At 70.3% G+C, this 55,858-nt stretch carries 51 protein-coding genes and 1 pseudogene (1 of these 52 running past the window's edge); 22 read left to right on the forward strand and 30 right to left on the reverse strand.

Annotated elements, in window-relative coordinates; translation table 11 throughout:
* Together IEY91_RS32170 and IEY91_RS32175 are read right to left on the reverse strand one after the other, a co-directional pair.
* Window positions 1-152, reverse strand: the beginning of a protein-coding gene (locus IEY91_RS32170) for a 4'-phosphopantetheinyl transferase family protein (RefSeq protein WP_164327200.1). Its footprint begins 508 nt before the window's first position; only the first 152 of its 660 coding nucleotides appear in the window; its start codon is at window positions 150-152; the stop codon falls past the left edge of the window.
* Between the two features lie 169 nt (window positions 153-321).
* Window positions 322-2,547: an MMPL family transporter gene (locus IEY91_RS32175; protein WP_189176690.1), complete on the reverse strand. Its 2,226-nt coding sequence runs from the start codon at window positions 2,545-2,547 to the stop codon at window positions 322-324.
* Window positions 2,548-2,733: 186 nt separating this feature from the next.
* Between IEY91_RS32175 and IEY91_RS32180 the strand changes: the two genes are divergently transcribed.
* From IEY91_RS32180 to IEY91_RS32190, 3 genes are all read left to right on the forward strand, one after another.
* Window positions 2,734-4,008 (forward strand): sensor histidine kinase, encoded by a 1,275-nt coding sequence (locus IEY91_RS32180; RefSeq protein WP_189176691.1) that lies wholly within the window; start codon window positions 2,734-2,736, stop codon window positions 4,006-4,008.
* Window positions 4,009-4,013: 5 nt separating this feature from the next.
* Entirely contained in the window at window positions 4,014-4,688 is a 675-nt protein-coding gene (locus IEY91_RS32185; protein WP_189176692.1) for a response regulator transcription factor, read from the forward strand.
* A 69-nt stretch (window positions 4,689-4,757) separates the two neighbouring features.
* Complete coding sequence (locus tag IEY91_RS32190; protein ID WP_189176693.1) at window positions 4,758-5,582, forward strand: DUF4097 family beta strand repeat-containing protein; 825 nt, start codon at window positions 4,758-4,760, stop codon at window positions 5,580-5,582.
* Window positions 5,583-5,660: 78 nt separating this feature from the next.
* Here IEY91_RS32190 and IEY91_RS32195 read toward each other — a convergent pair whose 3' ends face one another.
* The 5 genes from IEY91_RS32195 to IEY91_RS32215 form a co-directional block, all read right to left on the reverse strand.
* A complete protein-coding gene (locus IEY91_RS32195; protein WP_189176694.1) occupies window positions 5,661-7,190 on the reverse strand; it encodes an aldehyde dehydrogenase family protein in 1,530 nt (509 codons plus the stop codon).
* Window positions 7,191-7,398: 208 nt separating this feature from the next.
* On the reverse strand, window positions 7,399-7,674 hold the full coding sequence (locus tag IEY91_RS32200) for an acyl carrier protein (protein WP_164327195.1): 276 nt from the start codon (window positions 7,672-7,674) through the stop codon (window positions 7,399-7,401).
* Window positions 7,675-7,719: 45 nt separating this feature from the next.
* Window positions 7,720-9,405 carry an acyl-CoA dehydrogenase family protein gene (locus tag IEY91_RS32205; RefSeq protein WP_189176695.1) on the reverse strand — a complete coding sequence of 562 codons (1,686 nt, stop codon included), beginning with the start codon at window positions 9,403-9,405 and terminating at the stop codon, window positions 7,720-7,722.
* On the reverse strand, window positions 9,402-11,087 hold the full coding sequence (locus tag IEY91_RS32210) for an acyl-CoA dehydrogenase family protein (protein WP_189176696.1): 1,686 nt from the start codon (window positions 11,085-11,087) through the stop codon (window positions 9,402-9,404). The genes IEY91_RS32205 and IEY91_RS32210 overlap by 4 nt, the downstream gene beginning before the upstream one ends.
* The gene (locus tag IEY91_RS32215) at window positions 11,084-12,847 is read right to left on the reverse strand and encodes a fatty acyl-AMP ligase (RefSeq protein WP_189176697.1); all 1,764 of its coding nucleotides are present in this window, start codon (window positions 12,845-12,847) and stop codon (window positions 11,084-11,086) included. Before IEY91_RS32215 ends, IEY91_RS32210 begins: the two co-directional genes overlap by 4 nt.
* 547 nt (window positions 12,848-13,394) lie before the next feature.
* Here IEY91_RS32215 and IEY91_RS32220 point away from each other — a divergent pair.
* Window positions 13,395-13,937, forward strand: coding sequence for a DUF1707 SHOCT-like domain-containing protein (locus IEY91_RS32220; protein WP_164327191.1), 543 nt, complete (start codon window positions 13,395-13,397; stop codon window positions 13,935-13,937).
* A 42-nt stretch (window positions 13,938-13,979) separates the two neighbouring features.
* On the opposite strand, the gene IEY91_RS32225 is transcribed toward IEY91_RS32220, so the two are convergent.
* The 4 genes from IEY91_RS32225 to IEY91_RS32240 form a co-directional block, all read right to left on the reverse strand.
* Entirely contained in the window at window positions 13,980-14,390 is a 411-nt protein-coding gene (locus IEY91_RS32225) for a TM2 domain-containing protein (RefSeq protein WP_229697366.1), read from the reverse strand.
* A 321-nt stretch (window positions 14,391-14,711) separates the two neighbouring features.
* A complete protein-coding gene (locus tag IEY91_RS32230; protein WP_229697380.1) occupies window positions 14,712-15,269 on the reverse strand; it encodes a TetR family transcriptional regulator C-terminal domain-containing protein in 558 nt (185 codons plus the stop codon).
* A gap of 1,523 nt (window positions 15,270-16,792) precedes the next feature.
* On the reverse strand, window positions 16,793-17,716 hold the full coding sequence (locus IEY91_RS32235) for an endo-beta-N-acetylglucosaminidase H (RefSeq protein ID WP_189176698.1): 924 nt from the start codon (window positions 17,714-17,716) through the stop codon (window positions 16,793-16,795).
* A 296-nt stretch (window positions 17,717-18,012) separates the two neighbouring features.
* Entirely contained in the window at window positions 18,013-18,858 is an 846-nt protein-coding gene (locus IEY91_RS32240) for an SDR family oxidoreductase (RefSeq protein WP_164327189.1), read from the reverse strand.
* Window positions 18,859-18,939: 81 nt separating this feature from the next.
* On the opposite strand from IEY91_RS32240, the gene IEY91_RS32245 reads away from it, so the two are divergent.
* Together IEY91_RS32245 and IEY91_RS32250 are read left to right on the forward strand one after the other, a co-directional pair.
* On the forward strand, window positions 18,940-19,542 hold the full coding sequence (locus IEY91_RS32245) for a TetR/AcrR family transcriptional regulator (RefSeq protein WP_189176699.1): 603 nt from the start codon (window positions 18,940-18,942) through the stop codon (window positions 19,540-19,542).
* A 407-nt stretch (window positions 19,543-19,949) separates the two neighbouring features.
* Window positions 19,950-20,756, forward strand: coding sequence for a S1 family peptidase (locus IEY91_RS32250; RefSeq protein WP_164327187.1), 807 nt, complete (start codon window positions 19,950-19,952; stop codon window positions 20,754-20,756).
* Between the two features lie 177 nt (window positions 20,757-20,933).
* Here IEY91_RS32250 and IEY91_RS32255 read toward each other — a convergent pair whose 3' ends face one another.
* The 3 genes from IEY91_RS32255 to IEY91_RS32265 all read right to left on the reverse strand — a co-directional run bounded on the left by IEY91_RS32255 (window position 20,934) and on the right by IEY91_RS32265 (window position 24,213).
* Window positions 20,934-21,755 carry a maleylpyruvate isomerase family mycothiol-dependent enzyme gene (locus tag IEY91_RS32255; RefSeq protein WP_189176700.1) on the reverse strand — a complete coding sequence of 274 codons (822 nt, stop codon included), beginning with the start codon at window positions 21,753-21,755 and terminating at the stop codon, window positions 20,934-20,936.
* Window positions 21,756-21,805: 50 nt separating this feature from the next.
* Window positions 21,806-23,650, reverse strand: coding sequence for an ABC transporter ATP-binding protein (locus IEY91_RS32260; RefSeq protein WP_164327185.1), 1,845 nt, complete (start codon window positions 23,648-23,650; stop codon window positions 21,806-21,808).
* Between the two features lie 98 nt (window positions 23,651-23,748).
* Window positions 23,749-24,213 (reverse strand): MarR family winged helix-turn-helix transcriptional regulator, encoded by a 465-nt coding sequence (locus IEY91_RS32265; RefSeq protein WP_189176701.1) that lies wholly within the window; start codon window positions 24,211-24,213, stop codon window positions 23,749-23,751.
* A 118-nt stretch (window positions 24,214-24,331) separates the two neighbouring features.
* On the opposite strand from IEY91_RS32265, the gene IEY91_RS32270 reads away from it, so the two are divergent.
* Window positions 24,332-25,174 (forward strand): alpha/beta fold hydrolase, encoded by an 843-nt coding sequence (locus IEY91_RS32270; protein ID WP_189176702.1) that lies wholly within the window; start codon window positions 24,332-24,334, stop codon window positions 25,172-25,174.
* Window positions 25,175-25,249: 75 nt separating this feature from the next.
* Here the strand turns inward: IEY91_RS32270 and IEY91_RS32275 are convergent, their stop codons facing one another.
* Window positions 25,250-26,623 (reverse strand): ROK family transcriptional regulator, encoded by a 1,374-nt coding sequence (locus IEY91_RS32275; protein WP_189176703.1) that lies wholly within the window; start codon window positions 26,621-26,623, stop codon window positions 25,250-25,252.
* 202 nt (window positions 26,624-26,825) lie between these two features.
* Here IEY91_RS32275 and IEY91_RS32280 point away from each other — a divergent pair, with 202 nt between their 5' ends.
* From IEY91_RS32280 to IEY91_RS32300, 5 genes are all read left to right on the forward strand, one after another.
* Window positions 26,826-28,136 (forward strand): ABC transporter substrate-binding protein, encoded by a 1,311-nt coding sequence (locus IEY91_RS32280; RefSeq protein WP_189176704.1) that lies wholly within the window; start codon window positions 26,826-26,828, stop codon window positions 28,134-28,136.
* An 8-nt stretch (window positions 28,137-28,144) separates the two neighbouring features.
* The gene (locus IEY91_RS32285) at window positions 28,145-29,179 is read left to right on the forward strand and encodes a carbohydrate ABC transporter permease (protein ID WP_189176705.1); all 1,035 of its coding nucleotides are present in this window, start codon (window positions 28,145-28,147) and stop codon (window positions 29,177-29,179) included.
* The gene (locus IEY91_RS32290; RefSeq protein WP_189176706.1) at window positions 29,172-30,068 is read left to right on the forward strand and encodes a carbohydrate ABC transporter permease; all 897 of its coding nucleotides are present in this window, start codon (window positions 29,172-29,174) and stop codon (window positions 30,066-30,068) included. The genes IEY91_RS32285 and IEY91_RS32290 overlap by 8 nt, the downstream gene beginning before the upstream one ends.
* A 50-nt stretch (window positions 30,069-30,118) precedes the next feature.
* Entirely contained in the window at window positions 30,119-31,483 is a 1,365-nt protein-coding gene (locus IEY91_RS32295; protein ID WP_189176707.1) for a GH1 family beta-glucosidase, read from the forward strand.
* Window positions 31,484-31,639: 156 nt separating this feature from the next.
* On the forward strand, window positions 31,640-32,143 hold the full coding sequence (locus IEY91_RS32300; protein ID WP_189176708.1) for a hypothetical protein: 504 nt from the start codon (window positions 31,640-31,642) through the stop codon (window positions 32,141-32,143).
* 95 nt (window positions 32,144-32,238) lie between these two features.
* Here IEY91_RS32300 and IEY91_RS32305 read toward each other — a convergent pair whose 3' ends face one another.
* Entirely contained in the window at window positions 32,239-33,657 is a 1,419-nt protein-coding gene (locus tag IEY91_RS32305) for an aminotransferase-like domain-containing protein (protein ID WP_189176709.1), read from the reverse strand.
* Here IEY91_RS32305 and IEY91_RS32310 point away from each other — a divergent pair.
* On the forward strand, window positions 33,656-34,930 hold the full coding sequence (locus IEY91_RS32310) for an aminotransferase class V-fold PLP-dependent enzyme (protein WP_189176710.1): 1,275 nt from the start codon (window positions 33,656-33,658) through the stop codon (window positions 34,928-34,930). The two genes, IEY91_RS32305 and IEY91_RS32310, sit on opposite strands and share 2 nt — an antisense overlap.
* Complete coding sequence (locus tag IEY91_RS32315; RefSeq protein ID WP_189176711.1) at window positions 34,927-36,270, forward strand: MFS transporter; 1,344 nt, start codon at window positions 34,927-34,929, stop codon at window positions 36,268-36,270. The genes IEY91_RS32310 and IEY91_RS32315 overlap by 4 nt, the downstream gene beginning before the upstream one ends.
* 90 nt (window positions 36,271-36,360) lie before the next feature.
* Here the strand turns inward: IEY91_RS32315 and IEY91_RS32320 are convergent, their stop codons facing one another.
* The 6 genes from IEY91_RS32320 to IEY91_RS32345 form a co-directional block, all read right to left on the reverse strand.
* Window positions 36,361-36,726 carry an STAS domain-containing protein gene (locus IEY91_RS32320; protein ID WP_189176712.1) on the reverse strand — a complete coding sequence of 122 codons (366 nt, stop codon included), beginning with the start codon at window positions 36,724-36,726 and terminating at the stop codon, window positions 36,361-36,363.
* A 190-nt stretch (window positions 36,727-36,916) separates the two neighbouring features.
* On the reverse strand, window positions 36,917-37,882 hold the full coding sequence (locus tag IEY91_RS32325) for a GNAT family N-acetyltransferase (RefSeq protein ID WP_189176713.1): 966 nt from the start codon (window positions 37,880-37,882) through the stop codon (window positions 36,917-36,919).
* Between the two features lie 137 nt (window positions 37,883-38,019).
* A complete protein-coding gene (locus tag IEY91_RS32330; RefSeq protein ID WP_189176714.1) occupies window positions 38,020-38,430 on the reverse strand; it encodes a DMT family transporter in 411 nt (136 codons plus the stop codon).
* 70 nt (window positions 38,431-38,500) lie between these two features.
* Entirely contained in the window at window positions 38,501-38,821 is a 321-nt protein-coding gene (locus IEY91_RS32335; protein WP_087884506.1) for a DMT family transporter, read from the reverse strand.
* An 11-nt stretch (window positions 38,822-38,832) separates the two neighbouring features.
* On the reverse strand, window positions 38,833-39,342 hold the full coding sequence (locus tag IEY91_RS32340; RefSeq protein WP_189176715.1) for a nucleoside deaminase: 510 nt from the start codon (window positions 39,340-39,342) through the stop codon (window positions 38,833-38,835).
* A complete protein-coding gene (locus IEY91_RS32345; RefSeq protein ID WP_189176716.1) occupies window positions 39,339-39,935 on the reverse strand; it encodes a DsbA family oxidoreductase in 597 nt (198 codons plus the stop codon). Before IEY91_RS32345 ends, IEY91_RS32340 begins: the two co-directional genes overlap by 4 nt.
* A gap of 113 nt (window positions 39,936-40,048) precedes the next feature.
* On the opposite strand from IEY91_RS32345, the gene IEY91_RS32350 reads away from it, so the two are divergent.
* The 3 genes from IEY91_RS32350 to IEY91_RS32360 all read left to right on the forward strand — a co-directional run bounded on the left by IEY91_RS32350 (window position 40,049) and on the right by IEY91_RS32360 (window position 41,597).
* Window positions 40,049-40,408 carry a MerR family transcriptional regulator gene (locus IEY91_RS32350; protein WP_164327169.1) on the forward strand — a complete coding sequence of 120 codons (360 nt, stop codon included), beginning with the start codon at window positions 40,049-40,051 and terminating at the stop codon, window positions 40,406-40,408.
* 127 nt (window positions 40,409-40,535) lie between these two features.
* Window positions 40,536-40,754 (forward strand): hypothetical protein, encoded by a 219-nt coding sequence (locus IEY91_RS32355; protein ID WP_189176717.1) that lies wholly within the window; start codon window positions 40,536-40,538, stop codon window positions 40,752-40,754.
* Window positions 40,755-40,775: 21 nt separating this feature from the next.
* Complete coding sequence (locus tag IEY91_RS32360; RefSeq protein WP_204328133.1) at window positions 40,776-41,597, forward strand: hypothetical protein; 822 nt, start codon at window positions 40,776-40,778, stop codon at window positions 41,595-41,597.
* 13 nt (window positions 41,598-41,610) lie between these two features.
* Here IEY91_RS32360 and IEY91_RS32365 read toward each other — a convergent pair.
* The 4 genes and pseudogenes from IEY91_RS32365 to IEY91_RS32380 all read right to left on the reverse strand — a co-directional run.
* Window positions 41,611-41,967 (reverse strand): annotated as a pseudogene (locus IEY91_RS32365) (response regulator transcription factor); the annotation flags it as partial.
* 244 nt (window positions 41,968-42,211) lie between these two features.
* Window positions 42,212-43,021 (reverse strand): DUF817 domain-containing protein, encoded by an 810-nt coding sequence (locus IEY91_RS32370; RefSeq protein ID WP_189176718.1) that lies wholly within the window; start codon window positions 43,019-43,021, stop codon window positions 42,212-42,214.
* Between the two features lie 72 nt (window positions 43,022-43,093).
* Window positions 43,094-44,143: a zinc-binding dehydrogenase gene (locus IEY91_RS32375; RefSeq protein WP_189176719.1), complete on the reverse strand. Its 1,050-nt coding sequence runs from the start codon at window positions 44,141-44,143 to the stop codon at window positions 43,094-43,096.
* 120 nt (window positions 44,144-44,263) lie between these two features.
* Window positions 44,264-47,467, reverse strand: coding sequence for a bifunctional cytochrome P450/NADPH--P450 reductase (locus IEY91_RS32380; protein WP_189176720.1), 3,204 nt, complete (start codon window positions 47,465-47,467; stop codon window positions 44,264-44,266).
* Between the two features lie 181 nt (window positions 47,468-47,648).
* Between IEY91_RS32380 and IEY91_RS32385 the strand changes: the two genes are divergently transcribed.
* Window positions 47,649-48,272, forward strand: coding sequence for a helix-turn-helix transcriptional regulator (locus tag IEY91_RS32385; protein WP_189176721.1), 624 nt, complete (start codon window positions 47,649-47,651; stop codon window positions 48,270-48,272).
* Window positions 48,273-48,457: 185 nt separating this feature from the next.
* Window positions 48,458-49,045, forward strand: a complete 588-nt coding sequence (locus IEY91_RS32390; protein WP_189176722.1) for a histidine kinase — start codon at window positions 48,458-48,460, stop codon at window positions 49,043-49,045.
* Window positions 49,046-49,300: 255 nt separating this feature from the next.
* On the opposite strand, the gene IEY91_RS32395 is transcribed toward IEY91_RS32390, so the two are convergent.
* Window positions 49,301-49,843: an ArsR/SmtB family transcription factor gene (locus tag IEY91_RS32395; protein WP_164327161.1), complete on the reverse strand. Its 543-nt coding sequence runs from the start codon at window positions 49,841-49,843 to the stop codon at window positions 49,301-49,303.
* Window positions 49,844-49,900: 57 nt separating this feature from the next.
* Here IEY91_RS32395 and IEY91_RS32400 point away from each other — a divergent pair, with 57 nt between their 5' ends.
* Window positions 49,901-50,806, forward strand: coding sequence for a S41 family peptidase (locus IEY91_RS32400; RefSeq protein WP_189176723.1), 906 nt, complete (start codon window positions 49,901-49,903; stop codon window positions 50,804-50,806).
* Between the two features lie 94 nt (window positions 50,807-50,900).
* Here IEY91_RS32400 and IEY91_RS32405 read toward each other — a convergent pair whose 3' ends face one another.
* Window positions 50,901-51,605, reverse strand: a complete 705-nt coding sequence (locus tag IEY91_RS32405; protein ID WP_164327159.1) for a GntR family transcriptional regulator — start codon at window positions 51,603-51,605, stop codon at window positions 50,901-50,903.
* A gap of 192 nt (window positions 51,606-51,797) precedes the next feature.
* Here IEY91_RS32405 and IEY91_RS32410 point away from each other — a divergent pair, with 192 nt between their 5' ends.
* Both IEY91_RS32410 and IEY91_RS32415 read left to right on the forward strand, forming a co-directional pair.
* A complete protein-coding gene (locus IEY91_RS32410; protein WP_189176724.1) occupies window positions 51,798-52,349 on the forward strand; it encodes a YbhB/YbcL family Raf kinase inhibitor-like protein in 552 nt (183 codons plus the stop codon).
* An 8-nt stretch (window positions 52,350-52,357) separates the two neighbouring features.
* Entirely contained in the window at window positions 52,358-53,053 is a 696-nt protein-coding gene (locus IEY91_RS32415; RefSeq protein ID WP_189176725.1) for an iron-dependent transcriptional repressor DtxR, read from the forward strand.
* 64 nt (window positions 53,054-53,117) lie between these two features.
* Here IEY91_RS32415 and murJ read toward each other — a convergent pair whose 3' ends face one another.
* Window positions 53,118-54,890 carry a murein biosynthesis integral membrane protein MurJ gene (gene murJ / locus IEY91_RS32420; protein ID WP_164327156.1) on the reverse strand — a complete coding sequence of 591 codons (1,773 nt, stop codon included), beginning with the start codon at window positions 54,888-54,890 and terminating at the stop codon, window positions 53,118-53,120.
* A gap of 88 nt (window positions 54,891-54,978) precedes the next feature.
* The gene (locus IEY91_RS32425) at window positions 54,979-55,638 is read right to left on the reverse strand and encodes an NADPH-dependent F420 reductase (RefSeq protein ID WP_189176726.1); all 660 of its coding nucleotides are present in this window, start codon (window positions 55,636-55,638) and stop codon (window positions 54,979-54,981) included.
* Window positions 55,639-55,858 lie beyond the last annotated feature (220 nt).

Genomic DNA, 55,858 nt, shown 5'->3' on the forward strand with positions numbered 1-55,858 from the left:
GCACTGCGCCCGAGCACCCAGCCGAGCACCCTGCGAGTCATCGCCCGGGCGGCGAGGAAGGCCCATCCGTCACCGGAGCGGCCCAACGTCTCGGCCACCGCCCGCTCTTCGTCGGTCACCAGGCCCAGGGCTTCTCCCGTGGCCTGGTTCACGGGGTCAAGTCGGGCCCTGAACACATGGAGTTCGCCCGACCGCACGACCAGTCCGGAAGGAACCGCGGCCCACCCACGCATATCGCACATCTCCTTAGGTCGCCGGCCGCCGGGCACGGGAGGGGAGGAAGGTCCGGGCCGCGGCCCGGCCTTCCCCCTCCAGGGCTGATCAGTCGTGGGTGATGGCCGGGGCTCTGCGCAACAACCGCGGCTCGCGCCAGGCCCTCGAGCCCAGCAGGGTCAGCGCGGCAGGCAGCAGCACGCCGCGTATCAAGGTTGCGTCAAGAAGGATGGCGACGGCCAACCCCACGCCAAGCTGCTTCATCTCAAGGGTCGACAGGGTCGCGAACACCGCGAACACCGCGACCATGATCACGGCTGCTGTGGTGACCACTCCGGCGGAGGTGAGAATGCCGTGCCTAACAGCCGCATGTGTGGAGCCCCCCAGCTTTACGCCCTCGCGGATCCGGCTCAGAACGAAGACGTGGTAGTCCATCGACAGGCCGTAAAGAACTACGAACAGGATAAGCGGCAGCCAGGAAACGACCGCTCCATTTGAGTCAAAGCCCAGGAGGTTTTCAGCCCACTCGTGCTGGAAGACGATCACGAGCACGCCGTAAGCGGCCGCAACGGAAAGGAGGTTGAGCACCCCGGTCAGGAGCGCGAGCGCCACCGAGCGGAACGCGAGCAGCATGATCACCAGGCAGATCAGGATCACGAAGCCGATCACCATCGGCAGCCGGTCTTCCAGCGTCTTGGAGAAGTCCGTGGAGAACGCGGTGGCCCCGCCGACGGCCCACTTGTCGACCGCGTCGCCCTCGAGGACCCCCGGCGCCAGGTCGCTGCGCAGCAGCTTCAGCGTCTCCTTGGCCTGCTTGCCGTCCGCGTCGCCGCTGACGTGCAGTTCGAGGCGGGACACCGTGCCGTCCTGGGACAGTTCGAGGTCGGGCTTCTTTGACGCGGCGAACCGGCCGCTCGCCATCGCCTTCTTGTGCAGCGCGGTCAGCGCCTCGGCCACCTCTCCGGAGCGGGATTTGTCGTGCTCGACGGCCACTTCGTGGGCCGTGCCCTCGCTCGGAAACGCCTCGACCACGCGGTCGTACGTCTTCATGATCGGGATGGAGCGGGGCAAGTCCTCGTCGCCGGGCAGCTTCAGCTTCATGTTCAGCGCGGGCGCGGCGAGCGCCAGCATCGCCACCAACCCGATGACCAGGGACACCGCCGGCACCTTCAGCACGGGCCGCAGCACTGCCGCCCACAGTCTGCTCTCCTTGCCCACGTTCGTACGCCGCCACAGCAGCGGAATGCGTGGCCGGTCGATCTTGTCGCCGAGGCCGGCGAGCGCGGCGGGCAGCACCGTCAGGGAGCCGAGCACGGCCACCAGGACCACCAGGACGGTGCCCAGAGCCAGCGACGAGAACAGCATGCTGCCGGAGAAGAACATGCCTGCCATGGCGATCGCGACGGTCAGACCGGAGACCAGGACGGCCCGTCCCGAGGTGGCCGCGGCGATGCGCAGCGCCGCCTCCGGTGACTTGCCGAGCGCACGCTCCTCACGGCGCCTGCGGATGTAGAAGAGCGAGTAGTCGACGCCGACCGCGAGGCCCATGAGGAGGATCAGGCTGGCTTGGTTCTCGTTCACGGGGACGATCAGCGAGGTGACCCCGGCCAGGCCCATGGCGAAGATCACCGCGGTGAGGCCGAGCAGCACCGGAAGTCCCGCCGCCAGCAGAGCGCCGAAGGCGACAAGCAGGATCACCAGGGTCAGCGGCAGACTGATGAATTCCGCCCGCTGGAAGTCGGAGCCGAGGCGGGCGCTCAGGTCCTTGGTGAGGGAGCCCTTGCCGAGCTGCTCGACGCGCAGGTCGGCGTGGGCCTTCTGCTCTGCTTCAGTGGCCTTCAGCATGGGGCCGACGACGCCCTTGGGCTTCTTCTTGTCGTCACCGCTGCCCAGGTCGAGCGTGACCGGGAGAAGGACGCTGCGCCCGTCCTCGGAGGTGACCGGGCCACCGACCTTCGTCACGGCCTCCACGTCGGCATAGCGCTTACGCAGCGAGCTGACCACGGCCTCGGAGGTGGCGACCGAGAGCTTGCCCTCGCGCGCCTGGATCAGTACGCGCTCGACTCCCTCGTCCGCGAAGTCCGCGTCATCCATCATCCGTTCGGCGACGGCGGCCTGCCCGGTCAGGTTGTCGGCGTCCTCCTGGTCCTTGACGCCGGTGACCATGCTCGCCCCGTACGCCAGGACGACGGCCAGCACCCACAGCAGGATCGTCGTCTTGCGGTGGGCCATGCTCCAGGCGGCCGTGCGCTCCACGAACCCGCGTGGGGGCGGCGCGCCTCCCGATGGCCCGGTGCGCTGGTGCGCGGCGTCCTTGTCTTCGGTCACTGACATCGTCAAAGCTCCTCGTCAGGGGGTACGCCGTGACGCTACGCAGCGCATGCCCGCGCCGTCGGGCGTGCAGCCACCCGTCGGCGGGTAGTGCTACCACCACCGGCAAAGGAAGCGCCTGCACGCTCGGAACGGTTCAACTCCCCTGCCTAAGATCGTCTTAGCCGAGTTGAGAGCTGGAGGGGCGCCATGAGGTTCAGACCGCCGCGGATTCGGGCAGCCCTGTACCGCGTCGGACGAGGTCTGCTGGCCCGGGACACCCGTGACGACCAACTGCAGTTGCTGACCACGCTGGCGCTGACACCGCTCTACGTCATGCCCCTCATCCTGTTCACGTTGGGTGCGGGCCTGACCCCGCTGCTGCTGCTCGGCCTGCCGCTGCTGCCGCTGTCCATGAAGCTGGCCAACTGGATCGCCCGTCTCGACCGCCAGCGCCTCTTCCTGCTGCGGGACTTGGACATCGACATGCCCATCGCCGTGTCCGGCAACGGCTGGAAGGAGCGCCTCGAGCGGCTCTTCGGACGGCGCGCCTGGCGCGAGTTGGGCTTCACCGTGGTCATGAGCTTCTGGGGCCTGGGAGTGGGCGGGCTCATGGTGAGTCTCCTCGCGGCGGGCCTGCTGCTCGCCCTGCTGCCGCTGCTCGGCCCCCTCCTTCCGGACGGCTCCTCACTGCTCGGCATGGACGTCGGGTCCCTGGCCGTCGCGGTGTCAGGCGGTGCCGTCGGCCTGGGGCTGCTCGCCGCCGGACTGTGGCTCGGCGGGCCGCTCGCCCGGACCGAGTCCACCCTGGTCGCCCGGATGCTCGGCGCCAACAGGGTCGACCATCTCGTACGCCGCATGACGGACTTGGAGGACAGTCGCTCACGCATGGTCGACGCCGCCGAGTTGGAACGACAGCGCATCGAGCGCGACCTGCACGACGGCGCACAGCAGCGGCTGCTGTCGGTCGCCATGAGTCTGGGCCGGGCCAAGACCCGCTTCGACCGGGACCCGGACAAGGCGCGGGAACTGATGCTCGCCGCGCACGAGGAGGCCAAGGCCGCCATGCAGGAACTGCGCGACGTCACGCGCGGCCTGCACCCGGCCATCCTCACCGAGCAGGGCATCGAACCCGCCCTGGCCACCATCGCGGCCCGCTGCCCGGTCTCCATCGACCTGTCCGCGCGGATGCAGGAGCGCCCCTCCCCCCGGGCCGAAGCGGTCGCCTACTACGTGGTCTCCGAACTGCTCACCAACATCACCAAGCACGCCGCGGCGGACCGGGCCACGGTCAGGGTGTTCCGCGAGGAGCAACTGCTGCGGCTCACCGTCACCGACGACGGGATCGGCGGCGTCGATCCCGCCCGGGGATCGGGCATCCGCGGGCTGCGGGACCGGATCCGGGCGGTCGACGGACACCTCACTTTCTCCAGCCCCGCCGGCGGACCCACCGTCGTCGATGTCACGCTGCCCTGGAAGGCGTAGAAGACATGTTGCGCGTCGTGATCGCCGAAGACTCCGTCCTGCTGCGCAGCGGCCTGGCCAAGCTGCTCATGGACGAGGACATCGACGTCGTGGGACAGGCGGGGGACGCGGACGAGCTGCTCGCACTGGTCGCCGACCTCGCCCCGGACCTGTGCGTGGTGGATGTGCGCATGCCGCCGACGCACACCGACGAAGGGCTGCGCGCGGCCCTGACGATCCGCGCCGGCTCCCCCGGCCGCCCCGTCCTTGTCCTGTCGCAGTACGTGGAGGCCCGTTACGCCACCAAACTCCTCGCGCACGGCAGCGTCGGGCTCGGCTACCTCCTCAAGGACCGCGTCGCCGACGTGGACGAGTTCGTGGCCACGCTGCACCGCGTCGCCGACGGCGGCACCGCGCTCGACCCCGAGGTGGTCAGCCAGATCTTCGCGGGAAATCAGAAGCAGGACGGCTTGGCGCCGCTCAGCCCGCGCGAGGTGGAAGTGCTCGCCCTGATGGCCGAAGGGCTCAACAACAGCGGCCTCGCGGAGCGCCTGTTCATCACCGACCGCGCCGTCGAGAAGCACATCCGCTCCATCTTCACCAAGCTCGATCTGCTCCCCGACGACCAGGGACACCGCCGCGTGCGCGCGGTCCTGCACTACCTCGACTCCCTCGCCGACTCACCCCGGCCGCCGGAGTAGGGCATGCGCCCGCCCGTCACCTCTCCCCCCACCACCGACCGCGTTGACCACCGGAGACCGGAGTCAGACATGCACGAGACCCTCACCTCGACCGGCTCCCGCCCGCGCCCGTCGGGCCGCCCCCAGCGCTCCGTCCTGCGCCGCGTCATCCGCATCGTGGCGATCCTCACCGGCCTGACGCTGATCGGCGGAGGCGCCTGGTACCTGCTGCTGTTCCTTGTCACCCGCACCGAGACCGGCACGGCCGCGATCGACAAGTCGGTGCGGACCGTGGAGGTCGCGATCGACAGCGGCGACGTACAGATCGACGTGGCCGGAGAGGGCGAGAAGACGGAGCTGCACAAGAAGCTGACCAAGTCGCTGCGCTCGCCCGACGAGAAGATCGAGCAGGACGGTGACACCCTGCGCATCACCACCGACTGTGGCGAAGGCATGGGCAGGTGCGGGTCGGACTACCGGCTGACCGTGCCGCAAGGCACCCGGGTGAAGGTGGAGACCCGGCTCGGCGACGTGTCGGTGAAGGGCGTGCGCAAGTCGGTGGAGGCGCGCACCAAGATCGGCAGCGTCCGCCTCGAGCACATCGACGGGGACCGGCTCGTCGCCGCCAGCAAGACCGGCGCCGTCACGCTCAAGGACGTCAAGTTCGACACCGCCGAGGCCACGTCCAAGCTGGGCGACGTCCGGGTCGAGGAGATCGACCCGTTCACGAAGCTGCGGGCCGTCAGCAAGATGGGCGACGTCGAGCTGCACCTCCCCTCGAGCGCGGGTCCCTTCGCCGTGACCGCCGCCACCAAGGTCGGCGACCGGAAGGTGAACGTGGACCAGGAGACCTCTGCGGACACAAAGGTGGAGGCCCGCACGAAGATCGGTGACGTGACAGTGCGCAACGACTGACGCTCACCGCACAAAGCCGCCGGCCGGCGCGTCTCCCCGTACGCGCCGGCCGGTGTTTTCTTTTGCCCGCAGGACGGGTCAGGACAGGCGGAACCCGAGGTCCGCGTCGATGTCCTGGACGTCCATCTGGGCGCGTTGCAGCGTGCCGGCGTAGTCCCAGTTCATCGACTGCCACGAGGTGAACTGGTCCAGGACCCAGATGCCCGACTGCCGGCTGCCGTTCCCGGAGAGCCCGTTGCCGCCGAACGGCAGATGCGCCTCGGCGCCCACCGTCGAGTTGTTCACGCTGACCATGCCGGCGGTGCAGCGCTCGCGGAAGGAGAAGGCCGTTCCGGCCGAGCGGGTGTAGATCGCGGCGGAGAGCCCGTACCCGTGTCCGTTGGCGAGCGCGACGGCCTCGTCGAAGGAGTCGTACGCCATGACCGACACGAGCGGTCCGAAGGTCTCGGTCCGGTACAGCTCGTCGTCCGGCAGCACCCCGGCCACGACGGTCGGGTGCGCGTACACCCCGGCGTCGGGGTCGCCGATGAAGCCCTTGCGCGGGCTTTCCGAGGTGATCCGGCCGGTGGCGGTGGACCCGGAGAGAGTGTGGTGGGGGCGGACGAGTTCCAGGGAGCCGCGGAAGTTCTCCAGGTACCGCTCGCCGATGAGCGGCCCGTAGAAGATCTCGTCCCGCCGGGGGTCCCCGACGACCAGGTCCTCCACGGCCGCGCTGAAACGAGTGAGGAACTCATCGTGCACCGCGCGGTGGGCAATCACCGCACCGAGCGAGGTGCAGCGCTGCCCCGCGGTGGCGAATCCGCTGAAAACGGCGCCCTGAACGGCGAGTTCGAGGTCGGCGTCGTCGGTGACGACAAGGGGGTTCTTGCCTCCGAGCTCCAGGCACGGGGACTGCAGGTGCCGTCCCGCCAGCTCGCTCACCCGCCGTCCGGCGGCGGTCGACCCCGTGAAGCCGATCTTCTGGACAAGCCCTTCCGTCAGGGCCCGCTCAAGTCCGGCGTACGTCGTCTCGCCGTCGGCGTGCACCAGACGCAGCACATCTTCGGGAACCCCTCCCGCACGGAAGAGCCGGAACAGTGCCTCCGCGACGGCCATGGCGGACTCCGACGGCTTCCACACCACGGTGTTGCCGCACAGCAGCGCGGGCACCAGGTACCAGGCGGGCACCGCTGCCGGGAAGTTCGCCGCCGTGATGATCACTGCGGTGCCCAGCGGCTTGCGGTAGGTGAACAGTTGCTTGTCCGGCATCTCGCTGGGCACGGTCTGGCCGTACAGCCGCCGCCCCTCACCGAGGAAGAAGTCGCAGGTGTCGATCACCTCCTGGACCTCTCCCAGGGCTTCGCCGTACGGCTTGCCGACCTCCCGGGTGATCAGCGCGGCCAGCGCCTCTTTGTTCTCGGCCACGAGCCGTCCCACGTTCTGGGCCACCCGCCCGCGCAGCGGCGCCGGAGTCTCGGCCCAGGCGGACTGCGCACGATGGGCGGCGCGGGCCGCCGCGGTCAGACCGTCCGCGTCACTCAGCACCTGCTCCGTGACCACGTCCCGCAGATCAGCCGGATTGCGTGACACGGTCGGCCGCTCGGCGGTTCCGCGGTTCAGCTCAGCCATCTTGGACAGCCCTCTCCCTCTTGGTGAATGACAACAGACAGTCGGTCGGCAACCTGACATTGCTCTTGATCTTTGTATTTTCCTGACTTTACTGTCACAGATTTTGCCAATGATCGTGACAGCTGCTTCTGTGCCGAAATGACCGGCGATCGTCGCACGCCTCGGGCCGGGCCGACAGGCGGCCCGGCCCGAGGAGGACGTAGCGGTGTCAGGCGGCCTGCTGCTCGCGCTCGGTCAGCAGGAACTTGGCAAGCTGCGTGACGGTCGGGTGGTCCCACACCGCACTGGGCTCCACCCGGATGCCGAGCCAGTCCTCCACGTCGGCGGCGAAGGCCACCACGGCGACGGAGTCGAGGCCGTACTCACCGAGTTCCTGGTTCGGGTCGACCTTCTCGTCCAGGTCGGGCACGTACTCACCGACTCGTTCGACGAGCCAGCTCTGCAGTTCGTCGAGCGTGATCGGGCCGGAAACGGGCTGGGTCATCTCAATGCTCCTCAAGAGTCGAATGGGTCGGCGTATCCGACCCGGTCACCGGTACCGGCGGGCGGAGAGACCGAAGCTCACCGTTCGGTCGTCGCGGTCCAACAGCTCCTCCACGAGCGCCCCTTCCACCTCGGACGGCACGTCGTCGGGCCGTCCGGAGGTGATGCCCAGGAGCCGGGTCAGCACCGCGACGAGCCACTCCGGCCGGGACAGGAAGTCACCGGCCGGTGCGTTCCTCCAGACCCCGACGCACGCGGACGCGGCAAGCACCGTGGTGTACGTGGCGGCGAGCTCGCGCACCTCGACCTCGGCGGCGATCGACAGGTCCCGCGGCTTGAGGCCCGCGCACGCCTCGGTGAGCGTTGCCAGGCGGCGCACATGGGTCTCGATCAGGGGGCGCAGCAGCGCCGGGACGTCGTCGTCGAGCACCGCGTTGAGCGCCGTGGCCAGCCCGTCGCGCCCGCCTGCCACGATCCGCAGCCCGGCCAGGTCCAGCGGCGGCAGCTCGGCGTCGGCGACGAACAGCGATGCCGGGGCGGGCGCGGCATCCCGCCAGGAGCGGCGCGCGAGCACCGGCAGTTGCGGCAGCATCGCGGACAAGCAGGCCGCGCGGGCGATGTGTCCGAAGCCGACCGGCTTGATGTCCCGTGCCATCTTCTGGAACACCGCGTGTTCCCCGTCGCGGCGGTAGAACTCCGATCCCATGACCAGCGAGAGCTGCTCCAGCGCGTCGAGGAGCGTCCCGGCCAGGAGGAACTTCACGGCGGGCGCGTACACGCTGCCGGAGTCGGGCAATACGTGGAGCGACCGTGCGGCGACCGACGCGAACGCCTCACACAGCAACTGGTCGGCGAACGCGTTGGCCAGGGTGGTGCGCACCATGGGAATCGCCGCGACGTCCTTGCCGTAGAGCCGCCGCCTGCGCACGTGGTGCAGTGTGACGCGCAACGCGGTGTCCAGCATCGCGGTGCTCATCCCCGGCAGGGCGATGCGGGTCAGCTGGAAGGCGCGGGCGACCGTCTCCATGCCGGTGCCGGCGGTGCCGAGCAGTGCGTCGGTGTCCACCGGGCAGTCGTCCACCGTGATGCCGCCCAGGCGCACACCGCGCATCCCGACCGAGCGGAATCGCGGCAGGAACTGGACCCGGCCGGGGTCGAGGCTCTTCACCTGGACGAACAGTTGCGAGCACGCACGCGGTCCGGCTGCGGGATCGGTGCGGGCCAGGAACACTACGGCGTCGGCCCGGTCCAGGTTCGTGATCGACTCCTTGCGGCCGTTCAGCAGCAGACCGCCGTCGGTAGGCGTGGCAGCGAACTCCACCGAACCGATGTCATTGCCGTGTGCGAGCTCGTGGAACGCGCAGGAAATCTTGCTGCCCGCAAGGAGCAGGTCGGCGGCTTCGCGGCGCTGCTCCGGTGAGCCTGAGGTCCACACGTTGACGGCGCCGAGCAGCGAGCTGGAGCAGTGGCCGAGGCCCAGGCTCGGATCACGCCGGTAGACCGAACGCATCAACTCCACCAAGTGGTCGACGCGTTCGAGCCGTCCGCCGAGCGCCTCGGGCACGAACTCGGCGAGGATGCCGAACTCGTCCAGAGCCGTGGCCCCGCCGACAGGGGTCTCCTCGCGCTCGTCCGCGGCCACCACGGCGGCGAACCCCGCCGGGTTGGCCGGGTCGAAGGGGTCTCCCAGCCGCTCTTCGAGCGCTTCCATACGCGCGTGGATGTCGCTCATGCTGAGACCTCCGACGACGTGCCGAACAGCGAGACATGGGTGCCCTCGTCACTCAGCAGAAGACGGCCGAGCTCGTCGAAGACACCGGTCGCCTCCGGGGCCGGTGCGCCGAGGCCTTCCAGGACCAGGGCGAGACAGCCGCGCAGCCACAGCGCCTCCCGCCACACATGGCGGTCGTGATGCTTCGGGTTCGCGCCCCACAACGCCAGGGCCGCGGCGCCGGCGAAGCACCACTCGTAGCGCTCCGCGAGGCGCATCGTCGCGGTGGGCACCGGTCCGGCCACCGGGCGGAGGCGAGCGATGTCCCCGCCCACCTCACCGAAGGCGTCAAGGAGGCGGGTCGCCAGGTGATCGGCCCCGCCTCGCGGATCCGCCGCCAGCCGGGCCACGGAGTCGTCGAGGCTGTTCAGCACCGTGTTGCCTCGCGCCATCACGCCCAGCCGGAGCGGGTCGACGGGCGTGAGGTCGGCGTCCTGCCGCAGCCACTCGTGCACCGGACGGCCCGCTGCCGTGGCCGGGCGGCGGCCGGGCCGCAGTATCGGGAGGCTCGATGCCAGCGCGCTGCGGTTGACCCAGGTGCTGCCGTCGAAGATGGAGACGACCTGGTGGTCCCGCTCAATCTTGGCGAAGCCGCCGTAGCCTTCCACTCCGGTCAAGAAGCCGCGTGCGCCGAGGAGTTCCCCGACAAGGCGGAGCTGGCCCTGGATCAGCGTCGGTACGAGTGCCTTGGTGATCGCGGACACGACGCTTAGCTCCTCCGGCACCTCGTGCGCCGCCCGCGCCGCGGCATACGACACGGCTTCGGCGAGCAGCAGGCGGGCCACCGCCCGGCCGGCGACGCCGCGTGCGTGCGGGAGGTCGGAGAAGGGCCGGCCGTGCAGTCGGCGCTCGCTCAGGAAGCGCCGGGCGAGCCGCAGGGCGTGGTCGCCCGCCCCGAGGGAGAGGGCCGCACAGGCCATCCGGGTGAGCTGCAGCGCCTTGAGTACCAGTTCAAGGCCGCCGCCGACGGTGCCGATCAGCGCGTCGGCGGGCACGTGGGTGTCCCGGAACTCCACTCCGCTGATGTCGGCACCACGGATGCCGTGCGTCGGCATCTTCGGCAGGTGTCGCACGGATCCGGAGGATGCCGCCTGCTTGTCGACCAGGAAGACACTGAATCCGCGTGCCCCGCCACCGGGGTCGGTGCGGGCCAGCACGCAGACGAAGCGCCCGCGGGTCGCGTTGTTCACCGGCCATTTGCGGCCGGACAGACACCATCCCGATGCGTCCCGGGTCGCCGTGAGTTCACCGGCGAGCAGGTCGCTGCCCCGGTCCGGCTCGGTGAGCCCCCAGGCCACGGCCTCTCCCGCCATGACATGGCGGGCCAGCTGAGCGGCGGCGCCGTCGTCGCCGGAGACCCACACCGACGCGGCGCCGAGGAAGGTCTTGCCGTGGGCGACCGCGACCGTCACGTCCTCGGACGCCACCTTGCGCAGCAGGGCGTGCATCTCGTCGAAGCGCGCGAGGCGGCCGCCGTACTGGGCCGGCACGTAGTAGGCAGGAAGCCCCCACCGGTCGAGTACCGCGCACGCCGCGCCCGGGAAGCTCTCTGCGTCGTCGTACGCGGTCAGCAGGGCCGCGTCGAAGGGGCCGTCCGGCTTCGACCAGCGGTCGACTTCCCGGACGAACTCGGCTCTTCTCAACTCGCCTCTCCTGTCCCGGACGCGGCCGACCCGGCCTGCGGCCGGTAGCCGTCGGCCCACAGCGGTTCCAGTTCGCCGCTGACATACAGCGAGCGCATGGAGGAACGCTGGACCTTGCCGCTCGTGGTGCGTCGCACCCCACCGCGCCGCATCAGCACCACGGAGTGGGCACGAAGCCCGAACTCGCGCGACACGGTCTTCCTCATCTGCGCGGCCAGCGCGGCCAGTTCCTCCTCGGGGGACCGGCGCCGCACCTCGTGGATCACGACGAGATGACCGTCGTCGCCGTCAGCGGTGGGCACCGAGACGACCGAGCCCACCGTGTCGCGCAGCGGCTCGTGGTGCTGGCGCAGCTCGTGCTCGATGTCGTGCGGATAGACGTTCCGCCCACGGATGATCATCATCTCCTTGATGCGGCCGGTGACGTACAGCTCTCCGTCGACGAGCACGCCGAGGTCCCCGGTGCGCAGGAAGCCGCTCTCGGCGCCGACCTTCTGGCCGAACGTGGCGCCGGTGGCCTCCTCGTTGCGCCAGTAGCCCCCGACCACCGAGCTGCCGCGCAGCCAGAGTTCACCGACTCGGCCGGGCGCAAGCTCCTGGAGCGTCTGCGGATCGACGATGCGGGCGTCCATGTCGAGCAGTTCGCCGCAACTCACGAGGGTGCGGCCGGTGCCGTCGACCACCGGTTCCACGCGCCCCTGCTCCAGTGCGTCGGGGTCGCAGCTCAGGACGACGGGTACGCGGCGCGGGGAACTGGAGACGAGCAGCGTCGCCTCCGCCATGCCGAAGCACGGCGCGAAGGTCTCCGGCCGGAACCCGGCCGACGCGAATCGCGCCGTGAAGTCGTCGAGCACGCTCGCCTTGACCGGCTCCGAACCGCTGACGGCGTACTTCCAGCGTGACAGGTCGAGGCCCTGGACCTTTTCCTCGGGTACGCGGGTGACGCAGAGTTCGTAGGCGAAGTTCGGCGCGGCGGACAGGGCGATGTCGAAGTTCTCGATCAGTTCGAGCCAGGCCCTGGGCCGGCGCAGGAAGGCGGTGGGACTCATCAGCACCGTGCCGTAGCCGGCGAGGAGCGGCGAGAGGATCAGCCCCATCAGGCCCATGTCGTGGTAGTTCGGAAGCCAGCCCCCGAACCTCTGCCCCTCCTGCAGGGGGAACGTCGCCGCGGTGGTGGCCGCGTTCGCCAGCAGGTTGCCGTGGGAGACGATGCTGCCCTTGGGGTCGCTGGTCGAGCCGGAGGTGTACTGCAGTACGGCAAGGGTCTGCCGGTCGGCGCCGTAGATCTCGAAGTCGTCGGCGCGGCGCGCGAGGTCGACTTCCGGGGAGAGGACCGGTGCGGTGAAGCCGTTCTGCTCGGCCCAGGCGAGCACCTCGTCGCGCTCGTCCGGCGTTGTCACCACACAGGCGGCCTCGGCGTCGTGGGCGATGCCGAGGACGCGCCGCTGGTCCTGCCGGTAGCGGCCGGGCATCGAGGAGGGCACTGCGACCAGACCGGCGTACAGACAGCCGAGGACGGACACGACGAACTCGGCGGAGGTCGGCTGGAGCAGCAGCACACGCGAGCCCACCGGGCACACCTGACGCAGCTCCTGCGCGAACACGCGCGCCGCTTGGTCCAGTTGGGCGTAACTGAGCTTCTGGGCGGAATCTGGGTCCGAGGGATCGTTGACGATCGCGACCGCCGATCGCTGACCCTGATCGTGCGCGTGCCGTTCGAAGATCTCGGTCACGCTTCTGGCGCCGAGGAGATCCACCATCTTCGTCTACTCCTGTGTCGAAGGGGGGCGAGGACTCGGCCGGGTCACGAGTCCTGTGGGGCGCCGGCGCCGGGTTGCGACCATGGCGCCACCGGAGGAATGCGTCGAAGACCGGTGCTCCGAACGCGAGGCAGGAGGACGGCCGAGAGGAGTGCGCAGGTCGATCGTTCCCTGCCGTGCACAATAGTCATTCCGACTCCCCCCTGAGCCGTCACAGAACTTGACACGTTCTGTCACATCGTTGGCAACAGTAGACAGGAGCCCATCAAACATCAAGCAGAATCTGGCTGGTTCTTACTCCTCCGCGGTGACCTGCGCCGATGTGAAGGACCTCGCCTCCCTGTTGCCCGGCACGGGCGAGCGCTCGACGGCTCCAGCGGGCGCGACCAACACCCCCAACGCACAGCGTGTGGGACGAAACTCACCCTGCACGTGCCCAAGATCGGCGAAGAGGCAGCGAGATCGGTGCCAATCCCCGGGGGCGGCCGGAATGCTCAAGTCAGCAAGTGGTGGACGTCCGTGACAAGGGCGGCGCTATCGTGACCGCATGTCCTCCGTGCCAGAAAACGTACCGTCGCGGGTCTCCGAAGTTGAGCGTGACTCGGCTGTCGAGCGCCTCCAAGAGGCATTCGCCGAGGGGCTCATTGCCCAGGAAGAGATGGACGCACGACTCCAAGTCGCGTTGACCGCCACGACCCAGGGCGAGTTGGCGTCAGCCCTGTCGTCGCTGCCTGCCGAAGACGCCGGCCCCATCGTGGAAGTGAATACCGCCGGAGGACTCATTCACCGGCGCGGCAGGTGGCACGTGCCCCGGTCCTTCAAGGTCAACTCCAGGATGGGCAAGGTGTACCTGGACCTGTCACGCGCTCACATCGAGTACCCCGTGGTCAACATCGAGCTGCATCTCGGGTACGGCTGGGCCCGGATCATCGTACCGAGCGAGGCGACGGTCAACTACGAGCAGATGAACGCCGAATGGAAGCAGCCGACCTACAGAGCCCCACAGCGCAGCAGCTCGAACGGGCCGCGCATCCGCATTTCCGGGACCATGGGCCACGGCCGGTTGTGGATCAAGCACGGCCGCAGTTGAGGGCACGGCGGCGCAGGGACTCTGCAGGCGGGCGCGCGGATCTCAGCCGCGGAGGACGCGGCCTTCAGCGTCGGTCTTGCCGTTGCTCATGAGCATGAGAATCCCGTCGAACAGCGACCAGACACCAAGTCCACCCAAGGTGACGAGCTGGCCCACAGCCATGCGGGTGTGACCGGTGTAGAAGCGACCGATGCCGAGCGGCCCCAGGACGATCGAGAGTGCTCCCGCCACGTACTTCGACTTGTCCGAGTACGGCCGCCCGAACGGGTCGTAGCCGTACGGAGCGTTTGTGTCGGGCTCGGCGCCATGGGTGCGGGAGACCGGGGCCGTGCGGGGCTGCGCCATCCCAGGGTGGCCGTCGCTGGACCCGGCCTGACCGAGTTCACGGGTCTCAGCCTGGCCGAGCTGCTTCGGCTGCTGGCCGTAGGGGTTCTTCGGGACCGGTTGACTCACGAGCGAGTTCCTCCGAGCGGATGTGGTGCGGGACTTTGGCAATCGCGAGGGGAATCACCGCTGGAGCCCCCGTGCCGCAGATGGTGCAGCGTCCACCCATGCTGATCAGCCTGGGTCGGGGATGTCCAGTGCAGTTCCAGACGTTCGCGCGAGCCACGATAGCCACCCCCGGAGGGTAAGATCACGCCAAATCCTGGACGGCCGACCAGAGTTGGAAGGCTCATTTCCCGGTGTCGCGATGCCGACACGCGTGCTGAACCGGTCCGTCCCAGGTGCGGGTGACATCCGTATCGGGATGCGCCACCACGCGCCGCGAACGCCTCACTCGCCTCTTCGCCCACTGGCAACAGCCGCCATGGCGACAGGCTGGATCTTTCCTGCCCGACCGGCTGCGGTTTTCGGCCCCGGCGCCGCAGGCGCGAACAGCCGGACGAGATGAGCGCGCAGGATATCCATCGCCGCATCCGAGCTGCGCCGGCCGACCAGAACGCTGGCGGCCAGACCGTGGGCGACAGACAGCATGAGAGCAGCCTCGACTGCCGCATCCCGCTGCGGATCCAGAGCGCCGACCTCCTGGGCTCGCTCCAGGACGTGGGTCAACTGCGCTTCCAGGCGGTCGGGGCCGACGACGAACGGCTGCGCGGCAAGTTCGGAGTCAGTCATCGCCAGGACCCCGTACGAAGTCCACGCCACACGAGAGGCCCGGCCAACTTCGTCCGTCGGCAGCACCTCGGCCAGGAACGCCTCAATGAAGGCAGCCGCGGTGACCGGCTGCGGCAGTTCGTCCAGACGGGCCGCCCACCGCTCGCGACTCTGCTGCTCGAGCCGCTCCAAAGCAGCATGCAGCAGTTGGTCCTTCGTCTCGAAGTAGTACTGCATCTGGTTCACTGACCGGCCCCGCCTCGTCAGCAACGACGCGCAGCGTCACCGTGTGCAGGCCTTCGGCAGCGGCTACTCGCACCAAGGCATCGATGAGTTGAGCCCGGCGCGGGCATGGTCCACTCGTCTCGGCACCCCGGCCCCCTTGTTTCTTTCGCCGGCAATCCGCTCTTGCGATACCGCCACACGAGAGAAGCACAAGCCTCGCCGGGCAGTCCGGGCGAGCGTTTCGAGTGTGGGGGTGTCGGCGGCGGCCGTGAACCCTGCGCACCCGTGGCGGACTCTGCTCCGAGTCGGTCCGTGCCCGCACCATTGCACTCAGCCGTTGCTCTGTCACCCGTACCCGTCCCTCCCCCGCGCAGAGCGACTCCACCACGCAGCCAGGCCGCTCAACGAAGCCAGCCCCGCAAGGAAAGAGGAACAGCGCGGAAGCTCAAGAACTGCCGTGGCCGCGGGGAAGGCTCTGGACGCTTGGCGGGCCCGCACCCGACACGGGCACCGCTGCGGGCGGAGCGACGTACACCGCCCCGCCCGCCAGTGCTCATGCCTGCCGCGGGTCCTAGGGACGCGCAGACGCGTGAAGCGCGGGCAGGACCCGGGCGAGCAGACCACGCCGGCGCCGGGAGGCCGGAGCAGCTTGGGCTTCAGGCTGTGGCCCCGCCAGTGCCGAGTCGCGGCCAGCGCCGCCCTCGGCCGCGGGTCGGCGAACAGGTTCGGGGGCGGGGGCCGGGGGTGACTGAGGGACGGAATGGAGCTGAGCGCGCAGGTAGCCGTCCAGTGCGCGCGCGGGATCAATGGCCATGCTGGTTCTCCTGCTGTGATGTGGACCGTCAACGACGTCGTTCCCGCAGCGGGCGGGAGCCGGGACGGTCAGCAGCGCAGGACGCGATGGTGAGCGCGAGCAGCCGCGAGGGCGGCGCGCTCATGCCAGAGAACCTTCGGCTGATGCGCCGCGCAGGGGTGGTTCTGGCGTACGAGGGTGGGATACGCACGGCGTACCTGTACTCCAAGAGGCGTACTGCCCCGTGCGGTTCGGGAGAGGCGCCGTTGCGCGGTGACGACCGCGCCGCTCTCCCCGACGTACAGCTCGGCCGTCGACGCTCCGCCGCTTTCCACGGGGCCCGAGCGAAGCGCTGCGGCCTCTTGCGTACCGCTGAGCATGAGCAGCAGGGAGACCAGCACGGCAGCCACGGCCCGAGCGAGGACTCGCAAAGCGGTACAACACCAGCCACTCACGCACCAAACGTACCCATATAGCTACTCGGGGCGCGCTCGGCCGCGGGGGCGGATCGGCCAAACAGGTGGGTCATCCTTCAGGTGGGTCATCCTTCGGGCAGCGAGGCGGGCCGCCGGTGAGGGTGCAGCCCGCCGTGCAGCCCGTGCAGCCCCCTCCAGGTCAGCGCCATGACGTGCGACCGCGCCCCCGACATCGTTGTCGAAGGCGCGGCCTGCGCGGAGGATCCCAGCCCTACGGGATGCGGCATCCCCCGAGGGAGCGCAGCACGCCAGGGCGCGCTGTAGCCCTACGGCGTGTACACGGCGTCACTGCCGTACAGCTCCCTCGTGAACGCGGAGACATCGGCGCTGCGGTCGGCGCCGTTGAGGTTGTACGTCAGGTAGACGCCGTATCCCTCGCTGACGGTGCGGCGGGCGAGGTTGGCGGCCGTGCTCTGTGAGGTGCGGCCGATCTCGACTGCCGCCGGTGAGAGCTTCGACTTGGGCAGGGCGATGCCGGGGACCTGCCAGGAGCCGTAGTACGGGTTCCAGGCGTAGTCGAACTTGGACGAGATGTTGACCCCGCCGTAGGAGAGGCGGGACGCGGCCGGGCCGATGTTGTAGAGGCTGATGATCTTGTTCGGCATGTTCGCGCGCAGCGCCGTCACCAGGTGCACGAACGAGCTGGCGTTGGGCTGGCCGGTGCCGTTGTTGCCGTACTCGGCGTACTCGTCGTCGAAGTCGATGCCGTCGAGGTTGTACTTGCTGACGGTGTCCGACAGTTGCTTCGCGAACGCCGAAGCCGCTTGCCGGTTCGGGAAGTTGGCGAAGCCCGCGCCCTGGTGGTTGCCGAGGACCGACAGGACGACCTTGATGCCCTTCTGCTGCAACGGCCGTATCTGCGTCGCGGCGTTGTCGAGGACGCGCTGCACGTTCTCGTTGAAGTGCAGGTACGCCGACTTCTTGCCCGTGTCGTAGTTGATGTTCGCCGCGAAGATCACGGCGACGTCGAAGACGTTGTCGCCCCCCTTGGCGAGGGTGTACTTGCCGACGTTCAGCATGCTGTTGTCGTTCACCTCGACGTACGCCACCGAGGTCGGCCCCTGCTTCTTGGGAGCGGGAGCGGGGGCCGCCGCCGCGCCGGTCGAGGTGGTCGTGCCGAAGGCGAGGGCCGCGACTGCCGAGAGCGCGAGCGCGGCCGTCCGCGCTCTGCTCCGTACCAGAGTGAACATCGTTGATCGGTCTCCCATCACGTGGGGCGGCGCCCCGACTTGTTCGAAAGCGCCGAGTGAGCTCTCCGAGTTTTCCGCTTCTGTGACCGAATCCCAAGAATCATGCGCGATTTCTTTACGACTCCCCCGTACCTCGCGCCACAACCCGACGCCCAGGTAAGGGCGTTAGCACCCCCCAAGTCCACGCTTTCGGCGTTCTTGCCAGCCCCGTTTCGCCTGCCCCTGGCTCCGGTCCGCGGCCGCCAAGGGGTCCGCCCTGGGCGCGCGCCGCCTTCCTCGCGCCCAGGGTGAGGGCTCTAGCGGAAGGCCGGCAGGTTGCGCACGACCCACTCGTCGAAGGGGCTGGCCTGCCGCCGGAGGACGTTCTCCACGTCGGGGCTGATCGCCTGCTCGGCAGGCAGCGGGACGCCGAGGACATCCAGGGTGCCGTCGATGACCTCTTCGGGCATGAACTGCGCCATGTGCGCGTGGGCCTCCTCGCGGGACAGCTCCACGAAGGCGACTTCCTCACCCAGGGCCCGGGAGATCGCTGCGGTCTGCTGGCGCGGGCTGATGGCCACGGGCCCGGTCAGTTCGTACGTACGGCCCGCGTGCCCGTCTTCGTGCAATGCCGCTGCGGCGACCGCGGCGATGTCGGCCGGGTCGATGACCGGCAGGGCCACATCGCCGAACGGCGCGAAGACCGTCCGCTTCGCGCGCACCGACTCGGCCCAGGCGAAGGCGTTGGAGGCGAAGCCGCCCGGGCGCAGGATCGTGAAGTCCGCTCCGGACGCGCGCACTGCGGCTTCGAATTCGCGCAGCCGGGTGTGGGAGAGCGCCTCGGGACGGGTGGAGTTGATCTGGGAGGAGAGCAGGACTATCCGCTTGACCCCGGCGCTCAGGGCCGCGTCGAGAAGGGCGTCCGGGCTTTCGCCGTGGCCGTTGAGCTCGCCGCCCAGCAGGAGGAAGAAGGCGTCGGCGCCGTCGAGGACGGGCCGCATGCTCGTGCTGTTGCCGATGTCGGCCTGGGCGTGCCTGACCTCGGCCGGGAGTCCTTCGGACTCAGGACGTCGCGAGACAGCCACGACGTCCTCGCCCGCCTCGGCCAGCAGGGGCACCAAGGTCCGTCCGATGTTGCCGGTTGCGCCTGTCACCACGATCATTGCGACTCCATATGTTAGTTAGTTGACTGACTCACTTGGACCGTAGCACGGCCGCACCGGGGATTGTCTATAGTTAGTTGGGTGACTGACTCAGTGAAGCCCAGGGCGCGGGCGGCCGACAAGCGCCGACGACTCACGACCGAGGCGGCCCGAGTCCTGCACGAGCAGGGCGTCGAGCGCACCACCCTCGCCGACATCGCACGCGCGGCCGACGTCCCCGTCGGGAACGTCTACTACTACTTCAAGACCAAGGACGACCTGGTTCTGGCCGCCCTCTCCGAGCACAGCGCACACCTCGCCGAGTTCACCGGCCGCCTGGACCGGTTGCCCGACCCCCGCGACCGTCTCAAGGCCCTGATCGAGGCATGGGTCGACCAGCGCGAGGTCGCCGCCCGCTACGGCTGCCCCACCGGCACCCTGGCTGTCGAACTCGACAAACGCGCCGACGGAACCCTCGACGAGGAGGCCGGCACGGTGATCCGGCGCCTGCTGGAGTGGACCGGAGACCAGTTCCGAGCCCTGGACCTGCCTGACCCGGACGACCTCGCGGTCACTCTCATCTCCGCCTATCAGGGCATGTCACTCCTCGCCAACGCCTTGCGCGACCCGGACCTCATGACCCGCGAGGGCACCCGTCTCCTGGGCTGGCTCAACTCCCTGCAGGCTCCCGACCAGACGGCCTGACCCTGCGGGCGATCACCAGCCGTCCGTCACGCCCAGGCATGCCGGTGAGGGCGCCGGCCGCGGCCCCGCGACCGGCGCCGCCATGGCCAACGCCGACAGGATCGACTCCTTGAGCAGCACGACGGTCGCCGCTCCCGCAACAGGCTCTTTTTGCCCACCACCTCTCGGGGGGGCAGAAGTGCCGTGTGGGTACTGTGAGTTGTGCGTGACCGGTGCGTGAAGTGGTCTTGTCACGCTGTCTGCTCGGTCCCCATAATCACGGAAGCATTTTACGGGCTCACCCCACTGGGCCCGGACACCTTGCGGTCAACTGCCCTTCTCCACGCGGTTTTTCCGAAGGGCGCCTCCGGTCAAGGGGTTGGCATGAGCCCGTCAGGGTGCTAATCCCCCCACCGAGAGGAAGTCCGTTGAAGAACACGGTCACGCACCTCAAGAAGGCCGCCGCCATCGGCGCCGTCACCATCGCCGCCCTCAGCCTCAACCCGGCCAACTCCTGGGCTGTGCCCGCCGATGGGCCCGGCGGCGACGGTCCCCGCACGAGGGTCGTCGGCGGCACCCCGGCCGAGCAGGGCGAGTTCCCGTTCATGGTCCGGCTGTCCATGGGCTGTGGCGGCTCGCTGCTCGAGAAGGACGTCGTGCTGACGGCCGCCCACTGCGTCGACGGCAGCAGCGACAACCCCGACGTCACCGCCACCGGCGGCGTGGTGGACCTGGAGTCGCCGGACGCCGTCACGGTCAAGGCCACCAAGGTCATCCAGGCTCCCGGCTACAACGGCACCGGCAAGGACTGGGCCGTGATCAAGCTGGAGAAGGCCATCGACCAGCCCACGCTGCCGATAGCCGAGAACGACTCGTACAACAAGGGCGACTTCACCATCGCCGGCTGGGGTGCCGACAAGGAGGGCGGCAACCAGCAGCGCCACCTCCTCAAGGCCCAGGTGCCGTTCGTGGACGACGCGACCTGCAAGGGCGCCTACTCCAACTTGGTCGAGAAGGAAGAGCTGTGCGCCGGGAAGATGGACACCGGCGGCGTCGACACCTGTCAGGGCGACTCCGGCGGCCCCATGTTCCGCAAGGACGACAGCGACAAGTTCGTCCAGGTCGGCATCGTGAGCTGGGGCGAGGGCTGCGCCCGTCCGTCCAAGCCGGGTGTCTACACCGAGGTGAGCAACTTCGCGGCAGACATCAAGAAGGCGGCCGGCGAGCTGGGCTGACTCCCCTCGACGGGCGGGCCGCCGTTTGAGCCCGTCCGGTGAGTCTTCACGCGCCGTACGTCCGCGGGGACCGGTTCCGCCGCCCCGCGGACGTACGGCGCACTGATGTGGCCGACGGCAACACCCCTGTACCGGCGCGGCATTGGCACGGTGCACACCGACACTGCCCCAGAGCCCTCACCTCCGGAGCCAGGCGCTGACCCCCTCCCGCCACTCCTCGAACAGCTCCCGCTCCCCCACGATCTCCACCCCGTCCGAAGGCAGGACGGAATCCCGCTGGTACATGAGCAGCAGCAGCGCCGCCGCCGAGCCGCGCAGGGTCACGGCCGCTTCCCCGGTCGTACGTTCCGTCGCGTCGGAACGCCGTACGGTGGGCGCCTCGCAGGTGAGGTCGATCAGCCAGTCGCCCTCCACCCCGGGAGCCGTGTCCGTCGCGTGGAAGTGGAGGGTCCGGCCGGGGCCGAGCAGCGCGCGCATCGCCTCGACGGACTCGTACACCTGCGGCAGTTCTACGAAGCCCAGCCACTCGGCCAGGGCGTCGAGGGCGACGTCGTGGTCCAGGGCGTACGTCCCGTCGACGGCCGCGACCGCGTCCGCGCGGTGCACCACCGTCTCCACCGTCATGCGGCGCGCCCAGAACACCGGGGTGCCGTCCGGCGCCACCGTCCACACCCGCGCGTCCGGTCCCGCCTTGCGCAGAGCGTCCGCGAACAGCGCCGCGCCCTCGGCCAGCCAGGAGCCGAGCGCGGCGGTGTCCGCCCGGTCGTCGCCGGTCACGTCGTTCACCTGGTCGTCCGGCACCGGGCCCGTCGCCCGGCTGCGGACGACCTCCTCGGACCAGCGGTGCGCGCCGCCCAGGTGCCGCAGCAGGTCGCCGAGGCTCCAGCCGGCACAGGTCGGCACCGGGGCGGCGAGGTCGGCGCCCTTGATCGACGCGGTCAACAGCTCGGTCTGCGTGACGATTTCGGCGGCGTAGCGGTCCAAGGTCAAGTCGCTCATGCGGTCACGATAGGCGACACCCCGGCGCTCCGGCCCGCCACTTTTCCCGGTCACGACGACGTCGCCAGGAACTGCGTCGCCGCCAGCTCCCCGTACAGCGGGTCCCCCTGGACCAGTTCGTCGTGCGTGCCCACCGCGCGTACCCGGCCCGCGTCCATGACGACGATCCGGTCGGCCAGCGTGACCGTGGACAGGCGGTGCGCGACGACGAGGACCGTCACGTCCCGCGACACCTCCGCGACCACGTCGCGCAGCGCGAGTTCGTTGACGGCGTCCAGTTGCGAGGTCGCCTCGTCCAGGAGCAGAAGGCGGGGCTTGCGCAGCAGGGCGCGGGCGATCGCCACGCGCTGGCGTTCGCCGCCGGAGAGCTTGGAGCCGCGGTGGCCGACCACGGTGTCCAGGCCTTCGGGCAGCTTCTCGACGAGGGCGTCGAGACGGGCGCGTACGAGGACCTCGTGGATGTCGGCCTCGGTGGCGTCGGGCGCGGCGAACATCAGGTTCTCGCGCACGGTGCCCGCGAGGACGGGGGCGTCCTGCTCGACGTATCCGATGGTGGCGCGCAGTGCGGCGAGCGGCCATTCCTGTACGTCCTTGCCGTCGACGAGGACGCGGCCGCCCGTCGCCTCGTAGAACCGCTCGATGAGCCCGAAGACGGTCGTCTTGCCCGCGCCGGACGGACCGACGAAGGCGGTCATGCCGGGGCCGGGGACGGTGAAGCTCACGCCGTGGTGGACGTACGGGAGCTCCGGGCGGTAGCGGAAGGTGACGTCCTCGAAGACGACGGAGGCGGGCGCGCGTTCGGCGGCCGGGACGGCCGGCTGCGTGAGCTCGGTGAGGTCCTCCGTCTCCATCCGCTCCGCCTGCACGATGCGGGCCACCGCGGCGGAGCCCACCTGGTACTGGGTGACGGCCTCGATGAGGCGGCTCACCGGGTCGATCAGGTAGAAGAGCAGCATCAAAAACGCCACCAGTGTGGCGACCGAGATCGCGCCGGAGGCGACGCGCGAGCCGCCCACGCCGAGGACCCCCAGGAACGACACCTGGATGGAGAAGCCCATCGAACTCCACGCCACCGCCTGCCACTTGGCCGACTTCACCCCGTGCCGCCACGCCTCCCGCGCCGCCTCCTCGACCTTGGCCACCTCGCGCTGCTCCGCGCCGGAGGCCTTCAGGGTGCGGAAGGCGCCGAAGGCGCGCTCCAGGGCGGCCGAGATCATGCCGACGGCTTCCTGGGCGCGCTGGGTGGCCTTGGAGATCTTCGGCATGACCAGGGCCGTGGAGGCGCCGATGATGACGATGACGCCCAGCGTGACGCCGAGCAGCACCGCGTCCATCCAGGCCATCATCACGATCGTCGCGACGATGGTGAGGGCGCCGGAGAAGCCCGACACCACGGCCTGGGTGGTGACCGCCTGGAGCAGCGTGGTGTCCGAGGTGACGCGCGACATCAGATCGCCCGGCTGTACGCGCTCGACCTCGGAGACCTTCAGCCGCAGCAGGCGGCCGATCAGGGAGCGGCGTGAGTCGAGGACGACGGACTGCGCGGTGCGTTCCAGGATGTAGCTGCCGAGCGAGTCGACCGCGGTGCCGATCACCAGGAGCCCGCTCAGGAGGATGAGGATCGAGGTGATCGACTCGTCGTCCGAGAGCCGGGTCACCAACTGCTCGATGGCGACCGGCTGGGCGAGACCGGCGGCCGCGCCGATCAGGGTGAACAGCGCGCCGAGGGCCACGACGCCGCGGTGCGGGCGGAAGTGGCGGTACAGGACGGTCCAGGTCTCCCGAGCGGGGAGCCGCTCGGTCTTCTCCTTCTCGGGACTCTTCGCGGAGTCGTTCTGCTCGGTCGTGCTCCCGTCGGTCGGATCTCTTTCGGCATGCGGCTGCTTGTCGAACATCGGTTCTGGACTAGTCACACACGACAGGACGCGTCAGCGCGCGTTCCACCTGACCGAAAGGTCGTTCCATCTGACCGAAAGACGCAGGCGCCCGCGGCTCAGATCGCGGCCTTCCGCCCGCTCAGCTCCGCCGCCCGAGCAGCCGCGCTGACGGTGATCTTCCGCAGCACCCCCTGGAGTTCCGCGATCTCGGTTTCGTCCACGCCGATGGCCTCACCGATGGCCTGGGGCACGTGGGCGGCCTGCTCGCGCATCTCGCGCCCTTCGGCGGTGAGTACGACGGCGACCGAGCGCTCGTCGTCGGGGCGCCGCCGCCGCTCCACGAGGCCGCGCGCCTCCAGCCGCTTCAGGAGCGGGGACAGGGTGTTGTAGTCGAGCTGCAACTCCTCCACCAGCGCCCGCACGGTGCTCTCGTCGCGCCGCCACAGCACCAGCATCACCAGGTACTGCGGATAGGTCAGACCCAGCGGGTCGAGGAGCACCCGGTAGACGGACGTGACGCTGCGCGAGGCCGCATAGAGGTCGAAGCAGAGCAGCTCGGCCAACGGTGACTTGGCTTCCATGGGGACCACTGTAATTCAGACCACTGCGTGAGCGATTACCTCGCGAAGGATTACCTCGCACACGATCTAATCGTGTACTGTCTTCTTACGTCAGCAAGAGGAAACGAGAGGAACGGGCATGCCGTACATCACCGTCGGTGCCGAGAACAGCACGTCGATCGACCTCTACTACGAGGACCACGGCACGGGACGCCCCGTGGTGCTCATCCACGGCTATCCGCTGGACGGGGGCTCCTGGGAGAAGCAGGTGCCCGCGCTGCTCGAGTCCGGGCACCGGGTCATCACCTACGACCGGCGCGGCTTCGGCCGCTCGGGCCGGCCGACCACGGGCTACGACTACGACACCTTCGCCTCGGACCTCGACATCCTGATGCGCACGCTGGACCTGCGGGACGCCGTGCTCGTCGGGTTCTCGATGGGCAGCGGCGAGGTCACCCGCTATCTGTCCAAGTACGGGACGGAGCGCGTCACGAAGGCGGCCTTCCTCGGCCTGCTCCAGCCGTTCCTGCTCAAGACCGACGACAACCCGCGCGGCGTCGACCAGTCCGTGTTCGACGGCATCCTCGCCGCCGTGAAGGCCGATCGGTACGCGTACTTCGACGCCTTCTACGCCGACTTCTACAACACCGACGAGACGCTCGGCTCTCGCCTCAGCGAGGCCGCGCTGCGCGCCAGCTGGAACGTGGCCGCGGGCGCGTCCGCCCACGCATCGGTCGCGGCCGTCCCGACCTGGACCACCGACTTCCGCGCCGACTCCGCCGCGATAGCCGCGTCCGGCCTGCCCACGCTGCTCCTGCACGGGACCGCCGACCGCATCCTGCCGATCGACGCCACCGCCCGCGCGTTCCGCGAGATCCTGCCGGACTCCACGTACGTCGAGATCGACGGCGCCCCGCACGGCTTGCTGTGGACCCACTCCGAGGAGGTCAACGAGGCGCTGGTCGCCTTCCTCGCGAAGTGAGCACACTCGCGCAAGGCCTGATGAGCACACCCACGTAGGGACTCAACAGGCCTAAGCAGGGACCGACCAGGCCGGTCAGAACGCCGCCCGGGACGCGGAGCCCAAGAGGGGCCCGCTCCCGGGCGCTTCCCCGCTCTCCACCCGCCGCCGCCCACCCCGCGCCAGGAAGTCCGCGAGCGGCAGCGTCGCCGCGCCCACCGTCACCGCGTCCGGCCCGAGTTCGCCGAGGTCGACGGTGACGCGGGCCGCGGGGTGCCGCAGCGAGTACGCGTCGGCGTGGGCGCGGACGGACGGCAGGAGGTGCGGGCCGAGGGCGAGGCCCGCCCAGCCGCCGACGAGGACGCGTTCGGGGCTGAAGAGGTTCACGAGGCCGGAGATGCCCGCGCCCAGGTACTCGGCGGTCTCGTCGAGCACGGCGCGCGCCACGGGGTCGGGGGCACCAACGCCAGCGCCAGCGCCATCCCCGGCACCATCGGCATCCCCGACACCACCGCCATCCCCGCCCTCACGCCCCCCACCGGGATAGGCAGCCGCAACCAGCGCAGCCACCCCGCCCTCCTCCCCCACCCCGGACGGCAGCTCCCCGCCCGCCTCCCGCCACCGCTCAAGGAGCGCCTCCGCCCCCGCGTACGCCTCCAGGCACCCCAGCGCCCCGCACCGGCAGCGCCGCCCACCGACATGGACCGTCAGGTGGCCCCACTCACCGGGCCCGCCGTGCGCGCCCCCGTGGATGACTCCGTCGGTGACGATGCACGCGCCGACGCCGGAGCCGAACAGGACGATGACGGCGTCGCGCACCCCGCGCCCGCCGCCGAACCACATCTCGGCCTGGCCGAGCGCGCGGGCGCCGTTGTCGATGAAGTACGCGGTGTCCGGCGGGAGTTGGACGGCCTCGCGGAGCAGGGACTCCAGCGGGACGGCGTCCCAGCCGATGGTCTGGCCGTGCACGAGGGCGCCGCCGGGGGCGGTCGTCTCGACGATGCCGGGGACGCCGACGCCCACGCCGATGAGGCCCTCGCCCGCCGCGAGCCCGGCGGCGGAGGTGACTTCGGCGATGCCGTCGCGGATGTGGGCGACGATGGCCTCGACGTCATGGCCCGTCGGGGTCAACGGGCGGTCCGTGCGGGCCAGTTCGGCCAGGGCGAGGTCGAACGCCTCGATGCGGACGCGGGTTTCGCCGACATCCACGCCGATGAGGTGGCCGCTGCCGGGCGCCACGCGCAGCAGGGTGCGGGGGCGGCCGCCGTCGGACTCGACGACGCCGGCCTCCTCCAGAAGGCGGTCGGCGGTGAGTTCGGCGACGACGTTGCTCACGGAGCCCGAACTGAGTCCGGTCGCGCCGCCGAGTGCCTGGCGGCTCATCGGCCCATGGAAGTACAACCTCCGCAGCACCGCAGCGCGGTTGCCAAGTCGCAGGTCACGCACGGTTCTGCTGTTCCGCTCGGCCATGTGGCTCCTCTCCCCGTTCGCAACATACCCGTGCGCGACCTCTTGACGCGACTTGTCTTCAGGCTTTAACTCACGTCCTAAATTAAGACGTGAAGCTTGTTCAAGCGCTGAACGCAGCCCTGGCGCACAACGCTCAACACAAGCCGAGCGCACCCGTGTCGCAGTACCGCCGAGGTCCTCCCCTGAAAGGGGCGTATCCGTCATGCGCAGTCTCCGCGCCGCAGCCGCCTTCGCCGCGGCCACCGCTCTCACCGCCACCGCGTGCGGCGGCGGCACCGCCACCGGCGGTGGCAGCAACGACTCGCCCAAGACGCTCACTTACTGGGCGTCGAACCAGGGGCCGAACATCGAGGCCGACAAGAAGATCCTCACCCCCGAGCTGAAGAAGTTCGAGAAGCAGACCGGGATCAAGGTCAAGCTGGAGGTGATCCCCTGGTCCCAGCTGCTCAACCGCATTCTGGCCGCGGCCACTTCGGGCCAGGGACCGGACGTGCTCAACATCGGCAACACCTGGTCGTCCTCGTTGCAGGCCGGCGGCGCGCTGCTGCCGTGGGACGCGAAGAGGTTCGGGGAGATCGGCGGCAAGGACCGCTTCGTGCCCGCCGCACTCGGCTCCACGGGAGCACAGGGCAAGGATCCCGCCGCGGTGCCGCTGTACTCACTCGCGTACGCCCTCTACTACAACAAGAAGATGTTCAAGGACGCGGGCGTGGAGAAGCCACCCGCGACCTGGGAAGAGCTGGTCGCCGACGGCAAGAAGCTGTCCAAGGGCGGCAAGTGGGCGCTGGGAGCTGAGGGTTCGAACCTGGTGAACAACATCCACCAGGCCTTCGTCCTCGGCAAGCAGCACGGCTCGGACTTCTTCGACGACGCCGGGAAGCCGACGTTCACCTCCGACGGCGCGGTCGCGGCCGTGAAGCAGTACGTCGACTTCATGGCCAAGGACAAGATCATCGCGCCGGGCAACGCCGAGTACGCGCAGAACCAGTCGCTCCAGGACTTCGCCAAGGGCAAGACGGCGATGGTCCTTTGGCAGGCGGCCGCGACGACCTTCGAAGCGCACGGCATGAAGCCCGCCGACTGGGGCGTGGCGCCCGTGCCGGTGCCCTCGGGCACGCCCGGCGCGGACAAGCAGGTCAACTCCATGGTCGCGGGCATCAACCTGGCCGTCTTCAAGAACACCGACAACCGCGACGGCGCGGTGAAGTTCGTGAAGTTCATGACCAGCGACGCCGAACAGACCGTACTCAACAAGGCCTACGGCTCGATACCGCCGATCAAGGCCGCCCAGAAGGACGCCGCGTTCGCCCGCCCCGAGACCTCCGTGCTGCGCGACACGCTCTCCAAGAGCGCGGCACCGCTGCCGCAGGTGCCCAACGAGTCGCAGTTCGAGACGACGGTGGGCACCGCCATCAAGGAGCTGTTCGCCGACGCCGCCGAGGGCCGCCCTGTGACCACGGCCTCGGTCAAGTCGGCGCTGACCAAGGCGCAGCAGCAGATGCCGAAGAGCTGAGCCGCACCATGACCGCTCTGCCCCTCGCGCACGACGAGGCCGCCCCCGGCGCGGCCGCCCACGACAAGGCGGACACGGCCGCCGCACGGAAGGAGGCCACCGGCTCACCGCCGCGTGACCGCCGTCCGCGCGGGCGGATTCGCCGCATCGCCCTGCCCTATCTCCTGCTGCTGCCCGCGCTGCTGCTCGAACTGCTCGTCCACCTCATCCCGATGGCCGTGGGCATCTTCATGAGCTTCAAGGAGCTCACGCAGTTCTACATCCGCGACTGGGGCGCCGCGCCCTGGGCCGGGCTCGACAACTACTCCCTGGCGGTCGACTTCGACGCGCCCGTCGGCGAAGCGCTGCTGCACTCGTTCTTCGTCACCTGCGCCTTCACCGTCGTCTCGGTGGGCCTGTGCTGGCTGATCGGCACGGCGGCGGCGCTGTTCCTCCAGGACCACTTCCGCGGCCGGGGACTGCTGCGCGCGCTGTTCCTCACTCCGTACGCACTGCCCGTGTACGCCGCCGTGATCACCTGGGCGTTCATGTTCCAGCGCGACAACGGGCTGGTCAATCACGTCCTTCACGACCAGCTCGGCATCACCGACGGCCGCCCGTTCTGGCTCATCGGCGACAACAGCTTCTTCGCGCTCGCCACCGTGTCGGTGTGGAAGCACTGGCCGTTCGTCTTCCTCATCGTCACGGCCGGCCTGCAGAACATCCCCAAGGAGCTGTACGAGGCGGCCGCCATCGACGGCGCCGGGATGTGGCAGCAGATCCGCCGCATCACGCTGCCCTCGCTGCGCCCCGTCAACCAAGTGCTCGTCCTGGTCCTGTTCCTGTGGACGTTCAACGACTTCAACACGCCGTATCTGCTGTTCGGCAATGCGGCGCCGGAGTCCGCGGACCTCATCTCAATCCACATCTACCAATCGTCGTTCGTCACCTGGAACTTCGGCACGGGCTCGGCCATGTCGGTCCTGCTGCTGCTCTTCCTGCTCGTGGTGACGGCCGTGTACCTGCTGCTGACCTCGCGGGGAAGGAAGGCCACCGATGGCTAGCGCGACCAAGGCCCCCGCGGCCCCGGCCCCCGTGGCGCGACGCTCGCCGCTGGCGCCGCCCCGCTCGTTCCTGTGGCTGCGGCGCGTCTTCCTGACACTGCTCACCGGCTTCGTGCTGCTACCGGTGTACGTCATGGTGTCCAGCTCCCTCAAACCGCTCCAGGACGTCGCGGGAAGCTTCCGCTGGCTGCCGTCGTCGGTCACTTTCCGTCCGTACGTGGACATCTGGACGACGGTGCCGCTGGCCGACTACTTCCTCAACTCGCTGATCGTGGCGGGCGCGGCGACGGTGTGCTCGGTCGTGATCGCCGTGTTCGCGGCGTACGCGGTCAGCCGCTACCGCTTCCGCGGCAAGCGCGTGTTCACGGTCACCGTCCTTTCCACGCAGATGTTCCCGGGCATCCTCTTCCTGCTTCCGCTGTTCCTCATCTACGTCAACATCGGCAACGCCACGGGCATCGCGCTGTTCGGCTCCCGGGCGGGCCTGATCCTCACCTATCTCACGTTCTCGCTGCCGTTCTCCATCTGGATGCTCATCGGGTACTTCGACTCGGTGCCCAAGGAACTGGACGAGGCCGCCCTGGTGGACGGGTGCGGTCCACTGGGCGCGCTGTTCCGGGTCGTCGTGCCCGCCGCGATCCCCGGCATCGTCGCCGTAGCCGTGTACGCGTTCATGACCGCGTGGGGAGAAGTCCTGTTCGCGTCGGTGATGACGAACGACACCACCCGCACGCTCGCCGTCGGCCTGCAGGGCTACGCCACGCAGAACGACGTGTACTGGAACCAGGTCATGGCCGCCTCGCTCGTCGTGAGCGTGCCCGTCGTCGCCGGATTCCTGCTCCTCCAGCGCTATCTGGTGGCCGGGCTCACCGCCGGAGCCGTCAAGTGACCGCTCTCCCGGCCGTCCCGCCCCGCACACCCCCCGCCGAAAGGATCTCCGTGACCGACGCCACCGACCTCGCCTCGCTCCCCCACCCCTTCACCTGGGGGGTCGCCACCTCGGCGTACCAGATCGAGGGCGCCGCCACCGAAGACGGCCGCTCCCCGTCCATCTGGGACACCTTCTGCCGCACCCCCGGCATGGTGGCGGGCGGCGACACCGGCGACGTGGCCTGCGACCACTACCACCGCTGGCCCGAGGACATCGCCCTGATGAAGGAGCTGGGCGTCGACTCCTACCGCTTCTCGATCGCCTGGCCGCGCGTGCTGCCGGGCGGCGACGGACCGGTCAACGCGGCCGGGCTCGCCTTCTACGACCAGCTCGTCGACGCCCTCCTGGAGGCGGGCATCACCCCGAACGCCACCCTCTACCACTGGGACCTGCCGCAGGCCCTCCAGGACCGCGGCGGCTGGCCCGCACGCGAGACCGCCGAGCACTTCGCCGCGTACGCCGCCGCGGTGGCCGAACGCCTCGGCGACCGGGTGCACCAGTGGGCCACGCTCAACGAACCGCTCTGCTCGGCGTGGATCGGCCACCTGGAGGGCCGCATGGCCCCCGGCCTCACCGACATCGGCGCCGCCGTGCACGCCTCGTACCACCTGCTCCTCGGCCACGGCCTGGCCACCCAGGCCATCCGCGCCGCCGCGCCCGCGGCCGAGGTCGGCATCGTCAACAACCTCTCCCCCGTCGAGCCCGCCACCTCGCGCCCCGAGGACGTCGCGGCGGCCCGGCGGGTCGACGGCCACACCAACCGGTGGTGGCTGGACCCGCTGCACGGGCGCGGCTTCCCCGCGGACATGCTGGAGGTGTACGGCGTCGAACTCCCGGAGCAGCAGGGTGACTTGGCCGTCATCGCACAGCCCCTGGACTGGCTGGGCCTCAACTACTACTTCCCGGCCCACGTCACCGACGACCCCACGGGCCCGCCCCCGCACGCCCGCCAGGTGCACCGCCCCGCCCAGCGGCACACCGGCATGGACTGGGAGATCGACGCGAGCGGCCTGGAGACCCTGCTCCTCCGCCTCACCGAGGAGTACGGCGCCCGCCGTCTGTACGTCACCGAGAACGGCTCCGCCTACCCCGACACCGTCCGCGCCGACGGCACCGTCGACGACCCCGAACGCGCCCAGTACCTGCGCGAACACCTCGCGGCCTGCGCCCGCGCGGTCCGCCGCGGCGCACCCCTCGCCGGGTACTACGCCTGGTCCCTCATGGACAACTTCGAGTGGGCGTACGGCTACGACAAGCGCTTCGGTCTCGTGCACGTCGACTACACGACGCAGAAGCGCACCATCAAGGGCAGCGGGCGCCTGTACGCGGACCTGATCGGCGAACACCGGCTGCGGGCGCGGCGGGTGGCGTGAACAACGCCCCGCGACGGCGGCCCCGCGACTCGGGGGCCGCCGTCGCGGGGCGTTGCGCTGGATGCGAAGGAACCCTGCACTCTCCGCGAAGACGGCAGGGGTCCGCGCGGACGACAGTAGGACCGCACCGCACCACCCCAATCCTCAGGAGGGAACGTGCGCAAGCGGATTACGGCACTCGCCGCGGCATCGGCGACCCTCTGCGCGCTCGCCGCGACCACCACGGCGAGCGCGCAGGACAACCGCGCCACCGAGACACCCGGCGTCAAGACGCCAGGGACGTCTCAACCGGGAACTGCCTCTGCCTCCGGCCTCATTGGCCCCATCACGTTCAAGGGACCGGGCGCGTCCATCAAGGCGTGGGACTTCTGTCAGCAATGGCAGGCATGCCTGTTCCAGCACGCGAACGGAGTTCCCGACCAAAACGGCGGCTTCTCGACGTACGTCGTTCCGGCCTGCAACCGCGTCTACAACCTTGCTCGCGGCATCGACGGCAAGACGTCCGCGGTATGGAACCAGGCAGGAAGCACCCTGCACGTGTACGACGGCAAGAACGCGAACAACTTGCTGGTCAGCTTCCCCAAGTTCGCCCCGCCGACCAACCTCGCCCGGCAGCACAACGACAAGATCAGCTCCGTGTACGCACCCTGCGGCGGTTGATCCACGACGACTCAGCCTCTGCGCTCCGCTCCCTCGTCCGGACGAGGGAGCGGAGCGTGCGTACGTGCGTCCGTGCGTACGGAGTTGTCCTCGCCTCATCCCTGCTTCGGGGCAAGGTCCGTGAGTGCGGCTCCCAACCTGCGTACGCCCTCGGTCAGTTCAGTGTGGTCGGCGGTGGCGGCGAAGCCGATGCGGAGGTGGGCCGCCGGTGGCTCGGTGGCGAAGTAGCGGCTGCCGGCGCTCACGGCGACGCCGCGTTGGCGGGCGGCCGCGGTCAGGACGGTGTCGTCCACGCCCGGCGGCAGGCGGAGCCACAAGTGCAGTCCGCCCGTGGGCAGTCCGGTCACGGTCGCGCCGGGGAGTTCCTGGGTGAGCGCGGCGGCCAGCACGGCGCACCGCTCGCGCAGCGCCGTGCCGAGGGAGCGGACGTGCCGGTCCCAGGACGGGGAGCTGAGCACCTCGAGGGCGGCCTCCTGGAGCGGGCGGGTGACGAAGAAGTCGTCGACCAGACGCACCGCCCGCATGCGTTCCATGACCGGTCCGCGGGCCACCAGGGCTCCGATCCGCAGGCTCGGCGCGGCGGGCTTGGTGAGTGAGGTGACGTGGACGACCGCGCCGTCGCGGTCGTCGGCGACCAGCGGCCGCGGCACCGGGCCGCCGTGTCCCAGGTGTCGCGCGAAGTCGTCCTCGACCACGAACGCGCCCGACGCGCGTGCCACATCGAGGATCTGACGGCGCCGTTCGACTGTGAGGACGGTGCCGGTCGGGTTCTGGTACGTCGGCTGGCAGTACAGCAGTCGCGCGCCGGTCATCGCGAACGCGTCGGCCAGCATGTCGGGCCGCAGGCCGTCGGCGTCGAGCGGCACCGGCACCGGCCGCAGCCCCGCGGCGCGGACGGCGGCCAGCGCCCGTGGGTAGGTGGGTGATTCCACCAGGACCGGGCTGCCGGGCCCGGCGATGGCCCGGAACGCGATCGACAGCGCGCTCTGCCCGCCCGCGGTGACCAGCACGTCCTCCGGTGCCACGCTGCCGCCGACGATCCGGGCGAACACGGTGCGCAGCGCCATCACGCCGCCGGCCGGGGCGCGGTCCCAGGCGTCCGGGCGGCGCGCGGCCCGCGCGAGCGCCGCGCTCAGGGCCCGGGTGGGCTGGAGCGAGCGGTGCACGTATCCGCTGTCCATGGTGATCGTCCCGGCCGGTGGCGGGCCGAGCGGCTCGGCCATCAAGTGGGTGTCGACGGCGCGGTCGGTGAGGGCGACCGTCTGCCAGTCCGTGTCGGCGGCGGCCTCGTCGTGGTGCCGGGTGCGCTGCGCCACGTACGTCCCGCTGCCCGGGCGGGTGACCACCGCGCCCTCGGCGGCCAGCGCGGCGATGGCCCGCGCCACCGTCGCCGGACCGACCCGGTACTCCTTGATCAGCTCCCGGCTGCTCGGCAGCCGGTCGCCGGGCGACAGGCGGGAGAGCAGCGTACGGAGTCTGTCGGCCAGCTCCCCAGAAGTGCTACTGTCATTCATGAGAGATGAGAATAGCGCTATTGGATCTGCTCCGGAAGCACTTCAGCCGGAGGCACCTCAGCTGGAAGCACTTCAGCTGGACGTCGCCGCCCTGCGGTCCGAGACGCCGGGCTGCCGGCAGGTCATCCACTTCAACAACGCGGGCTGCGGTCTGCTGGCCGCGCCCGTGCTCGACGCGATGGTCGGCCATCTGAACCTCGAGGCGCGGATGGGTGGTTACGAGGCGTCGGACGCCCGTGCCGCCGAAGTCCGCGAGTTCTACACGGAGATCGCCGCCCTCATCAACACCACGCCCGACAACATCGCCTTCGCGGGCAGCGCCACCCACGCCTACACCAACGCCCTGTCCTCGATTCCCTTCGAGCGCGACGACGTCATCCTCACCACCCGCGACGACTTCGTCTCCAACCAGATCGCCTTCCTGTCCCTGCGCAAGCGGTTCGGCGTACGCATCGTCCACGCGCCCAACACCCCCGAGGGCGGTGTCGATGTGGAGGCGATGGCCGCGCTGATGCGCACCCACCGCCCCCGCCTGGTCTCCGCCACCCACGTCCCCACCAACTCGGGCCTCGTCTCGCCGGTCGCCGAAATCGGCCGCCACTGCCGCGAGTTGGACCTGCTCTACCTGGTCGACGCCTGCCAGTCGGTCGGCCAGTTCGTCATCGACGTGGAGGAGATCGGCTGCGACTTCCTCACCGCCACCTGCCGCAAGTTCCTCCGCGGTCCGCGCGGTTCCGGGTTCCTGTACGTCTCCGACCGCGTCCTGTGCGCGGGCCACGAACCGCTGTTCATCGACATGCACGGCGCCCGCTGGACCGAGCCGGACGGCTACGAACCCGCGGGGACGGCGGCCCGGTTCGAGGAGTGGGAGTTCCCCTACTCCACGGTGCTCGGCAGTGCCGCCGCGACGCGCTACGCCCGCGAGGTCGGCATCGAGGCCATCGAGCGGCGCACCCCGGCACTGGCGGCCCGGCTGCGCGAGCGGCTCGCACCGATCCCCGGAGTGCGCCTGCTCGACCGCGGCCCGCGTCTCGCCGCGCTCGTCACCTTCGGCGTGGAGGGCTGGCAGGCGGAGCCGTTCAAGGCGACCCTGGACGCCCGCTCCATCAACTCGGCGATCAGCTTGCGGGAGTTCGCCCAGCTCGACTTCGGCGACAAGGACATCGACTGGTGCCTGCGCCTGTCGCCGCACTACTACAACACCGAGGAGGAGGTGGACCACGTTGCCGACGCGATCGCGGACCTCATGGGCATGGGCCAAGCACAGCGATGACCGCCACGGAGCCGCGCGCCACAGAGACGCGCGCCAGGGAGCCGTACCCCCAAAGCCTGCGGCGCAACGGCGACTTCCTCAAGTTCTGGCTCGGCGAGACCCTCTCGCTCCTCGGCACCCAGGTCACGAACCTCGCCCTGCCGTTGACCGCGATCCTCGCCTTCGACGCGTCCGACGAGCAGGTCGGCGTCCTGCGCTTCCTGCAACTCGTCCCCTACCTCGGCCTCGCCCTGATCTTCGGGGTGTGGGTGGACCGCGCCCGGCGCCGCCGGATCATGCTCGGCGCCAACCTCGTCCGGATGCTCCTCCTGGCCCTCGTACCCGTCCTCTACTGGACGGACGCGCTCAGCCTGGCCTCGCTCCTGGTGATCGCCTGCGCCGTCGGCGTCGCCTCGGTGTTGTTCGACGTGAGCTGGATGTCGTACGTACCCACTCTCGTACGCGACCCCAAGCACTACGTCGAAGCCGGCGCCAAGATGGGGATGAGCTCATCGGCGGCCGACGTGGCGGGGCCCGGCCTCGCGGGTGTCCTGGTCGGCGCCCTGACTGCGCCCGTGGCACTGATAGTCGACGCGTTCTCCTACCTGGTGTCCCTGATCTCGCTCCTGCTCATCCGCACGCCGGAGCCCCGTCCCCAACCACCCGCCGCACGGCGGCACTTGCCGACCGAACTCCGCGACGGCCTGCGCTGGGTGCTCAAGAATCCGGTCCTGCGGTCCCTGGCGCTCATCGGGTTCTGCTGCAACTTCTCCATGGTCACCGTGTGGACGATGTTCCTGCTGTACGGCACACGTGACCTGCACCTGGGCTCGACGACCCTCGGCGCCATCTTCGCCACGGCGTCCGTGGGCGGTCTGATCGGCGCGGCGATCTCCCGCAAGGTCATCCGCCGCTTCCGGCTCGGGCTCGTCTACCTCGTCGCGCAGTCGGCCCTGCTCATCGGCCCGACACTGATCGTCCTGGCCACCGGTCCCCGGCCGGTGATGGTGGGGATGTTCGTCCTCTCCTTCTTCACCACGTACCTCGGACTCGGCGTCGCCGGCGTCATCATCGTCAGCCTGCGCCAGGTCAGCACCCCGCAGTCGATGATGGGCCGCATGACAGCGGTCTTCCGTACCCTGCTGTTCGGCGGCGGCGCGCTGGGCGGCCTGACCGCGGGCCTGCTGTCGGGCCGGATCGGCGCCAAGGGCGCGTTGACCGTGGCAGCGATCGGATCGGCTGCCGTACTGATCGCGCTCGTCCTGTCCCCGGTGAGCCGGCTCCGTGACCTGCCGTCGGCACCGGCATCGGATGAACCCGTCGCGGCGGCAGCGGACGGGGAGGTCGCAGGCCAAGACTGAGACCAAGCAACACGAAGTCCTGAAAGGGGCCGTCCGGATGGGTCCGGACGGCCCTCCTCTGTCCAGGGCTGCCCGGGAATTTCGAGCCGGTCAGGCCACAGCCTGCGGTGGTATCGGCTCGGGCAGCTGGTCCAGGATCTCGAAGCCCAGGCGTAGTCGCGGATGGTTGAGCAGGTGCAGGGTCGCGGGGCGGGTGCAGATCAGGCGCAGGCGCCCGTGGCGGCCGCTGGTCCGGGCTCGGGCGCGGTCGAACAGCCATACACCGGTGCAGTCCATGAACTCGACCGCACGCAGGTCGATCAGCAGGTCGGCGCCGCCGGTGTAGGTGAGAGCGTCAAGGCGCAGGGTGATGTCGGGAGCCGTGTGGATGTCGATTTCGCCGCACAGGACCACGAGGGTGCAGGTTCCGTGGGGGCGGACTTCCTTCACGCAGACCGTTGCAGGGGTCGGGGTCATGGCGACCCTCTTCTCCGAAGGCGGATGTCCGTCAGGACGGGTGACCAACGGGATCTGGGTCGGCATTCCAGAGTAAGGGGCGGCGTTGGCCGACTGACGGGCTGGGCAAAAGAGCTGCGGGCCGGCTGGGGTGGCTGCTACGCGAGCTCATCGACGGTACGGTCGGCAACCGACGAACCCGCACCTACCGCTACAGCGCCCGTACGTACCCGATCCAGGTGTGACGGGTGCGGAAGCCGCACCGTTCGTACAGGCCCAGGGCGCCCGTGGCGTTGGCGCTGTCGACGTTCAGGCCGGCTCGGCGGTAGCCCTGCTTCTGGCCGGACCGCAGGCAGGTGGTGAGCAGGGCGGTGGCCACGCCGGTGCCGCGCCAGGCCGGGCGGGTGCCGAGTCTGTCGATCCAGCATTCGCGGATGCCGGTCATCGCGGTCTCGGCGTCGTACTCGTGGCCGACGAGGTAGCCGGCGACCTCGTCGCCGTCCAGCGCCAGGTACGACACGTCCGGCCGGAACGACCGGGCTCCGGTGGTGGTGTGACGCCACCGGTCCGGGGTGGTCGGGGTGTGACCCCAGTGGTCGCGGAACGCTTCGTTGTGTGCCAGCCGGGTCGCGTCGTCGTACGCCTCGGTGAAGGGCACGACCCGCAGCCCGCCGGCCGGGGTCGTCGCCGGGATCGCATCGCCGTCCAGCGGGCGGCGCATGTCGAAGAACCAGCGTCGCGCCTCGAACCCGGCCGCCTCGTACAGCTCGCGTTTGGCGGTGTTCGGTGCGTGGAGCTGGATGTGCGCCTCGCCCGGCAGGTCCGGAAACCGGTCGAGATGCTGCTGCGTCGCGCGGGTCACGAGCCAGTTCACCAGGTCGGTGCCCACGCCTCGGTCGCGCGCGTCGGGTCGCACCGCCCCCTCGACGTACACCCGATGCACGTCGGTCGCGTCGGGCAGCGCCATCGCCTTGGCGTAGCCGATCAACTCGTCACCGGACCACACCCCCACCGAGTCGTGGGCCAACTCCACATGTGGCGCGCCCAGTTCCTCGGCGAGGTCCTCGGCATCGTAATGCTCGTCGGTGACGTCGGCCGCCTCCACCGCGGCGAACAACTCGGCCAGGGCCGGGGCGTCGTCCAGCGCGAGTGGCCGCCAGGCCGGCGTCGTGTGCATGAACGGCACGTTAGGCGTCGGCGGGGCCGCGGGCACCTCAATTTCGGGGCGTGCCATGGGAGTCGGGCAACTCGAGGAGGGAGGGCCCGGCATCGCCGGGCCCTCCCTCCCCTGTGCAGCTACGTGCACCGTGGCCACTACTGGTGGGCAGACTGCTCGGTCTGCGTCTGCTTGGGGCTGTCCGAGAGCTTGAGCCAGACGACGCCGCCGATGATCAGGGTGAGCCAGAGGACCTTGACCGGGGTGAGGGTCTCATCGAAGAAGACCGGGCCGAGCAGTGCCGCTCCCACGGCACCGATGCCGGCCCAGACGGCGTAGCCGATGCCTACGTCGATGGTGCGTAGGGCCAGGCTCAGGGAGAAGAGCGTGAGCAGGAAGAAGACGACCGCGATCAGTGACCAGGAGAGGACGGTGAAGCCCTGGCTGCCCCCCACGGCCAAGGCGTAGGCGATCTCGAAGGCTCCGGCGAGGAGGAGGACCGGCCATGCGCGGGCTCGGTCGCTGCGGGCGGTGTCGTTCTCGGTGGTGGCGGCGGTGGTGGTGGACATGTGAGTTCCTTCTTCAGGGACGATCTCGGCAGGGGGCGGGCTTGGGGGTTGGGGTTGGTTTCCGGGGGTGTCAGGCTGCTCCGCTGAGCTGGAGGCCGACGACTCCGGCGATGACGGCGGCGATGCCCAGGAACTTGCGCCAGTCCAGGCGCTGCCCGAAGACGAGGGCCCCGAGCACGACGATTCCGACGCCGGAGACGGCGGTCCAGATCGCGTAGCCGACGCCGACCTCGAAGGTCAGCAGCGCCTGGCTGAGGAGGTAGGTGGCGATGCCACCGCTGACCAGCGTGGCGGCGGTCCAGCCGGGCCGGGTGAAGCCCTGCGCCCTGCCGGCGGTGAGGGCGACGGTGATCTCGAAGACGACGGCGAGGGCGAGGTAGAGCCAGTGCATGACGGGTGTCCTTACGTGGTGGTGGGTGATGAGTGGCTGGTGAAGTCGTGGCGGTGCAGGTCGAGGTAGCGGATGAAGGGGGCCAGGCCCCGGTCCACGGCAAGGTGCCGGGCCGCTGCCGCCAGGGGCTGTCGATCGGTTGCGTCGGCCTCGTAACCGGCCCGGTAGTCGAAGCCCCACGCGGCGGCGGTGTCGCGGTCCACGGCGAAGTGGACGGCGGCGATGCCGTGAGCGGCGGCGACGCGGTAGCACAGGGCACACGGCTCTCCCGTCGCCAGCAGGGTGGCTCCCCGCAGAGCGGAACGGCCGCGGGTCCGGACGGCCTGGCGTAGGGCGACGATCTCCGCGTGGGCGGTGGGGTCGCCGGTCTCGTGGACGAGGTTCACGCCAGGGTCGGAGACCCACCCGTCGTCGGCGACAAGCAGTCCGACGAAGGGAATCCCGCCGGACTCGACATGGCGGACGCAGGTTTCCACGGCGTCGGCCATCAGAGCGGTGAACCGGAGCGGGTCGGCGGTCATGCGGCGGCCGCTTCCTGCAGCGCCCGTCGGATCACGCCTTCGGTGGCGACGCCGTTGATGCGCCGGGTGCCGATGACGATCGTGGGTACGACGGTGATGTTCATCCGCGCCGACTCGGCCAGTGCCTGTCGGTGCCGCTCGGCGTACTCCTGGTCGTCGAGGGCTGCGGCGTAGGCGGCCGGGTCGAGTCCGGCCTCCTCGGCCAGGCGGGCCAGGACCGCGCGGTCCCCGATGTCGAGGTCCTCACGGAAGAACGCCGTCATCACGCGACGGTGGTAGGCGTGGGCCCGCCCCTGCTCCGCGGCGTACTGGGCACCCTTGAAGGCCAGCTCGGTGTAGGGCTGCGGCGAGATGGTCGGCAACCGCATCGGCACCTGGTGGTGGCGTGCCATCGGGTACACGGCACGATCCCAGATGTCGGGCAGGTACGGGTCCTCCGGCCGCAGGGTGGGCGTCGGCCGGGGACGCAGCTCGTGAGCGTGGTGGACGACTTCGATGTCGGGCCGATCGGTGATCGCGCGCTCGATCATCTCGTCGGCGATCAGGCAGAACGGGCAGACGTAGTCCGACCACACATGGATCTGAGCAATCACGGCGACCTCCGGTTCCCCGAGGCACCCCCGGTGGGTGCGACACCTAGATCGTGTAACTTCACGCCGGTGTCAACTTCAAGGAACGGAAGTCGGCGAACAGCTCAGGAGGTCTCATGCGCATCGGTGAACTGGCGGCTGCCAGCGGCGTCAGCACCCGGTCCCTGCGGTACTACGAGGCGCACGGGCTCATCCGCTCCGAGCGCACCCCTGGCGGGTGGCGCGACTTCGACAGCTCCATGGCCGAGCGGGTCGTCATGATCCAGCACCTGTTCGCTGCCGGCCTGGGCAGCTCCACCATCGACGAAGTGCTCCCCTGCATGGAGGCCCCGCTCGAAGAGCGCAACGGCGTCATGGAGCAGCTGTTCGCCCAGGAGGCCGAACGCCTGGAGGCCAAGCGACGCGACATCGACCGCGAACTCGACACCTTGCAGGCGCTCCGCGCCGAAACAGCCCTGCCCGGCCAAGCTCCGTGACCAATAGCAGCGCGCGTCCCTGCCGGCCACAACGGACAGCTCCTCTTCAAACTCCCGGAGTCCCGGAACCTCGCACCGGCACTTCGTCGAGCACGCGCCGCAGCAGTCCGGCGCTTTCGTACTGAGGATGACCCTGGACGAACAGGACGGCGCGTTCAACCCGGACGACATCATCGCCCGCGTCAAAGAGGAGATCCGTCCGAACCCGGACGACTTCACCGGCAAGACCAGCCTGACCGAGGAGAAGACGTATTCCTCGGACGGCAAGATCACCTACCCCGATGCGGCACCACTCGGATCGCGGAAGAGGCAGGTTCTGACGATCCTGGTCTGGGAGGGTGCCTGACCAGGGAGCCGGGAGTGGTGGATGACTGACTGGTTCGTACGCTCCGTGGTCGACACCGGGCGTCTGCGCCTCTTCTGCTTCCTGGTGGCCTTCATCGGGGCCTTCCTGTTCATCAGGTTCAGCGTCCGCATGATCAGGGCCGAGGTGAAGTGGTGGCCGAAGAACGTCACCCCCGGCGGACTGCACATCCACCACGTCGTCTTCGGCCTCGTCTTCGTCATGGTCGGGGGCGTCGGCGGGCTCGCCGTGCAGTCCGGACGGTCACTGTGGGCGGCCCTCGCCGCGCTGCTCTTCGGCATCGGGGCGGCCCTGGTCCTGGACGAGTTCGCCCTGGTCCTGCACCTTGAGGACGTCTACTGGTCCGAGCGCGGGCGCCTTTCGGTGGACGCGGTGTTTCTCGCCGTCGCGTTGACCAGCCTCGTCCTGGTCGGCATCAAACCGCTGGGCCTGGACGACGTCGTCGCCCCTGACGGGGCCGATCCCGGAACCGTCGCCTGGCTGATCGCCGGGGTCGTCCTCGTCAACCTCGCCTTCGCCCTGATCACGCTGGCCAAGGGCAAGGTCTGGACCGGGATGATCGGCCTGTTCGTGCCCACGCTCGCCGTGTTCGGTGCGCTGCGGATCGCCCGGCCGCACTCCCCCTGGGCCCGCACCCGCTACCGCGAGGGCTCGCGCAAGTCGCGCACGGCCCACGAACGCGAAGAGAAGGTCCGAGTACCACTGATGCGGGCGAAAGTTGCCTTTCAGGAGCTCCTGGCGGGGCGTTTCGGATCGGCCCCGAAAGCCACCGAGGCGTCCGAGAAGACGTACGAGAAGACGTCCAAGACACCCAAGGACCCTTGAGAGGCGCAACTCCTCATCCCCACAGCCGCAGCCGGTGCGCCAGCGCCGCGGCCTCTCCTCTGCTGCCGACCTCCAGCTTCGCCAGGACGTGGGAGACGTGGACGCTGATGGTCTTGGCCGAGATGAACAGTTCCTCGGCGATGCGGCGGTTGCTGTGGCCCGCTGTGAGCAGGCGCAGGACCTCGCGCTCGCGCCGGGTGAGACCGAGCTCCGCCCCCGGGTCCTGGGCCTGCTCGGCGGTCGGTTCTTCGGGTACGGCGATGCCCGCACGTCGGGCGAGGGCGAGGACGTCGTCCCGCAGCGGGCGCGCGGAGCCGGTCCGCGGTCTCATAGGCCCGGCCCGCGAACACGGGGCTGACGAACCTGGTCTCCACGCTGCCGAGCATGACACAGGGACTGGACAAAGCTCTCTATTCCGGCGTGAGAACGGATACGGGGTGGGCGCCGGGCAAGCGCGTGGGCGGGCGCCCCGGCGGGCGAGGGGGCCGAGGCCCGCCGGAGCGCGTCAGGGTGCTCCGCGGGCGTCAGGCGGGGTGGTGCCGCCGGCCTACGCGGCGGCGGACGGCGGACCGGCGCCATCGGGAGATGTCCCGAATTCCGGGGGGCTGGGGGCCTCAGGGCGTGTCCGACGGGTCGTGCCGCTGGCGCCGACCGCCTCGGTCCTGCACCACGAGGGCGACCAGTACGAAGGTGACGCTGATCAGCAGCGCCCAGGCGCCGAACTTGGCGAAGGAGACCGGCTGCCAGCCGTGCGCCTGGTCCGGGTAGCGCCAGGCGCCCACGTACGTGGCGAGATTCTCGGCCAGCCACAGGAAGAAGCCGATCAGGGTGAAGGACAACGCCAGCGGCATGCGGTAGCGGGCGCCGCCCACGGTGAACCGCACCCACGTTCCGGTGGTGACCAGGAGCAGCAGGGCGGCGAGCGGCCAGCGCAGGTCGGGCAGCCAGTGGTGGCTGAAGAAGTTCACATAGATCGCGGTGGCGACGGCCGCGGTGGCCCGAGGCCGGTAGCCGACCAGCCCCAGATCGAGCAGCCGCCAGGAACGGCAGACGTAGCTGCCCACCGCCGCGTACAGGAAACCGCCGTACAGCGGCACACCCGCCACCTTCAACAGCGCCGGTTCGGGATAGCTCCACGAGCCCAGCGCCACCTTGACCAGCTCGAAGGCCAGCCCGATCACATGGCACACGGCGATGACCGCCAGCTCCCGCCCGCTCTCCCAGCCGCACCACCAGAACAGCAGCGTCAGCAGCACCCCGTAGCCGACCAGCAGGTCGTACCGCGCCACCGGCAGTCCCGGGGCCGCCGCCGACAGCGCCACCCCGGCGAGCAGGGCGACGGCGAACGCGCAGGCGAGCGCTTGCAGACGGGCGAAGCGCAGGAGCTGGCGCAGCGCGGCGGCGGGAGCGTGGAGGACGTGCATGTGGAGGAGGACGTTCTTGTGACAGCGGTGGTTTCGTGAGCCTCGCGGCCACCCGATGGGTCGCAGAGTGCCTCAGGGGCGGATCACGATCCGGATCGGGTTGCCCTCCTGGGACTCCAGGCGACGCACCCCCTCCTTGATCTCCTCCAGCGGGAGCACCGCGCTGACCGAGCGGCTCAGGTCCAGACGGCCGTACGCGACCAGGGTCACCAGGTCCTCCAAGTGGCGCTTGCGGTAACCGAGGTGGCCGGTGACCGTGTGGCGGCCGACGGCGTACTCCGCCGCCGGGCCGAGGTCCACGCTGTCCGGCGAGATGCCGACGAGTACCAGGTGGCCACGGTGGCCGAGGGCGGCGTTGGCCTGGCGGATCGTGGCGGCGCGGGCCACCACGTCGAAGGCCGTCTCCAGGCCGCGCCCGCCGGTGAGCTCCCGGATCCGACCGGGCACATCCACGTCCGCGTCCGTCGGGTCCAGGGCGTGGTCCGCGCCGAGCTCCAGCGCCCGCTCGCGGGCCGCGGCAAGCGGGTCGAGGGCGATGATCGGGACCGCCCCGGCAAGCCGGGCCACCTGCACCAGGTGCGCCCCCACACCGCCGAGGCCCCAGACCCCCACCGACTGGCCCGGGCGCAGAGCGGCCGTGTCCACCACGGCCCCGTAGGGCGTGGACACCGCGTCGGCGAGGACGGCCGCCTGTTCCAGCGGGATGCTCTCGGGTACGAGGGCCAGCGCCGTGACGGGTACGACCACGTACTCGGCCCACGCGCCGTCGTAGTCGAAGGCCATGATCCGCAGGTCGAGGCAGTCGTCCCAGGCGGCCCCCGACACGCAGGCGGAGCACTGCCCGCAGGCGCGACCCGCAGCGAGCACCACGCGGTCGCCGACGCCGAAGCCCGGCATGGGGGAGCCGAGCTCGGCGATGGTGCCCGCGGCCTCGTGGCCCGGTGTGATCACGGGCAGCCGGGCGGGCACCGCCCCGTGCAGCAGCGACAGGTCGGAGTGGCAGATCCCGCAGGCGGCCACCTTCACCAGGGCCTCGCCGGGGCCCGGCGAGGGCACGGGCACGTCCCGCACGGCCAGTTCGCCGGTGGAGGTGTCGAAGCGCGCGGCGCGCATGGTTGCCATGGATGTCTCCAGAGGTGAGCAGGAGCCGGTCTCTCCCCGGCAGCTCCAGGGGATCCGGGGAGGTCCGGGGAGGTCCGGGGAGGTCCGGGAAATCGGAGCGGGTGGCTGCGGAGGGGGCGGTCAGGAGGCCACGTACACGTCCTCGACGTAGCGGCCCTCGGCGACCATGTCCTGCCACCACTCCTCGGCCGCCGCGACGCAACCGCCCGTGTGCCGGGCGTGCAGCTTCTGGAAGGCAGCGCGTACACCCGGCGCCATCCGGCCGCCGTCGCCGCACACATACACCTTCGCCCCCGCTTCGAGCAGCCGCCACACCTCCGCGCCCTCGGCGGCGATGCGGTCCTGGACGAAGAGCCGGCCGCCCTGGGGCGCCTTGAAGAACGTGGGCCGCATCGACACCGCCCCGGTCCGCTCCGCTTCCTCCAGCTCGGCACGGTGGAGGTAGTCGACCTCGGGATGGTCGCAGCCGAAGTAGCACAGCGCGGGCGCGAGCCGCGCGCCGCCGCGCAGGAGCGCCACGCGGTCCGCGATCGCGCCGCGGAAGGGGGCGAGTCCGGTCCCGGCGCCGATCATGATGACGGGGGTGTGCGCGTCGTGGCCGATGCGGAAGGCCTCCCGGCAGGGCTGCACGTGCGCGTGCACGGTGTCGCCGGGCCGTACGCGGTTCAGATACCCGGATCCGGTGCCCTCGTACACGCCGTGTCCCGAGCGCGTGGGGCCGCTCAGGAGCGACACCATCAGGTCGGCATGGCGCGGGTCCGCCGCCGGTGAGGAGGAGATGGAGTAGGGGCGCGTGCGCAGCGGCGGCAACAGGTCGAGCAGCAGCGGCCAGCCCACCTCGCCGCGCAGCGCCGGGTGTTCCGCGGCCAGGTCGAGCAGGCTCGGACGCGTGTCGGTCACGCGCTCGGTGTCGTCGGCGAGACGGCGCAGGGCGGCCTGCTCGGGCGGGCACGGGTTGTGCTCGGCGAGCCGGGCGATCCGGGCGGCGGTGAGCGGGGCGCGCAACTCCACGTGGTGCGTGAGCAGGTCGCGGGCGGTGACCGGGCGGTCCAGGGGCAGGGCGGCGCGGCCGGGGCGGTGGGCGCGGATGTCCAGGACGGCGTCCAAGTCGAGCCCGAGGAGCGTCGCCGCCCGCTCCACCAGGTCGGGGTCGTTGACGGGCAGGACGGCGAGATGGTCGGCGGTGCGGTAGGTGACTTCCTCGGGCAGCGCCAGGCGCAGGAACTTCTTGGCGCGGCCGAGCGGATGGCTCAGGTCGGCGAGGTCGGCCGTCTCCACCACGGTCATGGGGACGGCGCAGTGGCGGGTGGCGAGGGCGTCGCGGGGCCCGCCGGTCACCTCCGTGACCTCGTACGCGTACGCGGGCTCGGGCCGGGCGGATCCCGCAGGACCCGAGTCCGGATCCCCGTACTCCGACAGCAGGACGCGACGCAGGTCGGCGGTGAAGCGCGCGACGGTACCCGCGAGGTCCCCCGAGGCGTCCGCGGCGGTCCGCTCCATCAACCGGTTCCCGCCCAACTCCGAAAGCCTCTCGTCGAGTTGTGTGGGCACGCGCTGGTAGGTGGCCGCCCAGTTGCGGTCCCCGACGCCCAGAACGGCATAGCGCACACCTTCGGCGGTGCCCGGCCCCGCGTCCGCGAGCCAGGAGGCGAAGGCGGCGGAGTCGTCCGTGGGCTGCCCGTTGTAGGAGGCGGCGACGATGACGACCGGCCGGTCGACGGGCAGGTCACCGGCGTACTTGTCGAGTGACGCCACCTCGGTGGCGAAGCCCAACATGCCGAAGGTGTACGCGAGTTCCTCGGCGTAGCCGCGGCAGGTGCCGAAGTTGGAGCCGTGCAGGAGGGTGAGGGCCGAGCCTGCGGTGACGCGGGCGGGCAGCGTGCCGTTCTCTTCCCGCACCTCCTGGCGCGCGGTCGTGGCGCCGGGCGTCCGGTCCGCGCCGGTGCGCCGCGTCAGTGTCAGCGTGAAGCCTTCCGGCTTGAGGGTCAGGGTCTCCTTGACGTCGAGCAGATATCCGGCGTGGTCGTGGAACCGGTAGCGGTGGATCAGCAGGGCCAGCAGCATCGTGGCTTCGTGCAGCGCGAACTGCCGCCCGATGCAGGCGCGTTCACCGGTACCGAAGGGCTTGTACACGTTCGCCGGGCGGGCCGCCTCGGCAGCGGGCGCGAACCGGTCCGGGTCGAACTCCTCGACGTTGTCGCCCCACACCGGGTCGCGGTGCAGCATCGGCGTGAGCACGGAGAACCGCTGTCCTGCCCGCACCCGGTGACGGCCGCCGATGACGGTGTCGACGCGCGCCTCGCGTTCGAAGGCCGCGGCGGTGGGCCACAACCGCAGGGTCTCATTGAGGACTTGGCGTACGTAGCGCAGCTTGCCGACGTCCTCGTACGACGGCTCGGGGTCCTGGGCGTCGCCCCACAGCGCGTCCACCTCGGCCTGCGCCAGGTGCAGGGCCGCCGGGTTGCGCAGCAGGTGGTGCAGGGCGAAGGAGAGGGTGCCCGAGGTGGTCTCGTGGCCCGCGATCAGGAAGGTGATGACCTGGTTGCGGACGTTGGCCTCGTCCAGGAGGGCGCCGCTGCCGGGGTGGGGTGCGCTCAGCATCAGGCCGAGCAGGTCGTCCGTGGAGGTGTCGCCGGCGGCCTTGCGCCCGCCGATCACGTTGTCGACGACGTGGGCGAGGAAGTCGGCGTCCGCCCGGAACGCCTGGTCCGCCGCCGCGTGGTCGCCTCCGGGCGCCCGGCCGAGGACCGCCTGGCAGTGGGCGAGGGCTCGCACCAGGGCCTGCACGAAGGGGTGCGGGTCGGTGCGCCGGAAGGACTCGAAGTCGTAGCCGAAACCGGCGAGACCGATGGTGTCCAGGGTCATGCGGGTCATGTCCGCCGAGACGTCGACGGGCGTGCCATCCCCGGCGCGTGCGTCCCAGGCGGCGATCAGGCGCCGGGACACGCGCAGCATCGTCGGGTGGTAGGCGCGCATCGAGCCCAGCGCGAAGGCGGGCAGCAGGATGTCGTGCGCCCTGGCCCAGTTGGGCTCGTCGTTGTAGGCGGTGAACAGGCCGTCGCCGGTGACCTCACGCACGTTCCGCAGCGCGGGCCCGACGGCCTTGGCGAAGCGGGTCTCGTCGGAGAGCTCGTCGACGAGGTCGTACGAGGAGACGAGCACCGCCTCGTGGTCGTGGAACCGCCGCCTGATGAGCGGGCCGTGCTCCCGGGCGAGAGCCATGGCCTGCTGGATGGGCGTACGACTCAATCCCGTGTCCGAGACGTCGACAACGGGCACGTCACTCATACCGCTCGGCGCGTTCATGGGTGCTGTCCTCCTCATGGGGCGGGTCCGGCTGCCCCCTCCACGATTCCGCCGCCCACTGGCCGATCCGCCGCCAGGACTACAGAATCCTGTAGTGGATTCGCCGTGGCGCGGCGTGCGCACGGAGCGCGCCTGCGCTAGGAGCCCCACACCGGAACACGCACAGCCCCTGGACATGCACAGCGGAGGAGAACACCCCATGCAGGACCCCGAGGCGGACCCGGTGGTCTGGCGCACCCGCTTCCTCAACCTGCTCGACCGCACCCCGGCCCCGATAGCGATCAGCACCACCGACGGCGAGATCACCGGCGCGAACCCGGCCCTCGCCGCGCTGTGGGATCTGACCCCGAGCCGCCTCACCGGACGCAACCTGCTCGACCTGTTCACACCCACCGACGACGCCCGATTCGCCAAGCTGGACAGGGCGTTGCGCACGGGCCGCCGCTCCCGCTACCCGGTGCGCGTGCGCTGGACGGCGAGCAACATGCCGTACGAAGGAGAGCTGACCGTGGAGCCGGTGAGCGACCCGGCGGGCACCTCCCCGCCGCTCCTGGCGATCCTGAGCGTGGACGAGCGACGGACGGCGCCGAGGGCTCCGGAGCCCCAGCCGCTCAGCGCCCAGGAGACCCGCATCCTCGCCCTGGTCGCCGCGGGCCTCACCACCGCGATGGTCGCCCGCGCGGTGGACTTGAGCGCCGACGGCGTCAACTACCACCTCGTACGCCTCTGCCGCCGCTTCGAAGTCCCCAACCGCACCGCCCTGGTGGCCCGCGCCTACGTCCTCGGCCTGCTCTCGCCGACCGCCTGGCCCCCCTCGCCGTGACATTTGTTCCAGGCCCCGGCCTTCCAGACCACAGGCTCTCCGCGGGCCACGGTGGACGCGGCCCGGCGTCGCACGGCGCCACGCGCAGGTCCGTCACCCCGGCGTCGAGGTTGCGGCCCTTGCCACCTGATCGTTGACTGGGTCTCACGCGACCGCGCCTCCCCTCCTCGCAGAGAGACCGGCCCATGTCCGAATCCGATGACGACAAGGTCCTCTTCTTCACCTTCAAAGACCCAGAGCATGCCCGCGATGCGCTTCACGACGTGACGCAGTTGCCCACCGTGAGCCGGGCAGCGATCCTGGCACGTTCCAAGGACGGCGAGCTGGCGGTACCCGAGACGTATCCAGCCGATGACGGCGGGGCGGCAGCAGTCGGCGGCGCTGTGGGCGCACTGGTCGGTCTCCTCGGCGGCCCCCTCGGTGTGCTCTTCGGCTGGGGTGCGGGCGCTCTGCTCGGTGTGAGCGCCGACGCCGACGAGGCGGAGGACTCGATCGATGCCCTCACCGTGCTCAGCCAAGGTGTCAACGAAGGCGAAACCGTCGTGATCGCGGACCTCACCGAGTCGGATCCGAGAGCGGCCGATGAGATCGCCGGGCGGCTCGGCGGCACCGTGGTGCGCGTTCCGGCACAGGACGTGGAAGCCGAGGTGCGCTCCGCCCAGGAGGCCGCCGAGAACGCCGTGCGGGCAGCTCGCAAACAGCACCGGGAACAGCGCAGGGCCGAGTTCAAGGACAAGGTCGACCACTTGTTCCGCCACGAGGGCAGGGGCTGACACGCCTGAGAGACTGAGCGCACCGTGCCCCCGGTGAGCCGGGGCGGGTGGGGCGGTCCGAGTGAGCGGCGACGCGATCAGGTTGCCCGGCGGAGCACTCGGCTGGTGGTGGACCGACTCAGTCGCCGCGCTGCTCATCGCCCTGTTCCTGCTCCGCGAAGGTACGCACATGCTCAGGACACCGACAGCCACACCTTGACCGGCTTGCCGTCGAGCCACGGGGGCGGACCGGCGCGAGGGGCCACCGCCGCACGGCTAGGCGGAACTGGTGGCGCTGGTCGGCGGAGCCTGCTGGTAGAGCGCCACCAACACGCCGTGCACGGGCTGGTCTTCTGCATCTTCCTCGAGCTGGTCGACCAGTTGGGCGAGGGTCTCGCCGAGTTCCCTTGCCTTCGCGGGGCTGAGACGCAGGTGGCGCAGTGTCAGGTGGGTGTCGGTGGGAGAGCGGTCCAGCTCCTGGGCGACCGCGGCGAGCATCGCGGCGGTGCCTGCCGCTTGGGGTTCGGCGACGACCATGTGGCGGGCGGTGCGCTGGTAGTACTGCTCGGTGCCGCCGCGGACCTGGCGGGTCTCGGCGATGTGGATCAGCCCGGCTTCGCGGAGCACTTTGAGGTGGTGGGCCACGTTGCCCTTCTTCGCGTCGAGCTGCGCCGCGAGCTGGCTGGTGGTGGCAGGCCGGTGGCCCAGGGCGAAGAGCAACCGCTGACGCAACGGGTGGGCGAGCGCCGCGAACTGCTCAGGCGCACCGACCTCCAGGACGTCCTCAGGAGGCGGCGGATAGGGAGTCTGATCATGCATACCGAAAGTGTCTAAACTTATTGACGCTTTCGCAAGGGCGGTGCTCTACTCCCTGCCATGACGACTCCGACGAAGCTTGCGCCCGCCCCTGTCATCGATGAGACAGCCCGGCTCCTGACCGAGCACTACGTCTTCCCCGAGATAGCCGAGCAGCTCGCCGGCCTGCTGCAACGACGCCTCACCGAGGGCGCCTACGACGTCGACGACGCCGCGGAGCTAGCCCGCCTGGTCACGGCGGACCTTCAGTCCGCCAACGGCGACCGACACCTGAGACTGAAGCATCACGCCGACCCGGTCGCCCCGAAGCAAGGGGCGGCCACCCGGGACGCCATGCGCCGGGACTTCGACACCTCGCTGGGCGGTGCACCCCGGGTGCAGTTGCTCGACGGAGGGGTCGCCGTGGTGGAGCTGGCACCGATGCTGTTTCCGCTGGAGTGGGCCGCCGAACCGCTGAGCGCCGCGCTCACCCTGGCCTCCCGCGCCCAGGCGCTGATCGTGGACCTTCGCGCCAACCGGGGCGGCGACCCGGACACGGTCGCCTTCGTCTGCGGCTACCTGCTCGACGAGCGCACGCACCTCAACACCATGTACTGGCGCGGCAGCCAGCGCACCGAGCAGTCCTGGAGCCTGCCGCACGTTCCCGGCGCGCGCTTCGGCGGCAGCAAGCCGTTGTATGTGCTGTCCGGCAACAGCACCTTCTCTGCCGCTGAAGAGCTGGCGTACGACCTCCAGCAGCTCGGCCGCGCCACAGTCGTCGGCGAGCCCACCCGCGGCGGCGCACACCCGTGCGACGGCTGGACGGTGCACCCGCACCTGGAAGCCACTGTCCCCGTCGGCCGCGCCGTCAACCCCGCCTCCGGCACGAACTGGGAGGGCACCGGTGTGCAGCCGGACATCCCGTGCGCTGCCGCCGACTCCCTCGACCGCGCGCACGCGCTGGCCCTTGCCCGACTGGCGGGCTGACCCAGTCTGGTCAGCCCCTGGGTGACGGCATCGAGGTCGCGGTGCCGGCACTCCGCCGGGGCTCGTTCGGCAGGTCCGGGCAGCTGCCTCCCCCTCAGATTCCCCTCGCGGGTTCGCGACCCCCGGAGTCGGTCAACGCCACCGCGGTCTGCGTGAGGTGCTGGGCCAGCACCTCCGCCGCCGTGTCCGCGTCGCGGGCCAGTGCCGCCTCCTCCAGGCGGCGGTGCTCGGCGAAGCCGTCGCGGTGGGGGTCGCGGTGGGCCGACCAGCGGCGGGCCAGTTCGCTTGCGGTCCACATGCGGTCGAAGGTCTCCAGGAGGACGGGGTTGCCGCAGCCTTCCAACAGGGTGCGGTGGAAGACCCGGTGGGCCTCGGACCAGGCGCGGGTGTAGTACTCGCCCTCCCCCGGCTCGTACGCCGGAGTGCGGGCCAGGCGGTGGTGGGCGGCCCGCACGCGGGCCTCCCAGTCGACGTCGCCGCGCTCGATGGACATGCGCAGCACGACCGGCTCGACGGTCCGGCGGGCCTCGGCGATCTCCTGCCAGCGGCGGTCGGAGAAGGCCGGGACGGCGAAGCCACGGTTGTGCAGCCGGTCGGCGAGGCCCTCTCCGACCAGGCGTACGAGCGCCTCCCGCACGACGGCCAGGCTCACGCCCTGCTCCTTGGCGAGGTCCTGCGGTTTGAGGGCATCACCGGGGGCGTGGTCCCCGCGCATGATCGCGTCCCGCAGGTGTGCGTGGACCTGCTCGGAGAGCATCTGCTTCCCGGACGAGGGTGGGGTGTCAGCCGTCTGCGTCATGCCGTCAGCATAGACGATCCCGTTGATAATCGATTATCTGTGTTATCGTCGATTCATCGGCAGGGAGTGGTGAGGCACAGCTACCGACATGGCTCTTCGCTGCGCCGCAGCCCGCGGCCCTCCGTCGGCCGCATGGCCGCTTGGCCGCATCACCGCCACCCCACACACGCACGGCCCGAAAGGAACCACGCGATGAACGCCAACAACCCCTTCGCCCGCCTCCCCGAGGCGGCCTCCTTCACCGTCACCAGCACCACCGTCACCGACGGCGCCCCCTGGTCGCCCGAGCAGCTCTCCGCCATCTCCGGCGTCCCCGGCGGGAAGGACCTCTCCCCGCAGCTGTCCTGGAGCGGTGCGCCTGAAGGCACCAAGAGCTATGCGGTGACGGTGTACGACGCCGACGCCCCCACCGGCTCCGGGTTCTGGCACTGGGCGGTCGCCGACCTCCCCGCCACCGTCACCGAGCTGCCCGAGGGCGCGGGCGACGACACCGGCTCGGGCCTGCCCGAGGGCGCCTTCCAACTGCCCAACGACGCCCGCATGGCCCGCTACATCGGCGCCGCCCCGCCCGCCGGACACGGCCCGCACCGCTACTTCGTCGTGGTGCACGCCCTCGACGTCGAGTCCATCGGCGTCCCGGCCGAAGCCACCCCGGCCTTCCTGGGGTTCAACATCTCCGGTCACATACTCGGCCGCGCGGTCCTGACCGCCACCGCCGAGACGCCCGCCGAAACCCCCGCCTGACGAGCGGCATGACCCGACTCATCGACGCCACGGAGATGTATCTCCGCACCGTCCTGGAGCTCGAGGAGGAAGGCGTGGCTCCGCTGCGCGCCCGTATCGCCGAGCGCCTGGACCAGAGCGGTCCCACGGTCAGTCAGACGGTGGCCCGCATGGAGCGTGACGGTCTGCTGCGCGTCGCCGGCGACCGGCGCCTCGACCTGACGGAGGAGGGCCGTCGCGTGGCCACGCGTGTCATGCGCAAGCACCGGCTCGCGGAGTGCCTCCTCGTCGACGTGATCGGCCTCGAGTGGGAGCAGGTGCACGCCGAGGCCTGCCGCTGGGAGCACGTGATGAGCGACGCCGTCGAACGCCGCGTCCTGGAACTCCTTCGGCATCCGACCGAGTCGCCCTACGGCAACCCGATCCCGGGCCTGGAGGAGCTCGGCGAGAAGAGCGACCAGAACGACCAGAACGTCGCCAACATCATGGTCAGCCTCAACGACCTCGATCCCGGGCCCGACGGCGCGAGTGCGGTCGTACGGCGCATCAGGGAGCTGATCCAGACCGACGCCCACCTGATGAACACCCTGTGGCGCGCCGGGGTGCGGCCCGGCGCGGTCGTGAGCGTGACGGCGTCGCCCGGCGGCGTGCTGGTCGGCAGCGGCGGGGAGACCACCGAACTCCCCACGCGGACCGCGGCGCACGTGTTCGTGACGGAGCGCTGAGACCGGCCCTCGCACTGCACGCGCCGCAGGCGAAGCCACCGTTCGCCGCCGGCACAGCCCCCGCTCACCGCAGGCGCAACCGCAGCTCACCCACCCTCAACAGCCGTGCCAGCAGCACGTATCCGAGGATCAGCGCGGCGGCGCCCGCGGTGAGCGCGAGGGCTGTCGTCGCGGTGCCCGTGGCACCCGACGGGTCCGCGCAGGCGCGCGCCACCAGCCAGGCGAGGGCACCGGCCGGAGCGGCGGCCAGCGTGAGTTTGCCGTAGGTGCGCGCAAGGCGTTTGCCGTCCATGCGGCCGTCGAGGCGTCGACGCAGCAGTCGCGCGGTGAGGAGGAGGCCGACGGCGTACGACAGCGTGTACGCGGCGGCCATGCCGACAACTGCCCAGCGTGCGGGCAGGAGTTGGTGGCAGGCGGCGGCCAGGGCGATGTTCACGGAGCCGATCCACGCCGCCATCCAGAACGGCGTACGCGTGTCCTCGAAGGCGTAGAAGCCGCGCAGGAGCAGGTACTGGGCGGAGAAGGGGATGAGGCCGAGGCCGAAGGCCTGGAGCATCTGGCCGAGCGGGCGCGTGGCCGCCGCGTCGGCCGCGCCGTGGCCGAAGAGCAGCGCGGCCGTCTGTGGGCCGAGCGCGAGGAAGAAGAATCCGGCGGGCACGATCACGACGCCGGTCAGGCGCAGCGCGCGGGACAGTTCGCCGCGCAGGTCGTCGGTGCGGCCCTGCGCGGCGGCTTTGCTGAGCCGTGGCAGGAGCGCGGTGACCAGGGAGACGGTGACGATGGATTGAGGGAGGAGCCAGATGGTCTGCGCGTACGAGTACGCCGTGTACCCGGCGCCCGCCTTGGGCAGTTGCTGGTCGGCGGCGTTGGCGTAGTTCGTGACGACGGTCAGCGCGACCTGGTTGGCGAGCACGAAAAGCAGGGTCCAGCGGGCGGCGCGGGCGCTCCTGCGCAGGCCCGAGCCGCGCCAGTCGAAGCGGGGCCGGAAGCGGAAGCCGGCTTCGCGTACGTACGGAATGAGCGCGAGGGCCTGGAGGGCGATGCCGACGGTGGTGCCGAGGCCGAGGAGCCGGACCTGCGACGCGGTGATGTCCTCGACGCGGTCGGGCGTGGTCAGCAGGGTGAGGTAGGCGCCGAACATGCCGATCAGCACGATGTTGTTGAGGACCGGCGTCCACATCATCGCGCCGAACTTCTCGCGGGCGTTGAGGACTTGGCCGAGCATGCCGAACATGCCGTAGAAGAAGATCTGCGGCAGCAGGAACCGCGCGAACACGACGGTGAGTTCGAAGGCCTCGTGGCTCTGCGGTGTGTCGCGCATGTACAGGCCGACGATCTGCGGCGCCGCCCATACGGCGAGCGCCGTGCCGACGGCGAGCACGCACAGCACCAGGGTGACCAGGCGCTGCTCGTAGGCCCGGCCGCCGTCTGCCTGCGTCGCGCGGGCTCGTACGAGCTGCGGCACGAGCACGGCGTTGAGCGCGCCTCCGATCAGCAGCGTGTACAGGCCGGTGGGCACGGTGTTCGCGGTGTTGTACGTGCTGGCCAGCAGGCCCGTGCCGAGCGCCGCCGCCTGGAGGACCTGCCGGATGAGGCCGGTCGCCCGGGAGACGACGGTGCCGGCGGCCATGAGGAGCGAGGAGCGGGCGAGCCCGCCGCCGCCGAGTCTTCCTGACGGGCCGCCGCTGAGTCTTCCTAGTGGTCCGTTACCGAGTCTTCCTGGCGGGCCGTCGCCATTGCCTCGCGATGCCGCGTGCCTTCCCCGCTTCCGCCCCGGCCGCCGCGGCGGCTCGCTCGACGTCGGGTTCCCCGTTGCGGTGCTCTTCCCCTCCACCATTCCGCCACCCTACGCAGCGATGATCAATTAGAGGCACAGGCATCTTGATGGAGGCAAAGCTTCCGCAACGGGACACACCAGGCGGGCTCTACGCCCGGAACGTCGCCGGCCGCTCCTCGCTCGCCTCCGCCAGCGCCTTCGTGACCTCGGCCACGCCCCCGCGAAGCCCGTAGACCGGGGTGTCGGGCTGCTGCCGCCAGGACTCGTCGATGCCGCCGGCGTCGACGGTGTCGAAGCCCAGCTCGTCGATCAGGTCACGGACCGTCTTCTTGGCGACGTCGTCGTCCCCGGCCACGGGCAGCGCCATGCGCTGCGGATCACCCTTGGGGAGCGGCTTGTCGAGGATGTCCTGGGCGTACGTGCCGTTGAACGCCTTGATCACCGGGTGGCCGATGTGCTGCTCGGTCCAGCGGCTCTCGGTCAGGCCGTCGTCCTCGACGGCGTCGATCCTGCCGTCGCGCTGGGGGTAGTAGTTGCCGGTGTCGAGTACGACGAAGCCCTCGGCGGCCCCGTCGAACAGGCCGGACGGCAGGGCCGGAACGCCCTTGAGCGGAATCGTCACAACCACCAGCTCGGCGCCGCGCGCGGCCTCGGCGACGGTGACGGGCGTGGCCCCGGTCTCCTCGGCGAGGGCGGTGAGCGTCTGCGGGCCGCGGGAGTTGGCCACGGACACCTCGTGACCGAGCTTGGTCAGGCGGCGGGTGAGGTTGCCGCCGATGTTGCCCGCGCCGATGATGCCGATCTTCATGGGGTCCTCCAGGGATGTGCCGCGACCGGGTGCCGCTGCCGTACGTGTGGCTGCAACCTGGAGGTCAGCGGCACTATTTCCGCCGCATTCGGGGAATAAGTGGAGGCCGGCGCGTGTACGCGCCGCGTCCGCAGGCACTCGCCGACCATTCCCCGCGAGCCATTGGATATCCCATGGCTGCCACTCGATTGCCTATTGGATCCCTATGGCAGCGGCGGCC

Origin of the sequence: Streptomyces lasiicapitis (genome assembly GCF_014646335.1) — a bacterium.
GTDB lineage: Bacteria > Actinomycetota > Actinomycetes > Streptomycetales > Streptomycetaceae > Streptomyces > Streptomyces lasiicapitis.

Coding starts and splice junctions, on each gene's coding strand:
- IEY91_RS32175 (WP_189176690.1), bottom strand. CDS start 2,547: ATGTCAGTGACCGAAGACAAGGACGCCGCGCACCAGCGCACCGGGCCA.
- IEY91_RS32180 (WP_189176691.1), top strand. CDS start 2,734: ATGAGGTTCAGACCGCCGCGGATTCGGGCAGCCCTGTACCGCGTCGGA.
- IEY91_RS32185 (WP_189176692.1), top strand. CDS start 4,014: ATGTTGCGCGTCGTGATCGCCGAAGACTCCGTCCTGCTGCGCAGCGGC.
- IEY91_RS32190 (WP_189176693.1), top strand. CDS start 4,758: ATGCACGAGACCCTCACCTCGACCGGCTCCCGCCCGCGCCCGTCGGGC.
- IEY91_RS32195 (WP_189176694.1), bottom strand. CDS start 7,190: ATGGCTGAGCTGAACCGCGGAACCGCCGAGCGGCCGACCGTGTCACGC.
- IEY91_RS32200 (WP_164327195.1), bottom strand. CDS start 7,674: ATGACCCAGCCCGTTTCCGGCCCGATCACGCTCGACGAACTGCAGAGC.
- IEY91_RS32205 (WP_189176695.1), bottom strand. CDS start 9,405: ATGAGCGACATCCACGCGCGTATGGAAGCGCTCGAAGAGCGGCTGGGA.
- IEY91_RS32215 (WP_189176697.1), bottom strand. CDS start 12,847: ATGGTGGATCTCCTCGGCGCCAGAAGCGTGACCGAGATCTTCGAACGG.
- IEY91_RS32220 (WP_164327191.1), top strand. CDS start 13,395: ATGTCCTCCGTGCCAGAAAACGTACCGTCGCGGGTCTCCGAAGTTGAG.
- IEY91_RS32230 (WP_229697380.1), bottom strand. CDS start 15,269: ATGCAGTACTACTTCGAGACGAAGGACCAACTGCTGCATGCTGCTTTG.
- IEY91_RS32235 (WP_189176698.1), bottom strand. CDS start 17,716: ATGTTCACTCTGGTACGGAGCAGAGCGCGGACGGCCGCGCTCGCGCTC.
- IEY91_RS32240 (WP_164327189.1), bottom strand. CDS start 18,858: ATGATCGTGGTGACAGGCGCAACCGGCAACATCGGACGGACCTTGGTG.
- IEY91_RS32255 (WP_189176700.1), bottom strand. CDS start 21,755: ATGAGCGACTTGACCTTGGACCGCTACGCCGCCGAAATCGTCACGCAG.
- IEY91_RS32260 (WP_164327185.1), bottom strand. CDS start 23,650: ATGTTCGACAAGCAGCCGCATGCCGAAAGAGATCCGACCGACGGGAGC.
- IEY91_RS32265 (WP_189176701.1), bottom strand. CDS start 24,213: ATGGAAGCCAAGTCACCGTTGGCCGAGCTGCTCTGCTTCGACCTCTAT.
- IEY91_RS32270 (WP_189176702.1), top strand. CDS start 24,332: ATGCCGTACATCACCGTCGGTGCCGAGAACAGCACGTCGATCGACCTC.
- IEY91_RS32275 (WP_189176703.1), bottom strand. CDS start 26,623: ATGGCCGAGCGGAACAGCAGAACCGTGCGTGACCTGCGACTTGGCAAC.
- IEY91_RS32280 (WP_189176704.1), top strand. CDS start 26,826: ATGCGCAGTCTCCGCGCCGCAGCCGCCTTCGCCGCGGCCACCGCTCTC.
- IEY91_RS32285 (WP_189176705.1), top strand. CDS start 28,145: ATGACCGCTCTGCCCCTCGCGCACGACGAGGCCGCCCCCGGCGCGGCC.
- IEY91_RS32290 (WP_189176706.1), top strand. CDS start 29,172: ATGGCTAGCGCGACCAAGGCCCCCGCGGCCCCGGCCCCCGTGGCGCGA.
- IEY91_RS32310 (WP_189176710.1), top strand. CDS start 33,656: ATGAGAGATGAGAATAGCGCTATTGGATCTGCTCCGGAAGCACTTCAG.
- IEY91_RS32305 (WP_189176709.1), bottom strand. CDS start 33,657: ATGAATGACAGTAGCACTTCTGGGGAGCTGGCCGACAGACTCCGTACG.
- IEY91_RS32315 (WP_189176711.1), top strand. CDS start 34,927: ATGACCGCCACGGAGCCGCGCGCCACAGAGACGCGCGCCAGGGAGCCG.
- IEY91_RS32320 (WP_189176712.1), bottom strand. CDS start 36,726: ATGACCCCGACCCCTGCAACGGTCTGCGTGAAGGAAGTCCGCCCCCAC.
- IEY91_RS32325 (WP_189176713.1), bottom strand. CDS start 37,882: ATGCACACGACGCCGGCCTGGCGGCCACTCGCGCTGGACGACGCCCCG.
- IEY91_RS32330 (WP_189176714.1), bottom strand. CDS start 38,430: ATGTCCACCACCACCGCCGCCACCACCGAGAACGACACCGCCCGCAGC.
- IEY91_RS32335 (WP_087884506.1), bottom strand. CDS start 38,821: ATGCACTGGCTCTACCTCGCCCTCGCCGTCGTCTTCGAGATCACCGTC.
- IEY91_RS32340 (WP_189176715.1), bottom strand. CDS start 39,342: ATGACCGCCGACCCGCTCCGGTTCACCGCTCTGATGGCCGACGCCGTG.
- IEY91_RS32350 (WP_164327169.1), top strand. CDS start 40,049: ATGCGCATCGGTGAACTGGCGGCTGCCAGCGGCGTCAGCACCCGGTCC.
- IEY91_RS32355 (WP_189176717.1), top strand. CDS start 40,536: ATGACCCTGGACGAACAGGACGGCGCGTTCAACCCGGACGACATCATC.
- IEY91_RS32360 (WP_204328133.1), top strand. CDS start 40,776: ATGACTGACTGGTTCGTACGCTCCGTGGTCGACACCGGGCGTCTGCGC.
- IEY91_RS32370 (WP_189176718.1), bottom strand. CDS start 43,021: ATGCACGTCCTCCACGCTCCCGCCGCCGCGCTGCGCCAGCTCCTGCGC.
- IEY91_RS32375 (WP_189176719.1), bottom strand. CDS start 44,143: ATGGCAACCATGCGCGCCGCGCGCTTCGACACCTCCACCGGCGAACTG.
- IEY91_RS32380 (WP_189176720.1), bottom strand. CDS start 47,467: ATGAGGAGGACAGCACCCATGAACGCGCCGAGCGGTATGAGTGACGTG.
- IEY91_RS32385 (WP_189176721.1), top strand. CDS start 47,649: ATGCAGGACCCCGAGGCGGACCCGGTGGTCTGGCGCACCCGCTTCCTC.
- IEY91_RS32390 (WP_189176722.1), top strand. CDS start 48,458: ATGTCCGAATCCGATGACGACAAGGTCCTCTTCTTCACCTTCAAAGAC.
- IEY91_RS32395 (WP_164327161.1), bottom strand. CDS start 49,843: ATGCATGATCAGACTCCCTATCCGCCGCCTCCTGAGGACGTCCTGGAG.
- IEY91_RS32400 (WP_189176723.1), top strand. CDS start 49,901: ATGACGACTCCGACGAAGCTTGCGCCCGCCCCTGTCATCGATGAGACA.
- IEY91_RS32405 (WP_164327159.1), bottom strand. CDS start 51,605: ATGACGCAGACGGCTGACACCCCACCCTCGTCCGGGAAGCAGATGCTC.
- IEY91_RS32410 (WP_189176724.1), top strand. CDS start 51,798: ATGAACGCCAACAACCCCTTCGCCCGCCTCCCCGAGGCGGCCTCCTTC.
- IEY91_RS32415 (WP_189176725.1), top strand. CDS start 52,358: ATGACCCGACTCATCGACGCCACGGAGATGTATCTCCGCACCGTCCTG.
- murJ (WP_164327156.1), bottom strand. CDS start 54,890: ATGGTGGAGGGGAAGAGCACCGCAACGGGGAACCCGACGTCGAGCGAG.
- IEY91_RS32425 (WP_189176726.1), bottom strand. CDS start 55,638: ATGAAGATCGGCATCATCGGCGCGGGCAACATCGGCGGCAACCTCACC.